We start from the raw sequence: 57,671 nt of genomic DNA, 5'->3' as shown, positions 1-57,671 counted from the left end.
TCCGCCACTTCCCCGATGACGCGCAGATCATACTGCGGAGCGCCGTAACGGTACTCCTGCTCGTAGATTTTGCCGTCGCGTTTAACCTGAACGACAATTTTCTCGGACAGCGCGTTGACGACCGATACGCCGACGCCGTGCAGACCGCCGGATACTTTGTACCCGCCGCCGCCGAATTTGCCGCCCGCGTGCAGGACGGTCATGACGACTTCGAGCGCCGGACGTTTCATTTTCGGGTGCTCGCCGACCGGAATCCCCCGGCCGTTGTCGATTACCGTAACGCTGTTGTTCTCATGCACAATAACCTGGATATGGTCGCAGTGCCCGGCGAGCGCTTCGTCGATGCTGTTGTCCACGACTTCCCAAACAAGATGGTGAAGGCCTCTGGCGCTCGTCGAACCGATGTACATCCCCGGCCGCTTGCGTACCGCTTCCAGTCCCTCGAGGACTTGTATCTGACTGGCATCATACGATTGTTGATCCATTGACATGCTTCGTTCACCCACTCCTGTAGTTTGTGAAAATTTGAGAAAAGAATACGAAACGCCCGCTCCCAAAGCCTGTTACCGAAGGCAGAGGGAAGGGCGGCGTATAAGGAATTCCTAGATAAAACCGATTCAATCCGACATCCGAAACTTTTATTTAGAGGCCTGCGCTAAATGTTTTGGAACGCTTTTTTAGCGTCGCGGAAGAAATAGGCGAATAGTAGACGACGGACTTGGTGACGACGATGGACTTGGCCTCTTCCTCGCCGATCGTTTCGACCTGTTTGCTTTCTTTGGCGGCCGTGGTGAACTGCTTGGAGATACGCGAAGATTTTTCGATCGAAACGTCGAAAATGGCAATCAGTTCCGAAGAACGAATGATTTTTTCACCGCCGATATGGATATACATGAGAACTCGAAGCCTCCTTGAGTCACACCTTTAGAATTCTACATGCCCCTCGCTGACCGAGTAAATATGCGCACCCTGCAGCTTCTCCGCGTGGATCGTCTCGATTCCGGTCGCGGTAATGAACGTCTGCACCCGGCTCTGAAAAGTCTCGATCAGTTGGGTCTGCCGGTAGGGGTCGAGCTCCGACAGCACATCGTCGAGCAGCAGAATCGGGTACTCGCCGATTTCTTCGTGAATGAGTTCGATCTCGGCCAGCTTCAGCGAAAGCGCGGTGGTGCGCTGCTGGCCTTGAGAACCAAAATTGTGTACTTCTTTGTCGTTGATGAAAAAAGTCAGGTCATCCCGATGGGGGCCGGCAAGTGTCGTTCCCCTGCGGATTTCCTGTTCGCGTACTTGTGATAATTTTATCATAAATTGTTCCAATAAAACAGCTTCATCTTCCTCCTCGGCTTCGCCGAACGAAGGTACATAGCGCAGAAGGAGCTGTTCCTTGCCGCCGGTTATCCCCTTGTGGATATCCTGCGCCCATACCTGCAGCTTGCGGATAAACCGCTTGCGCCGGCGTACGATGCTGGCTCCGTGTTGGGCCAACTGTTCGTTCCAGATCTCCAGCATGACCGGATCCGGCGTTTTGCCGTACGACTGCTTGAGCATGTTGTTGCGCTGCAGCAGAACTTTCTGGTACTGCTGCAGATGGAACAGATAGCTCGGCTGGACCTGTCCAATCTCCATATCGAGAAAACGTCTGCGAATGCCGGGGGTCCCTTTGACGATCTCCAGATCTTCCGGCGCGAACATTACCACATTCAGCGTGCCGATAAAATCGCTCAGCTTCCGCTGCTCCAGGCCGTTGATCTTCGCCTTCTTCCCTTTGGGAGACAAAGAAAGCTCCAGGTGGACATTTCCGTATTTCTTTTCCACATGGCAGCCCGCATAAGCCGAGTCCTCGCCGAAAGCGATCAGTTCCCGATCTTTGGCCGTTCGGTGGGATTTGGTCAGTGCCAGCACGAACAGCGATTCCAGCAAATTCGTTTTGCCCTGGGCGTTGCGGCCGATCATCAGGTTCACGCCGCCGAAGTTTTCCAGTTTCATTTCGCCGTAGTTCCGGTAATTTTTGAGTGCGATGTCTCTAACTAGCACGTGATTTCGATGCCTCCTGTGCGCCGCCGCAAAATGAAGACGGGGCCGCATTTGCACGCCGCAAAGCTGCCCCGTCTGCTGTGGATAGTGGATAACCCGCCCAGGGCGGACCTGTTTCGCCGCTTGGGATAAAAGCTGTTCCCGTCAAAAGACCTCAGTCTTCCCGCACGACTTTATACGGGCCTTCTCCGTCTACCTCTACCGTATCTCCCGGATACAATTTGCGGCCCCGGCGCTCTTCGTTTTCTCCGTTTACCTTGATCAGACCTTCGGCGATCAGCATTTTGGCGCTGCCTCCGGTAGAAATGCAGTCGGCCAGCTTCAAAAAGGTGTCGAGCTTGATATATTCCGTACGAATCGATACTTCATTCATCATTTTGCCTTCCTTTCGGGGTTGTGTCAAAAAGAAAAGGCAGTGGAGGCGCCGGAGAAGTTTCGTTTCGGTCGCTGTTTCACCCGGGAAGAGTGATTGGATTCTATGGAATCTTCCCGGGTTCAAAGGCGAACATTACATTCCTCCACTGAAACTTCTCCTCTGCCTCTAGCTTTTCTCTAGAACTGGGTTTCTATATTTTTAAAAATTTAGTTGGTTGTCCGGTAAGGGAGGATGATGTACAGGCTGTTGCTGTCGTCGGTCGGTTCGATAATGATCGGGCTCATGACGCCGGTGAACCGGATCGTCAGCTGCTCGCTTTCGATGACTTTGAGTACATCGAGCATATATTTCGAGTTGAACGACAACCGGAGCTGTTCGCCTTCGAACTCGGCCAATTGAATTTCTTCCTGTACGCGTCCGAGTTCCGTCGAGCTGGACGAAATCTCGATGCCGCCCGCTTCGAGCGTCTGCATCCGGACGATATTCGTCTTTTCTTCGCGGGAGAGCAGATAAGCGCGGTCGATCGACTCGCTCAGGTTTTTGGTGTCGAGCAGCAGACGCGTCTTGTGGCTAGAAGGGATGATCTTCGACGTATCCGGATACAGACCGTCGAGAATCCGCGAATAGAACAGGACGCGGTCGACTTTGAACAGGACCTGATTGTCGGCGACGACGATATCCACAAGCGTATTCTGGTCGGGAATGATTTTGCCCAGTTCGTTCAGCGTTTTGCCGGAAATGACGACGTTGTTGAATTCCAGATCTTCCGTGCCTTCAAGGCGGACCGTCCGGGTGGCCAGGCGGTGGCGGTCGGTAGCGACGAATTTAAGCTGGCCGTCTTTGAGGCTCCACATCACGCCGGTCAAGATCGGAGTCGTCTCCTGGGTCGAAATGGAGAATACCGTTTGACGGATCATATGCCGCAGCAGATCGCCGGGAACGGACAGGACGCGGTTTTCTTCAATGCTCGGCAGCACCGGGAATTCTTCGGGATCCAGACCTACGAGCTGAATGTCCGTTGCGCCTGCGCGGATAAAGGTCTGAAAGCCGCTTCCCACTTCCATTTCGATCTCAGCGGTCGGCAGCTTTTTGATAATTTCCACGAAAAATTTGGCCGGAAGCACAACGCTGCCGACTTTCTCCACGGTGACCACCGATTTGTTGTCTTGTTCCGCCGGAATAAAAGCCTGAATAGAAATATCGGTGTCGCTGGCTGTCAGGGTAACCCCGTGATAGGCCACATCGAATTTGATACCGCCGAGGATCGGAATGGTCGTCCGGCTGGAAATGGCTTTCGATACGTGTTGGATAGCCTCGCTGAGGTGGGATTTGGAAATGCTGATCTTCATCTCGTCACTCCTGTAATAGATAATATATTCTTTAAGATCTTTATAGTAAAAGTAGTAGGGGCACTGAATATGTGGATAACCTGTGAAAGAGCCCGGAAAACATAACAAACGAAGCCTATCCACATGTGTATAAGTTGTGCATAGGCTTTTCGCTTATTCAGGACGGATTTTTGATTTTTTCGGTCAGGCTGTGGACAACTTTCGTCAGCTCCTGATCGATCTTCAACGACTGGGAGATTTTCTCGTGCGCATGGATCACGGTCGTATGGTCGCGTCCGCCGAATGCTTCGCCGATCTTCGGCAGCGAATAATCGGTCAGTTCGCGTGACAGATACATAGCCACCTGACGCGGAAACGCGATCGCTTTGGTCCGTTTTCTCGCTTTGAAATCTTCCATTTTTAAATTGTAGTATTCGCCGACCCGCTGCTGGATATCCTGAATCGTGATGATCCGCGGACGGCTGGACGGGATAATGTCTTTCAGAGCTTCGGCCGCCAGATGCGCGGTTACGTCCTGATTGGTCAGGGAAGAGTAGGCCACGACACGGATCAGGGCGCCTTCGAGCTCCCGGATATTCGTATCGATCTGATTCGCAATGTACATCATCGCTTCATTCGGTACATCCAACTTCTCCGCACGTGCTTTTTTTCGCAAAATCGCAATCCGCGTCTCGAGATCCGGCGGCTGGATGTCGGTGATCAACCCCCACTCGAACCTTGAACGCAGGCGTTCTTCCAGGGTCGGAATCTCTTTCGGAGGCCGGTCACTGGAAATGATGATCTGTTTGCTCTCTTCGTGCAGAGCGTTGAAGGTATGAAAGAACTCCTCCTGCGTCGATTCTTTGCCGGCGATAAATTGAATGTCGTCGATCAGCAGGATATCGATATTCCGGTATTTGTTCCGGAAACTTTCCCCGCGATTGTCGCGAATCGAGTTGATGAACTCGTTCGTAAACTTCTCCGAAGAAATGTACACCACACGGCTGCTGGGATTGTGCTGCAAAATGTAATGGCCGATCGCATGCATCAAGTGCGTTTTTCCAAGCCCGACGCCCCCATAGAGAAAGAGCGGATTATAGGCTTTTGCCGGCGCCTCGGCGACGGCGAGCGATGCGGCATGGGCAAAACGGTTGCCCGAGCCGATGACGAACGTGTCGAATGTGTATTTCGGATTCAACATGTTCGTATTCGCCTCGACGCTGACCTGGACCGGCGTTGGCGGCGGAGTCGATTGCTTCTGCAGAGACTCTTCTTCATGTCCGGGTTCCTCGATCACAAATCTCACCGTGACATTGCGTCCAAGCACATCGAAAGCTACCTGTGCGACAAGTTTGGTATAGCGGCTTTCCAGCCATTCCACAGCGAATGTGGTGGGCGCAGATACGGTCAGCGCGCCCTGGGTGAGCTGAATGACTTCGGTTGCCTTGAACCAGGTGTCGAAGCTCGGTTTGCTCAGCTTGGTTTGGATGATCGATAGAATTTGTTGCCACAATTGAGCGGTATGGCTGTCCACAAACTGTCACTCCTTTGAAATCGTACGATGTGGCTTAAGCCGGAGCATCCGCCGAAAGTAGTCGGAAATAAGGAAAGCCGAGAGAGGTTATCCCCACTGCCAAGAATTATGGGAACAAAAAAAGAAGGATAAATTGACTTGTTCACAACTTTATCCACAGACTGTTGATAATATAGAGGCTAAAACCGGATATTCACACCGAAAAGTAATCTAATCATAGCAAAAGAAGCCGTTCATTTCAACGTTTGGCGTTATATTATCCACAATACCAATACCTTGTGCATAATAGATATCCACACCACAAGATATTGTTCATAACGTGTTCAGAATTCGCCTGTGCATAAATCGGTTGCCCAAAACTATACACAGGCCAAAAGGCAATACGGTGGAAAAGTCGATTACGCAAAAACGTCATTCCGGACAGGAAGCTTGGACAGGAACGGGATGAGCGTCTGTGGATAACTTTGGGGCCGCAAAAAGACCGCGAATAGCCCAAATCATGAAAAAGGAAGCAGGCGACGAAAGAGGGGGAGCGAAAAGAAGGTTCCGAGGAAGGCACGGATCCGGAAGCCAAAGAGGGAGTATGGAGAAGGAGAACGACTCGTCTAGTAAGGCCAGGTAACGAACAATACGCCGAAAAGAGGGAGAAGTGGAGGCAGCAGCTTACGATTTCCAGCCGTTAAAATGAACATAACGCGAAGATTGCTTGCCTGCTTGGAGTGCCGACGAAATTTTCCCTACCTTATATAGAGGTTTTTCGGACCTGTTTTCTTCTAAAAAAAAGAGGAAGGTATCGCAAGAAGATGACTTGACTTTGCTGGAAACGCATGATTAAATGATAAAAGGCATGTTCTGCGAGAAGAAGAACGAATGTGTGAAACTATATTGGTTTAGCGATTTTGCAAAACCTGTACTACCGTAAAAGGAGGTGCTATTGTAATGGGTCCTACTTTCAAACCAAACACCAGAAAGCGCAAAAAGGTGCACGGATTCCGTAAAAGAATGAGCACGAAAAACGGCCGCAAGGTGCTGGCTGCTCGTCGTCTCAAAGGCAGAAAAGTGCTGAGCGCGTAAGTTCAGGCACATGAGCGAAGACCACCTGGAGGTGGTCTTTTTTTTCTTAAAACAAAGGGGACGCGAGGAAAAGTGCAAAAAAAGCTACGATTACGGAACCGGGCCGAGTTTACTCGCGTATACCGTCACGGCAAGTCTTTCGCGAACCGGCAGCTGGTCTTGTACTGGTTCCATAAACGGGACGTCGAGCGTTTTCGCATGGGCGTGTCGGTCAGCAAAAAAGTGGGCAATGCGGTTGTCCGCAACCGGATGCGCCGTTTGATGAAAGAAATTGTCAGGCAGCATGCCGACGAAATCGTCGATCATGTCGATCTTGTGTTTATTATCCGCAAGGGCGCGCTGGATCTGGACTACAAAGAGCTGGAGAAGAGCGTACTGCATGTGCTTCGCAAATCTTCGCTGATCAAGCGCAAAGTCCGTTGAACGACGGTTTGGGGGATACGCAAATGAAGCGCTTTTTTGCGTTTCAAATAGCGTGCTAATTATGGTATGATTTTCACAACTGCCGACAATTTGTCCGATCCGGCAAGAAGCCTCACGGGAGTGCAGGAACATGAAGGTTAAGAGAGGGGTTATCAAGTGTCTCATTTGTTTAAACGCAGAGGCAAATGGCTGTTCGTTATCGCCGCTGTCCTGCTGATTGCCGTTCTTGCGGGCTGTACGCCGACGAATACGGCGCTGCATACGACGGAAGACTTGAGAAACAGCGGAAGCTTCTGGCGCAGCAACGTGGTGTATTGGTTCTCGCTGGCGCTCGACACGTTCGCCAGATGGTTCGGAGGCGAATACGGCCTCGCCGTCCTGCTGCTCGTGTTGATTGTCCGTACGTTGATTCTGCCGCTGACCATTAAGTCGGTCAAGAGTTCCAAAGCGATGCAAAAGATCCAACCGGAAATGCAAAAGCTGAAAGAACAATTCAAAGACGATCCGCAGCGTATGCAGCAGGAGCAGATGCGCCTGTTCCAAGAGAACAAGGTAAATCCGGCTGCCGGCTGTCTGCCTCTGATTATCCAGATGCCGATTTTTATCGCTTTGTATAATGCTATCATCTATAACAGCGATTTGGCACAGCATTCCTTCTTGTGGATGCAGCTGGGTAAACCCGATATTCCGCTCACGCTGTTCGCAGCGGCAACGACATTCCTGCAAACCTGGCTGATGATGCGTCAGAATCCGGCGCAGCAGCAGAGACCGATGCAGTTTATGCTGTTTGTATATCCGATCCTGATCTTCTTTATGGGTTATCAGTTTCCGTCCGCTCTGCCGCTGTACTGGGCAATGAGTAACGTGTACACGATTGTGCAGAACTTCTTCCTGTACCGCAACAACGACCCGAAAGCCGCAGCTGCCGTTATCGCGCAGCAGGGCGGATCGAAACCTTCGGGTGGCGGCGTAAGTCTGTCGAAGGGCGCAGGCCCGGTCTCCAGCCGCAAAAAGAAAAAGAAAAAACGTTGATTTTCAGATAGAAAAACCGTTCTGACTGGCATGTGAAAAGACGAAGCGTGAACACAAGGGGGCGCGGATTCGATGACGAGCAAAGTGACGGCTGTGGGAAAAACGGTAGACGAGGCCATAATACAGGGGCTGGCACAGCTTGGTGTAACGAGAGATCGTGTCGAGGTCAATGTGCTTGAGCACCCTTCCAAAGGTTTCTTGGGCCTGTTCGGCAGCCGCAAGGCAAAAGTCGAACTCACGTTGATCCGATCGAACCGCGTCCTTGAAGATGCAGCCGAACCTTCTCCCCAAACGGAAAAGACGGCTCGACGCGAACGGCCCGGCCATCCGGGGGATGAACAGGTACCGCGTCGGGAGCGTCCGAATCCGGCTGCTCCCGGTCCGGTCCATGCAAACACGCCGGGTCAAGCGGATCCCCATGCGCCTCGGCGTTCCCGTCCGAATCCGGCCGCGCCGGCTCCTATGGGAACGGCAGGCGAAGGAGATTCGGCGAACGGAGTGACCGTTTTGTCCGAGTCGAAACCGGAAGATCGTTACGGAGAAGCCGCCGCGTTTATTCGCGACGTTGCGCAGTCCATGGGGCTTGAAGTCGAAGTCGATATTCGCAAGAACCGCGACGGCGGCCTGCTCGATATTTCCGGCCCCGAGCTGGGGATGCTGATTGGGCGCCGAGGCCAGACGCTCGATGCGCTGCAGCTGCTCGCAAGCGTGGTAGCGAACAAAGATTCGGACCGTTTTGTCCGGCTTACGCTGGATGCGGAAAATTTCCGCCGCCGCCGGGCCAAAACGCTCGAAGAGTTGGCGGACCGTCTGGCTGAGCGCGTCGTTCGTTCGCGCAAGGAAGTCGTGCTGGAACCTATGCCTCCGCAGGAGCGCAAAGTCATTCACGCACGGCTGCAGAACCACCCCGAAGTCGAGACGGGTAGCCGGGGCGAAGAACCAAACCGGCGTGTTGTAATCACGCTTAAATAAGCCGGCAGTTCCCGGCAGAACGGCGCCCTCTTTGCCTTCACGGTGAAGAGGGCCCTCTGCCGTTCGGGAGCCGCTGCATTAAATTTGAATGTGAAAGAAACGGATGCCCAGAACTTCCGGGATGTGTAAGAGCGCGGAGGGGTCCGTTTCTTCTTGTATATAGGGCGTGCGGCAAGGCAGGCCGAGAAAGAGAGGGACAAGCAGATGATTAGCGATACGATTGCAGCGATATCAACAGCCGTCGGCGAAGGCGGGATTGCCGTTATCCGCGTCAGCGGTCCCGAAGCGGTCGGGGAAGTCAGCCGGCTGTTTCGCGGCGCCAAACCACTGACCGAAGCGCCTACGCATACGGTGCATTACGGATTTATGGTCGATCCCGAAACAAAGGAAAAGTTGGAAGAAGTACTGGTGACCTTGATGCTCGCGCCCAAGTCGTTCACGACGGAAGATGTGGTCGAGATCAGCGCGCACGGCGGCGTCGTCTCGGTCCGGCGCATCATGGAACTGCTACTGAAGCAGAAGATCCGACTGGCCGAACCGGGCGAGTTCACGAAGCGCGCTTTCCTGAACGGCCGGATCGATCTGTCTCAGGCGGAAGGGGTCATCGATTTGATTCGTTCCAAATCGGACAAAGCTTTTTCCGTGGCATTCAAGCAGGTGGAGGGCGATCTGTCCCGCCGCATCCAGGAACTGCGGCAGACGCTGATCGAGACGCTGGCGCATATCGAAGTCAATATCGATTATCCGGAGCATGATGTAGAATCCATGACGTCGCTGTTTATCCAGGAAAAATGCGGGGCCGTGCTGGAAGAAGTCGAACGTCTGCTCAAGACGTCGAACCAGGGCAAGATCCTGCGCGAAGGTATCACGACGGCGATTGTCGGACGGCCAAACGTCGGCAAATCTTCGCTGCTCAATGCCCTGTCCGGTCAGAACCGGGCGATCGTGACCGATATCCCGGGCACGACGCGCGACGTCATCGAAGAATTTATTACCATCAACAATATCCCGCTCAAGCTGCTTGATACCGCCGGAATCCGCGAGACGCTGGACGTTGTGGAACGGATCGGGGTCGAACGTTCGCGCACCGCACTGAACGAAGCCGACCTGATTCTGCTCGTACTCAGCCATGGCGACGAACTGGATGACGAAGAAATACGTTTGATGGAACAGATCAGCGGCCGACAGTCGATCGTCATTTTGAACAAAATGGATCTGCCGCAAAAAATCGAGACGGAAAAAGTGCGCGGGTTCTACAAAGAAGAGCTGATTGTGCCGATGACCGTTAAAGACAGCGAAGGGATCGACAGTCTGGAAGAAGCCATTTCTTCCCTGTTCTTCGCCGGCAAACTCGAAAGCGCCGATCTGACTTATGTGTCGAACGTACGCCATATTGCGCTGCTGCACCAGACGAAGCGTTCGCTGCACGATGCGATCGAAGCGGCTCAGATGTTCGTGCCGATCGACATGATCCAGATCGATGTGCGGATGGCCTGGGAACAGCTCGGCGAGATCGTCGGCGATACCGCCCAGGACTCCTTGATCGATCAGATCTTCTCCCAGTTTTGTTTGGGCAAATAAGCCGAAGCCACTTTTTCTTTTACAACTACCGTGAAGCCGGTTTTTAACTTATGCGAGCATGCAGGCGAAGGGGCAACAAGATTCCGGAAAAGCGAAGCGTTCGCCTCTGTCTTCGGGATGCTTCCCTGCCCAATTCAATCAGGCATCCCGAAGGCAGGAAGCGATTGAAGGAACTTTTTGCGCCCGCAGCCTGTTGTGCGAGCACCCCTTAAGGAGGGAAACACCAATGACATACTCAGGCGGAGAATTTGATGTAATCGTCGTAGGGGCCGGACATGCCGGCGTCGAATCGGCGCTTGCCGCAGCCCGGATGGGCTGCAAGACGCTGATGGTCACCATCAACCTTGATATGGTAGCCTTCATGCCCTGCAACCCGTCGATCGGCGGCCCGGCCAAAGGCCATGTCGTGCGCGAAATCGATGCGCTCGGCGGCGAAATGGGACGCAATATCGACAAGACGTTTATCCAGATGCGGATGCTTAATACCGGTAAAGGTCCGGCCGTTCACGCGCTGCGCGCGCAGGCCGATAAATTCGATTACCAGCAGACGATGAAGGAAACGATGGAAAAAGAACGCAATCTCACCATGCGCCAAGGGATGGTCGAAGAACTGATCGTCGAAGACGGCAAGTGCGTGGGCGTCGTAACCAAAACGGGCACGCGGTATACGGCCAAATCGGTCGTGCTGACGACCGGCACGTACCTGCGCGGCAAGATCATCATGGGCGAGCTGATGTACGAGAGCGGCCCGAACAACCAACAGCCGTCCGTGCGTTTGGCCGAGCATCTGCGTGAGCTTGGATTCAATCTGGTTCGCTTCAAGACCGGAACGCCGCCGCGCGTGCACAAGGATACGATCGACTTCTCGAAGACCGAGATTCAGCCGGGCGACGACAAGCCGAAGTTCTTCTCCTACGAAACAAAAGGGTCGACCAATCAGCAGCTGCCGTGCTGGCTGACCTACACGTCGCCGGAAACGCATCAGATCATCAACGACAACCTGTACCGCGCGCCGATGTTCTCGGGTCTGATTGAAGGGACCGGTCCGCGCTACTGTCCGTCCATCGAGGACAAAGTCGTACGCTTCAGCGACAAATCGAAGCATCAGATCTTCTTGGAGCCGGAAGGCAAGAATACGGCCGAGTATTACGTCCAGGGTCTGTCGACCAGCCTGCCGGAAGACGTCCAGCTGAGCATGCTGCGTACGATCGCCGGCATGGAGAAAGTCGAAATCATGCGCAACGGCTACGCGATCGAATACGACGCGATGGTACCGACGCAGCTGTGGCCGACGCTCGAAACGAAGCTGCTGCCGGGTCTGTTTACCGCCGGGCAGCTGAACGGAACGTCGGGATACGAAGAAGCGGCGGGACAAGGGATCATGGCCGGTATCAACGCCGCGCGCAAAGCCCAGGGTCTTGACGCTATCGTGCTCGATCGTTCGCAGGGGTACATCGGCGTTCTGATCGACGACCTCGTTACGAAAGGGACGAACGAACCTTACCGGCTGCTGACTTCGCGCGCCGAATACCGGCTGCTGCTTCGTCACGACAATGCGGATCTTCGTCTGACGCCAATCGGCCGCGAGATCGGCTTGATCGGAGAAGAACGGTACGAAGCGTTCCTTGATAAAAAAGCCAAGGTTGAAGCGGAGATCGAACGTCTGCGCAAAACGAAAGTACATCCGGATCAAGTTAACCCGATGCTGGAACGGATCGGATCGGCCGTAATCAACAATGGCTCCGATCTGCTGACCATCCTGCGCCGTCCGGAAGTGACGTATGCGGAGATCGCGCCGATCGTACCGACCGAAATCGAGCTGGACGAAGAGATGAAAGACCAGGTCGAAGTTCAGGTGAAATATGCCGGCTACATCGAGAAGCAGCTGGCGCACGTGGAACGTTTGAAGAAAATGGAAAAGAAAAAGCTTCCGGAAGACCTCGCCTACGAAGAAGTACGCGGTCTGGCGATGGAAGCGAAGCAGAAGCTGGCCGCGATTCGGCCGCTGTCGATCGGACAGGCTTCGCGTATTTCCGGCGTAACGCCCGCCGATATTTCGATCCTGCTCGTTTACCTGGAACAGGTTAATCGGGTAGCGGCGGCACGGGGGTAAGTATGGACGAGATACAGAAACGGTTTACGGAGCGTTTGAAAGAGCGCGGAATCGACCTGAACGAAACACAGCTGGAACAGTTCGAGACTTATTACAAGCTGCTGGTCGAGTGGAACGAGAAGATGAACCTGACCGGCATTACCGAACGCGAGCAGGTGTATGAGAAGCATTTTTACGATTCGCTGACGCTGGCTTTCTATGTCAATATGAAAAAGGTAACCAGCCTTGCCGATATCGGTTCGGGTGCCGGCTTCCCCGGCGTCCCGCTCAAAATCGCTTTTCCGCATCTGAAATTGTGCATTATCGATTCGCTGAACAAACGGATCACGTTCCTCAAGACGCTGTCGGAAGGACTCGGGCTCACAAATGCCGAGTTCCTGCACGGCCGTGCCGAAGAATGGGGACACAAGCGCGGATATCGCGATTCGTTCGATCTGGTAACGGCCCGCGCGGTTGCTCGCCTGGCTGTACTGAACGAGTTCTGCCTGCCGTTCGTCAAGCCGGAAGGCATCTTCGCGGCGATGAAAGGTACGGATCCGACCGAAGAAATCGCGGATGCCCAGAAGAGTCTGCGCGAGCTGCGGGGCGAGATCTTGGGCGTCGAAGCGTTCCAACTGCCATTTGATGAGTCGGACCGCCATATTATCCGGGTGTCGAAATTCGCGATTACCCCGTACAAGTATCCGCGTACGCCGGGTCTTCCGATGAAAAAGCCTCTGGTTTAAGCCGGCTTGTTTCACGTGGAACACAAAATTTAAAGATTTTGACCCGATGTCCGGGTAACCAAAGCGCTGCCTCCGGGCGGCGCTTTTTTGGCTTGGACTGCCTTTTTCGGGGAGAGTTGAAGGCGGATCGGCGGCGGATTTCAGGATAGGATTCACCGCTAAAAAGTGATAAACTGGAATTGTCTGCCCGCCGAATTTCCGCGGGCTGCCCAGGATTTGCAATTCAGGAAGAACCGGCGGCCCAAGCCGCCGGTTCCGGAAGATACACGCTGCAAAAACGGCAAGAACAGGCTTGGCAGGCGCGGTCACAGGCGGGAAACGCAAGGAAGCCCAGAATGCGGGGGGAACGCATAGGCTTCCGGTCTCCGCCCGGATCCGCGTACGGTCGGGCCGGGAGTTGAAATTTCTTGAGAAGGACGGCTTAAGTTGCCGCTTTCCCGGAACAGGTGGTCATGGTCGGAATGAAAGAGCAATTTTCCAAGTTATTCGGGCTGACGGAACGTGCGGCCGGAGACGAAGTCAAACAGATTCCGGTCGATGAGATTGTGAGCAGCCCTTATCAGCCGCGAACGATCTTCGATGAAGAAAAGATCGAGGAGCTGTGCCAGACGATCCGGACGCATGGCGTTATCCAGCCGATCGTCGTGCGTCTGCGCGGCGGCAAATACGAGATTATTGCCGGCGAGCGGCGCTGGCGCGCCGTCCGGAAGCTCGGCCTCCCGACGGTTCCGGCTATAGTGCGCGAATTCAACGATTCGCAGACGGCCTCGATCGCGCTGATCGAAAATCTGCAGCGCGAAGGATTGACCGCGATCGAAGAAGCGGCCGCTTACGAGAAGCTGATCGAGCTGCATCAGCTGACGCAGGAAAGTCTGGCCCAGCGTCTGGGCAAAAGCCAGTCGACGATCGCCAACAAGCTGCGTCTGCTGCAGCTTCCCGGGCCGGTCAAGCAGGCACTGATGGAACGCAGGATTACCGAACGCCATGCCCGCGCACTTCTGCCGCTCGGAAGCGAGGAACTTCAGCTCAAGCTGCTGAAGGAAATCGTCGCCAAAGAGCTGAACGTCAAGCAGACGGAAGCCCGGGTCGCTTTTTACAAAGAAACCGTTCAGGTCAAGAAATCCAAGCGCGTCTCTTACAGCAAAGACGTCCGGCTGGCTCTGAATACGATCCGTCATTCGATTGACATGGTGTCGGGATCGGGGATGAACATCCGGACCACGGAAGCCGACCAGGGAGATCACTACGAAATCGTGATTCGGATTCCCAAAAAGTCCTGATTGCGGAGCGCGGCTGCGGAATTCATGCCGGTACGGAACAAACCCATCCCAACCGAGGTGAATCCGATTGTCCAAAATCATTGCAATCGCCAATCAGAAAGGCGGAGTCGGCAAAACGACGACATCCGTCAATCTGAGCGCGGGTCTGGCCAAGCTGGGCAAGCGCGTGCTGCTGATCGATATCGACCCGCAGGGCAATTCGACAAGCGGAGTCGGAATCAACAAAGCCGATGTGCAGCACTGCATCTATGACATCTTGATCAACGAAGTTCATCCGAAAGAAGTCGTCGTCTCTACGCATATCGAAGGTCTCGACGTCATTCCCGCCACGATTCAGCTGGCCGGCGCGGAGATCGAGCTGGTTCCTGTCATGTCGCGGGAACTTCGGCTGAAGAAGAGTATCCATCTGATCAAAAAAGATTACGATTATATTCTGATCGATTGCCCGCCGTCTCTGGGGATTCTGACGATCAATTCGCTGACGGCCGCCGATTCGGTCATTATTCCGATCCAATGCGAGTATTATGCGCTTGAAGGACTCAGCCAGCTGCTCAACACGGTGCGTCTGGTCCAGAAACAGCTCAATACCGAACTGCAGATCGAAGGCGTGCTGCTGACCATGCTCGATGCGCGGACCAATCTGGGTATCCAGGTGATCGAAGAAGTGAAAAAGTATTTTCAGGACAAAGTTTACGAGACGATCATCCCCCGCAATGTGCGTTTAAGCGAAGCCCCTTCGCACGGTCAGACGATTATGACATACGATCCCCGTTCCAAGGGAGCCGAATACTATATGGAGCTGGCAAGGGAAGTGATGACGTATGAATAAAAGATTGGGCAAAGGGCTTGGAAAAGGACTGGATGCGCTTATTCCGTCCCTCTCCGTAGGGGAAAACGATCAGGTGGTCGAGATTCCGCTCAACCAGCTTCGCGCCAATCCGTACCAGCCCCGGCATTTTTTTGACGAAGAAGGACTGCGCGAACTGGCGGAATCGATCCGTCAGCATGGCGTGATCCAGCCGATCATCGTTCGCAGCGTGCTCAAAGGGTACGAGATCATCGCCGGCGAACGCCGGACACGTGCCTCGGTACTGGCGGGCAAAAGCCGTATTCCGGCTGTGGTGCGCGAGTTTACCGATCAGCAGGTGATGGAAATCGCTTTGATCGAAAATGTGCAGCGGGAAAATCTGAACGCCATGGAGATCGCCGTCGCTTACCAATCGCTGATGGACGAGTTCAAAATGACCCAGGAAGAATTGTCCGCGAAAGTAGGCAAGTCCCGTTCGCATATCGCCAACTTCCTGCGGCTGCTGTCGCTTCCAGAGCAAGTAAAAGAGCATGTTTCACGTGGAACGCTCTCGATGGGGCACGCCAAAGCCATCGTCGGATTGAAAAATCCGGCCGTTCAAATCGAGCTTGCGGAAAAAGCGATCCGTGAAGGCTGGAGTGTACGGGAGCTGGAAGAATCCGTTCAGGAAGCGGTAGCCCAATCCGGCGTCAAACCCAAAAACAAAACCAAGAAACGCGATCCGTATATCGCCGACGTCGAAGACTCGCTGCGGGAGCATTTCAAAACGACGGTCAAGATCAAGCCGGGCAGCAAGGAAAAAGGCAAGATCGAGCTGAGCTATTATGATCAGCAGGATCTGCAGCGTCTGCTTGATCTGCTGCAGTAATCCGGCTTGTTCAAAAAGTTTCTTCATTAATTAAATAGCGGAAGGAGGAGCTGCGGTTGAGACAGACGGAAAAACCGGTGATCTATCTGGATCACGCGGCGACGTCCTGGCCCAAACCCGATACGGTGCTTGCGGCCATGCAGCATTCGCTGCAGGAAGAAGCGGCCAACCCGGGCAGGGGCGGCCATCGTATGGCCATCTCGGCCGGAAGGGTCTTGGTGCGCACCCGCATCCTGCTCGGCCGGTTGTTTGGAGCGGCCAATCCGAACGATATCGCTTTTATGCCCAATACGACAGCGGCTTTGAACCAGGCGATCAAAGGACTGCTTCGGCCCGGGGACCATGTGATTGCGACGATGACCGAGCATAATTCCGTTCGGCGTCCTCTGGAATATATGCGGAGAGAGCACGGCATTCAACTCGATTATGTGCCGGTCGACGTATTGGGGAAGATGGATCTGAACGAGCTTTCTTCGCTCTGCAGACCGGCAACCCGGCTGATCGTCTGCAATCACAGTTCGAATCTGCTCGGAAGTATTCTTCCTATCGCGGACATTGCGGATATCGCGCGAAGCTGCGGAGCGCTGCTGCTGGTCGATGCCGCCCAAAGCGCCGGGGTGATGGAGATCGACGTAGGGAAAATGGGGATCGATATGCTGGCTTTTCCCGGACACAAAGGACTGCTGGGACCCCAGGGAACCGGCGGACTGTATGTGGATCCTTCGATCGACCTCGTACCGCTGATTCATGGAGGAACGGGCAGCCAATCGGAAGAAGCCGATCAGCCTTCCGTACGTCCCGACCGCTATGAAGCGGGAACACCGAATACGGTAGGAATTGCCGGTCTCGGTGCGGGAGTGCGCCGGGTGCTGGAGGAAGGTCCGTCGGCAATCGGTCAGAGGGAATGGGAATTGACCCAGCAGCTTATGGGACAACTGTCCTCCGTGCGAGGACTGAATATGCTGGGACCCAAACTTGGCGAACCGAGAACGGGCATTGTGTCCTTTACCGTGGACGGGATCGATTCTGCGGACATGGCGTTTCGCTTGGACCGGGACTACGGGATCGCGGTACGGGCCGGCTACCACTGCACGCCTCTGGCCCATCGGTCCGCGAATACGATCGGCAGCGGAGCGGTCCGAAGCAGTGTCGGTTTCACGACCACCGAGGCGGACACGCAGGCCCTGGCGGAAGCCGTACGGGAAATTGTGCGATCCGTTTTCTGATGAACCATCGGGGGATTTTGTAAAAGACGGCTCTTGAGGCAGAAGCTTTTCTTTTTGCCGAGCGGCTTTTCCTTTTGCGGGGAGTGCGTGTGGGAACAGGAAAAACCGGGTAAATACCGGAGATGCACCCGACTGAAGCCAAAAAGCGCCGATTTTACAAACTCCACTAGACAAGCGACAGAAGGGAAAGAGTCGAAGCATGGCAGAATTGAATGAGTTGATTTCCGAGTATTTGTTCGTGGTGGTTGCCGTACTGGCTTTATTGGTCCTTTTGTTTCTGATTATCGTGGTGGTGCAGTCCGTCAAACTGGGCCGGCTGCGCAAACGGTACGAACGCATGATGTCGGGTGCGGGCGTCGAAGACCTGGAGTCGCTGCTGCTGAACCTCAAAATGCAGACCGATTCGGTGGAAGACGAGCAGGAGAAGCAGCGCCGGGCGATGACGCTGATCGAACAGCGCCAGCGGATGGCGAAGACGAAGCTCGGCATGAAGCGCTATAACGCTTTTTCCGATCAGGGAAGCGCCCTCAGCTTTTCTTTTGCGCTGATGGACGATCTGGATAACGGGATTATCGTCAGCGGCCTGCACAACCGGGACAGTTCCTATGTGTATGCCAAGCCGCTCGAGCAGGGCAGTTCGAAATATGCGCTGTCTCCGGAAGAAAAAGAAGCGGTCGAATTGGCGCGCCGGGAGGGATCGGCTTGAGCGAACGCGAATGGGTGCTGGCTTTCGATTCGTCCCAGCAGGCGCTGCGTGCCGAAATGCTGATGGACGAAAATCAGGTTGAATTCGATCTGATTCCCACGCCGGGCGCCATTACGGCGGGCTGCGCGATCAGCCTGGCTTTTGATACGGAGGCTCTGGATCGCGTGCGGCATGTGGTGGCAGCGGAGAAGATCGAGATCCGGGGGATTTTTCGTTCAAACGGTACCAATTACGAACAGCTGGTCTGAATCAACTCGAATAAAATGCCCGCGCCCGGAAGACATCCCTGGATCGTAAAGGGCTTGTTTTCCGGGCGCGGTGCCAGAAAGGAGAGCTGGAATGATCTATGGATTTTTGAATGCGATAACGGCGGCGACGGGAGACAAAGCGGAAGACGGGTCGCCAGGCACATCGCCCGAAGTACCGAACACGCCGAGCGAAACGGTGGACAAGGCCGTATCGTTTACGCAAGGACTGTGGAACAAGCTGACGGACGCCGCAACCTGGGTCGGCTTGGCGGATACGGCCCTGCGCATCGTGCTGATTATTCTGCTGGCGCAGATCGCGATCCGGGTCACGTACAAGATCATCGACCGGGCGCTGCTGCGGCAAAAAGAAGACACCGGGGACAGCAGGTTCCGCGTGAAGCCGAGACGTTTCGTGACGATCGGCAAGCTGCTGAAAAATATGGTGGTCATCGTGCTCAACTTCATGATGATGCTGCTCATTATTTCGGAACTCGGTTACAATCTCGCTCCGCTGATCGCCGGTGCCGGCGTCATCGGCCTCGCGATCGGTTTCGGGGCGCAAAGTCTGGTCAAAGACGTCATTACCGGATTCTTCATCGTGTTCGAAGATCAGTTTGCGGTCGGGGATGTCGTCCAGATCACCACGTTCAAAGGCACGGTCGAAGTGATTGGCCTGCGGACGACGCGGCTGCGCAACTGGAACGGGGAAGTGTACGTCATCCCGAACGGCATCATTACGAACGTGACGAACTTCTCGCTCGCCGATGCCAAAGCGGTCATCGATATTCCGATGAGTGCGGAGCGCCCGCTTGACGAAGCGACCCACCTGGTAGCCCGTTCTTTGGAAAAAGTACACGACAAAAACGCCAAAGTCTTGGCTCCGCCGAATATCCTCGGGGTGCAGGCGATGACGACGGGCGAGTACACGCTGCGCATCTCGGTCAGCTGTTCGCCGAACGCCCAGGCCGAAGTCGAGAGCATGATCCGCGGAGAGATCAAGCGGGCCATGGAACGCGACGATGCGCTTAAGCAGGCGCTGGCCGAAGAATCCGAGCGCAATGCGCAGACGGAAGACGAAGCAAAGGCCAAGCCGGAGGAAGCGGCAAAAGCGGACACGGCTCCGGTTCCGCAGAAGCCGGAAGGACGGGGCAAACCGGAGTCCGAGAAGACGGATGCGGAGAAAACGCCGAACACGGAAGACAAGCCGCATTCGGCGCAGTAAGGAAAGGGGGTGGTCTGGTTGGAACGTAAAGTATTCGCTCTGGGGGACATCGTACAGATGAAAAAGCCGCATCCGTGCGGCAGCAACGAAATGGAGATCATTCGTATGGGCATGGACATCCGGATCAAATGCACCGGATGCCAGCACAGCGTACTTATTCCGCGCGCGAAGTTCGAGAAGAACATGAAGAAAGTGCTCAAAGCCGCCGCGGCGGAAGAACAGCCCGAATAATTCGCCTCTGGGCGATAACGGGAAAAGAGTCCGGAGCTTCGTCAAACTTCTGCCCGGGCAGAAGGGGCAGGCTGTACCGGGCTCTTCTTTTTATCATCAAAAAAACGGGAAATTTCGCTAAAGCGCTTGATTTCGTCCGAAGCCTGCTATATAATAAATCTTGTTGTGAAACTTGCTTCGTGGAGAGGTACCCAAGAGGCCCAAGGGGGCTGACTCGAAATCAGTTAGGCGTGTCAAAGCGTGCGTGGGTTCGAATCCCACCCTCTCCGCCATATTGTTACTCAGACTAACGACCATGGGTCGTTTTTTTGTTTTTACGGACTGGAAATTTTTATTGCTTGCGATAAAGAAGTCTGGTATAATAATACGGTCCGGGCTTATCGCCCGTTCCTTGCTCCCAACCCGATTGGGGGCCTTAGACCAAAAGGAGGTGAAACATATGCGTAACTATGAAGTGATGTACATCATTCGTCCAGACGTTGAACAAGAAGCGGTAGACGCTGCTATCAATAAATTCTCTGGCGTTATCACTGACGGTAACGGCGAAATTACCAAGCACGATGCTATGGGTAAACGTCGCCTCGCGTATGAGATCAAGAAATTCCGTGACGGATTCTACGTTCTGACTAACTTTACGGCAGCGCCGGAAGTTATCGTTGAACTTGAACGCGTTATGAAAATTTCCGATGATGTCATCCGCTATCTGATTACCGCAGTACCAACGAAGTAATCGTCGAACTTAGAGCCTGATTTCATACCGAAGCCATCCGCTTGTATGAAAACGCAGGCTCTACCGGCAAAGGAGGGGACCGAGATGTTGAACCGAGTCATTCTGATCGGCCGGCTGACACGTGACCCTGAGCTGCGGTACACGCCTGCGGGCGTAGCCGTAACCCAGTTTACGATTGCAGTCGACCGTCCGTTTACGAGCCAGGGTGGAGAACGCGAAGCGGACTTCATTCCGGTAGTCACCTGGCGCCAATTGGCGGAAACCTGTGCAAACTACTTGCGCAAGGGACGCCTGACGGCGGTGGAAGGCCGTATTCAAGTACGGAATTACGAGAATAACGAAGGCAAACGTGTATACGTAACCGAAGTTATTGCCGATAACGTCCGTTTCCTGGAATCGCCGAACCGCGAAGGCGGCGGCGGATCGGGCCGCGAAGAGTCGTCTTCCAACGGAGGCGGCAACAGTGGTGGCAGCAGCAACGGAGGAAATCGTCCCGAACCATCTTACGGTGGTGGCGGAGGCGGCGGAAATCGCGGCGGTGGCAGCCAAGCTCCTCGTGGAGGCGGCAGCAGCAATAATCAGGATCCTTTTTCCGATGACGGAAGACCGATCGATATTTCGGATGACGACCTGCCATTCTAACAACAGAAAGGACTGAATCGAATGGGATTTAAACAACGTGATACCGGTGACGGCGAAAGACGTCCAAGCGGCGGCCGTCGTGGTCGCAACAAGCGTCGTAAAGTGTGTTACTTCACAGTAAACAAGATCACTTTCATCGATTATAAAGATACGGACCTGCTCCGTAAATTTATCAGCGAGCGCGGTAAAATTCTGCCTCGTCGTGTAACAGGCACAAGCGCGAAATATCAGCGCATGCTGACTGTTGCTATCAAACGTTCGCGTCAGGTAGCTCTGCTGCCTTACACAACGGAATAGTACGAATTCCCAAGAGACGATCGGCATCTGCCGGTTGTCTCTTTTTTTGTGCAGAAAGAGGATCGTTCACCGGGACAAAAAAAGCTGTACAAATACGAAAACGTTCTTATAATAGAAGGAAGCTAAAAAACCCGGTGACAAAAAAGACTATCCTTTTTCGGACAGTGTGCTAAAATGAAAAAACTCCCTGTTTTAAAGACATCTTCCTCAAACCTTTTCCTTTCATCGCATATTCTTGTCATGTTACCTGACGTAAAAAGAATTTGATTTGCATGATTGACGTTAAAAGGTTTCTTTTGTGTAGGAAACATAGTGTTTTTATGCACAAAAGAGATAAAATATACATATTGATTATAGAAACACAGTATAAAAAGGTGTTTTTTCTCAAAAAAAGTGTTGACGTGAGTATATTTTACACGTAGTATTTACATTAAATTTACCGTTGGCTCATTAAGCCGACGCACTAAAGTAAGCAGTGGTGCGGTTTTAAATCGACCAAAGGTTAAATGTAAAGGTCTGAAAATGCTTTATACATTTATGCTAAGCCGGATTAGCAGGTTGTGAACAGTCTGCCGGCAAGCATTCCCGCCGATCGGGAAAGGTTTTCGTTTCCTGTCGTTGGGATTAGAGAGAAGCGTTTCTAGTCCGCTTGTTGCCCGTCGTCAAAGGTTTGGCTAAAATAATCAGGATGCTTGATGATTTCCGATTATTTTTATAGCTTTTGCAGCTTTTAAACTTCGATTAGGGGGATCTACATGAAAAAGAGATTATCTTTGATGCTTGTGACGATTATGGCCTTTGGTTCGATTTTGGCCGCTTGCGGTGGTGGAGAAGAAGCAGCACCGGCAGAGACGACGCCTACGGAAACGACAGACACGACGACACCTGCCGAAACGGGTACGGAAGAAGCGGAACCGGCAGAAGGTGCGGAAAGCGCGATCGGCTTGACAGAAGCGGAAGACATCAGTTTGAATCCGGCTCCTGCCGTAGCACGTACGGACTCCGCCATTCTGGGTACGGTAGCGCCGCAGGGCGTATTCAACCCGCTGTTCCACCAGACTGCTTACGACGTTGCCATCGATGATACAATCTTCTCTTCCCTGATCAAAATCAAGGGCGACGGCACGTACGAGAACGATCTGGCCGACAATATCGAAATTTCCGAAGACAACAAAACGTATACGTTCCACATCAAAGATAACGCCAAGTACAGCGACGGTACTCCGGTAACGGCAAAGGATTACCTGTTCACGATGAAACTGTACATGGATTCGAGCTATGACGGACAATCCGATCCGCTCAGCTGGAATGTAGTAGGTGCCAAAGAATATAACGCCGGTACGGCCAAAGACATTTCCGGTGTCAAAGTCATCGACGACAAAACGGTATCCGTGACGGTTAGCGATTACGATGCCATGACTCAGGTTAACCTGGGCGCCGTGACTCCTCTGTCGGAAGCTTATTACGGCAAAGGCTACAAACAGGGCGATCTGACCAGCGTCAAACAGCTCAATAACAAACCGATGGGACCTGGTCCTTACAAACTGACCAAGTATACGGCAGGCCAGGAAGTCGATCTGCAGGCTAACGAGAACTACCACGGCGGAGCGGCCAAGATTCCGAACCTGATCTATAAAGTGACGACCGATACAACGAACATGGCGATGCTGCAGTCCGGCGAGACCGACCTCGATAACGTAACGGTTAACGAAGACAACGTTGAAGAACTGAAAAGCTTTGGCTTCCTGGACGTTAACGTTCTGAAAAACAACGGTTATGGCTATGTAGCCATGAACAATAAAAAACCGCTGTTCGCCGACAAAAAAGTTCGTCAGGCTCTGACTTTCGGTCTGAACCGTGCGGAAGTGGTCGAAGCGGCTTACGGTCCTTATGCCGAAGTCATCAATATCCCGCAGTCCGACGTATCGTGGGCTTACACGGATAAAGATATCGAAGCGTACGACTACGATCTGGAAAAAGCAAAATCGATGCTCGACGAAGCCGGCTGGAAAGAAGGCGCCGACGGCATCCGCGAAAAAGACGGCAAGAAATTCGAAATCAACTTCTCCGCTACCGCGGATAACCCGGTTGTCGATGCACTGATCCCGATCATGACAGAAAACTATCAAGAACTGGGCATCAAGCTCGTTACCGAAACCCTCGACTTCAATGCCATCATGGAGAAAAAGGATAAAGGCGATTACGATATGTTCTTCGCCGCATGGGGCCTGACTCCGGATCCGGACACGACCGTGTACATCACGGACGGTGCCCAGAACAACTCCGGTTACTCGAATCCTAAAGTCGACGAACTGTATGCCAAAGGCAAAAAAGAGCTGGATCTCGAAAAACGCAAAGAAATCTATGCTGAGGCTTACCAAATGATCAACGAAGACGCTCCTGAAATCCTGATGTACCAAAGAACGAACATGCTGGCGATCAACGGCAGACTTGACGGTTGGGACATTACTCCTTACAAGGAATACCAACACAGCTTGAACCAAGTCGAAATTGCTCAATAATAGCCGCACAGGCCGATATTTGGACATCCGATATGCTCAGCTCGAGAGAGCTGGGCATATCGATTTATATGCCAGGAGGAGACGAGTCAATGAGTCAGTATATCATCCGGCGGCTGCTGCAGATGATCCCGACTTTGATCGGTATATCGATCATTGTTTTTGCTATTTCACAGATGGTTCCGGGAGACTATATCACCGCATCGCAGAATCCGAACATGACCGCCGAGCGGGCAGAACAACTGCGGGCTATTTACGGGTTGGATAAACCTGCTGTCCAGCAGTATTTTATTTGGGCCAAAAATATGTTAACCGGTAACCTGGGAGATTCCTTCCAGCACAAGATGCCGGTTACCCAAGTCATCAATACTTATGTATGGAACTCGTTCATTATCGCTTTCGTTACGATGATTCTGAGTTGGGTAATCGCCGCATTTGTCGGTGTTTTTTCTGCGCAGTTTCAATACTCTTTCTTCGACAAAGTCGTGACGCTGCTTGTGTTCCTCCTGATGTCGCTGCCTTCGTTCTTTATCGGGCTGCTCGCCATCAAATATTTTGCTCTCGATTTGAAATTATTTCCGACCGGTGGGATGACCACGGCCGGATTGAATGCCAGCGGCTGGGCTTATATCAAAGACGTCGCTGGCCATATGATACTGCCGGTGACCGTAATGACTACGCTCAGCGTCGGCAGTTTGACCCGTTACTTCCGTACGGGCATGCTGGAAGTGATCCGTCAGGATTACATCCGTACGGCACGCGCCAAAGGACTTAACGAGCGAACCGTTATTTTCAAACACGCATTCCGCAACGCCCTGCTTCCGGCTATTACGCTGCTCGGGTTCGAGCTGCCTGCTTTGTTCGGCGGCGCCATGATCCTCGAACGCGTCTTCACCTGGCCGGGTATCGGCCAGATTTATCTGGCTTCGATCAATATGCGGGACTATCCGCTGATGCTTGGATTCACGATGTTCCTGGCGGTATTGACGCTTCTCGGGAACCTGATTTCCGATATTCTGTACGGGGTTGCAGACCCGAGAATTCGTCTAAAGTAGGAGGAGATTGAAAGTGGAACAGCCGCAAAATCGTATGGAGCAGCTTCAGGAGCAGCTCAAAATCGTCAAACCCGAATCTCCGTGGAAAATTGCGGCCCGGCGATTTGCCAAAAACAAACTGGCTCTGGTCGGACTGATTATTCTCGTACTCATGTCTTTGATCTGTGTTATCGGACCTTTCCTATCGCCTTATGAATTGAACCAGACCGATGTCAAGAACAAGAACCTGGCACCAAGTGCCGAATACTGGCTGGGTACGGACAAGCTGGGGCGCGATATTCTGCTGCGCGTCATGCTGGCCGGACGAATCTCGTTGACCGTAGGTCTGGTCGCAACGGCGATTTCCGTCGCGATTGGAGCGACGCTCGGGGCTGTTGCGGGCTTCTATAGAAGATATGCTGATACGATCATCATGCGGATCGCGGATGTTTTCCTGGCTCTGCCGACGCTGCCGATTCTGATTACTCTTGGCGCTATTTTGTCCGACCTTAAGGTTGCGCCGGATCAACGGATTTACTTCCTGATGCTGATTATTGGCCTCTTGGGCTGGGTCGGTCTGGCCCGCCTTGTGCGAAGCCAGATTCTGACCCTGCGCGAGCAGGAATTCATGCAGGCCACCGAAGCGCTTGGTCTGCGCGACAGCCGCAAAATTTTCCTTCATCTCATGCCAAACACCGTTCCGATCATTATCGTATCCGCGACGCTCGGCGTTGCCGGAGCCATTTTGACCGAATCCGTATTGAGCTTCCTCGGCCTGGGTGTCGTACCGCCTACTCCATCATGGGGCAACATGATCACCGCAGCCAACAGTTTGATCGAGTTCCGCAAAAGACCCTGGACCTGGATTCCTCCCGGTCTCTGTATCCTGATTACCGTTACGGCAATTAACCTGATCGGCGACGGTCTGCGAGACGCGCTCGATCCGAAGATGAAGAATAGATAAAGCAGTCCATACTGAAGAAGTAGGAGAGACGAAATGGCAAAAGAATTAGTCGAATTCCGAAACCTCGAGACCCATTTTAAAACGTCCGCAGGCACTGTCAAAGCGGTTAACGATGTCAGCTTTTCCATTCGTGAAGGCGAAACGCTCTGCGTCGTAGGCGAATCCGGCTGCGGCAAAAGCGTGACGGCGATGTCTCTGATGCAGCTGATCGAATCGCCTCCGGGCAAAATCGTCGGCGGCGAGATTATGTTCGAAGGCAAAGATCTGCTCAAGCTCAGCAAGAAAGACATGAGCCGGCTGCGCGGCAACGATATTGCAATGATTTTCCAGGAACCGATGTCTTCCCTGAACCCGGTCTTCACGATCGGCAAGCAGATTGCCGAACCGCTGCTGCACCATCTGGGCATGACCCACAAAGAAGCCAAGGCGCGCGTGATCGAACTGATTACGATGGTTGGCATCCCCCGTCCGGAAAAAATCTACGATTCGTATCCGCATGAACTCAGCGGCGGGATGCGTCAGCGGATCATGATTGCGATCGCACTGAGCTGCAACCCGAAACTGCTGATTGCCGATGAGCCGACAACGGCGCTCGATGTGACGATTCAAGCCCAGATCCTGGATCTGATGCGCGATATCAAGAGCAAGCTGAACACTTCGATCATGATGATTACGCACGATCTGGGCGTTGTAGCCGAGATGGCCGACTTCGTCGTGGTCATGTACGCCGGCAAAGTCATCGAAGAAGCGCCCGTACTGGAACTGTTCAAGAATCCTCAGCACCCTTACACCCAAGGACTGCTCAAAGCCAAGCCGATCATCAACCAGCGGAAGGAACGGCTATATTCGATCCCGGGGCAGGTTCCGAACCCTGTCAATCTGGGAGACAGCTGTCACTTCCACGATCGCTGCGAATTCTGCATGGAAATCTGTAAAGTGAAAACTCCGCCTCTGCGCGCGCATGCGGACGGACACAAGACAGCCTGCTGGCTGTACGAAGAGGAGGGAAAGAGCAATGAGCGAAACGTCGGTTCAGTCGGAACAACAGCGGAATAGCGGAAGCGGCTCACTCCAACCCCTCGTTCAGGTCGAAAACCTGAAAAAGTATTTCCCGATCATGGGCGGCGTATTCCAGCGCAAGGTGGGAGACGTCAAAGCCGTTGACGGCGTATCTTTTACGATCAATAAAGGCGAGTCGTTCGGTCTGGTCGGCGAGTCGGGCTGCGGCAAAAGCACGATCGGCCGTACTCTGCTCCGTTTGAACGACAAGACGGAAGGCAGCGTACATTTCGAAGGCAAAGATCTGCATGCCCTGTCCAAGTCCGAACTGCGCCACATGCGCACCAAGATGCAGATCGTGTTCCAGGATCCGTTCAGCTCGCTGAATCCGCGGATCAAGGTCGGAGAAGCTATTGGCGAGGCGCTGCTCGATCACGGTCTTGTCAGCCGCAAAGACTTGAAGGATCGGGTCATCGAAACGATGAAAATCTGCGGACTGGCCGATTATCATTACGACCGCTTCCCGCACGAATTCTCGGGCGGCCAACGTCAGCGGATCGGGATTGCCCGCGCGCTGATCATGGATCCGGAATTTATCGTAGCCGACGAACCGGTTTCGGCGCTCGATGTGTCGATCCAGGCGCAGATCATCAACTTGATGAGCGATTTGCAGCGCGAAAAGCAGCTGACTTATCTGTTCATCTCCCACGATCTCAGCGTAGTCGAGCATTTGTGCAACCGCGTAGGCGTGATGTATCTCGGTACGATGATGGAGATGGCACCGACGGATGAGCTGTTCAGCAATCCGCTGCATCCGTATACGAAAGCCCTGATGTCGGCTATTCCGGTACCGGACCCGACCTTGAAACGCGAGCGCATCGTACTTCAGGGGGATATTCCGAGTCCGGCCAATCCGCCATCCGGCTGCAAGTTCCATACCCGCTGTCCGATGGCTTCGGATATCTGCAAAGAACAGGTACCGGAGTATCGCAATATGGGCAACGAACATTTCGTCGCTTGTCACTTCGCTTAGAACTTTCCGCGTGAGGACCTGTCGCGGTCATTCAAGCCGAACTTCGAACGTTTCATTCGAAGTTCGGCTTTTTTGCGTGCTTCTGCAGCCCTTTTCCGCCTTTAAGTGCGTCCGGCGTCCAACTCGGTTACCGATTTTGAAGAAATTCATCCGAAAAAGTTTCTTTTTGCGAAAAAAAACGAAAAAATTTTGGTTTTTGCAGACTAAAACTGAATTTCGTACGTCTAATAAGCATAAGGAAGGGGGCGGATTGGGTGATGAGCGGTGGCATACATAAAAAAGCGATATTGATTGTGCTGGCTGTGGCCCTGCTGCTGATCCCCCAGCAGCTGCTGGCGGGTCGTCCCAAAGTGGATGCGGCGGCCGCCGTTCTCATCGATGCGCAGACGGGCAAAGTGCTGTGGCAGGTGCAGGGAGACCGGGTGCTTCCGGCCGCGGGGATGACGCAGCTGATGACCGAATGGCTGGTGCTCGATGCCGTTCGCAGCGGACGGATCGGTTGGGAAGATCCGGTCCGTGTCGGCGGTAAAGCGGAAGCGGTAAAGGTCTCGAAACCCCATGCCGGCCCGCCAAATAATCGAATTCCGCTGCGGGCCGACGACCAAATCCCGCTGAACGAGCTGTTTATGGGAGTCGCGGTATCTTCTTCGCCAGAAGCGGAGCAGGCCCTGGCCCGGTACGCTGCCGGATCGGAAGCTTCTTTTGCCTGGATGATGAACGAAAAAGCCCGGCGGATCGGCATGTCGGGTTCGACGCTGTTCAAGCCGGGACCCGGTAAAGAAGAAGCGGCCTTTTCTTCCGACGGACAGCCTGCGGGCAGCCGGACGACGGCTGCAGATGCCGCCAAGCTGTGCCGCGAATTGATCGGAGACCACCCGGAAGTGCTGCGCATGTCTTCGGTGACGCAGACGGAGATCCGTTCGCGCGGGATCTATCTGACCAACAGCAACGCCATGCTGCCCGATTTTGCGGGGCCGCACGCTTACCGGGGAATGGACGGGCTCAAAGCTTACGGTTCGGAACAATCGGGCTACTCGCTTGCCGGAACCGCCCAGCGGGACGGACAGCGCTTGATCGTCGTCATTATGGGGGCCGAGAGCCGGGAGAAAAGTTTCCAGGCGGCCAGCCGGCTGCTCGATTACGGCTATGCGCGTTCCGCTTCGTTCGCCGACCGTGCGGCGTCCTGGCTGAAACTCGTTTGAGCGGATATTTTCCGGCCGCCGAGCCGGAGTTTCACACAGCAAAAAGGAACATTTGGGAATCAGCGGCCGTTTCGACGGCCGCTGATTTTTACTTTCCGCACCCACTTTACGCTATAATAGAAAGGCGGACCGACAAACCGGAAGCGCGGCCAGATTAAGACCGGTATTTTCGGGGTGATGAACAGAAGAATCGTCAACCGCCAACCGTTTAACACCAGTACGTTGTCTCAACGTGATCTGTTGTTCGTTTTGCGTGATTCCTTTATTTGAAAGGCAAGGACTTGGGCAGCGACAAGGGAATATCGGGCGGAGACAACAGAATAGAGAAGGAGAAATCCGCTATGAATATTGCTTTTTTCCTGCTGCCGAAGCACGAAGTTGCCTTTGTTACACTCGATGCCACACTTCGCCAGGTCATCGAACGCATGGAACACCATCGATACACCGCTATTCCGATCATCGACAAAGAAGGCGAGTACGCGGGTACCGTGACCGAAGGAGACATTCTTTGGCACATGAAGCATTCCGAAGGACGGATCACTTTTGAGAACGCTTCACGCTTTACCTTAAAAGAAGTCCCGCTGCGCATGAACAACAAGCCCGTATCGATCGAATCGGATATGGCCGACCTGATTACCTTGTCCAAAACGCAAAACTTCGTACCGGTCGTCGACGACCGCGGCCGATTCATCGGGATCGTTCGCCGCAGCCAGATTATCGAATACTGTGCAAGTTTCGTCGCCAAGCAGAACGGCGCTCCCCAAAGCAGGTAACGTTCCGGGGGCTCGGTATCGGCGCCCGCCGCGAATATGCTATAATGATTGTCAAAACTTTAGATCCCAAGGAATCTCGCATGCCGCACGTTCGGTAAGCGGTATTCGTATCCGCACAAGAGGTGAATCGATTTGAAATTGCGTTTATCTTCAGCGATGTGGGCGATCCTGTATCTGCTGGTCCTGCTCTCGCTGTTAACGCCGCTGTCCGCGATCACTCTTTTGGTGATGGTCGTTCCGGCAGCCGTGCTTTACGCCTCTTTGCGCGTAAACGTTTTTTGGCTGCATGTTTTACCCGTTTTGGCGATTTTGGCCGTCTTTTCCGGTACGCTGGCTCCCTATACGCTTATTCTGGCCGTCTATTTCCTCGTGCCCGGTATCGTGATGGGCCATCTGTACAAGAAACGCGCTCCGGCGCTGCAGACCATCGTCTATGGAACGGGAACGCTGCTCGGTATGCTGTTGGTGCTGCTGGCCGGCGCCAAACTGATACTGGGCTTCAATCTGTCCGATTATGTGAGCGACTTCGTGCATCAGACGTTCGATCCGCTGTTGGCCGTAGCGGAGATGAATCCGGTGCTGAGCGGGCAGTGGAGTCCGGACTTTATCTTTGCGCTGGCCAACCAGACCGTCATGATGATTCCGCTCGGGATGACCGTCAGTTCGTTCATTCTGGCCGTCGTCACGCACGCGATCGTGCGGCCGCTGCTGGCTTCCATGGGCGTCGCTTCGCCGAAGCTTCGTCCCGCGCATGAATGGAAACTTCCGCGCGCGCTGATTTTTTATTATTTCATCGTTCTGATCGTGGATATGGTGACTTACAATCAGGCGGATGGATTCTGGAAAGCGGCGGCCGTCAATCTGCTTCCGCTGCTGCAGTTCTGTTTTATCATACAGGCTATCGGTTTCTGGTTCTTCTTGGGGCACGTCAAAAAATGGCATCGGGTGATTTCTATTCTGCTGGCGATTGTCACGGTTATTTTCCCGCCGATGCGAATCATAGGGATTATCGATCTGGCTTTCCCGCTGCGCGAGTACATTACGAGACCTAGACGATAGGGTGAGGAAACCATGCCAAACTTTTTGCTGAAACGCTGGTACGGATATCGGACGGTCTGGGCGTTTCTTCTGCTGCTGACGCTGACGGTTTTCGTGTCGATCTATAACTGGCTGCTCGGCCTGGTGTCCTTATGTCTGGTCTTTGCCGTCGTCTTCGTCATGCTGCGGGCCGAGCTTAAATTCAGGCAGGGGCTTGCCGAATATACGTCTACCCTCTCCTACCGCGTGCACAGTATCGAAAGCGAAATCGCAAGCCGGCTGCCGTTCGGGCTGCTGCTCTACGACGCCGAACGGACGGTCGAATGGCATAACCGCCAGGTCGCCCAGCTGTTCGAAGTCGAAACGGCCGTAGGCCTTCCGCTCGCGGAACTGCTGCCGGGTCTTCCTCCGCTGAGCCGGGACCGCAAAGACGGTTCGAAAGAGCCGCTCAATCTGGTTCGGGCAGAGATCGAAGTGGGCAAGCAGACATACGATGTCCACGTCTACCCGGAAGAACGACTGATCTATCTGCAAAAAATGACGGAAATGGCCGAACTGCGGGAGCGCTACGAGAAAGAAAGTCTGGCTCTGGGCATCCTGCTGTTCGACAATCTCGACGAAGCATTCCAGGGAATGGACGACCAGCAGCGCACGCTGACGATTGCCAGAGCAACGACGCTTATCAACGGCTGGGCCCGTCAGTACGACGTTTATCTGCGGAGGCTGTCCAGCGAGCGGTATATGATGCTGCTCAATCAGGCTTCGCTCGACAAGCTGGAGCACAGCCGTTTCGTTATTCTTGACGAAGTACGCGAATCGACAAGCGATCTGAAAGTTCCGATGACCCTCAGTATCGGTCTGGCCTGCGGCAGCGAGAAGATCAGCGAGTTGGGCGCGCTGGCGCAGTCGAGTCTCGATATGGCACTCGGCCGCGGCGGGGATCAGGCTGCCGTCAAAGTAGGGCAGCGGCTGTCTTTTTACGGAGGGCGTTCCAACGCCGTCGAGAAGCGGACCCGCGTTCGCGCCCGCGTGATCGCTCACGCGCTGCGGGATCTGATGAAGCGCAGCGACCGGGTGCTGATTATGGGACACAAGAATCCCGATATGGACGTGATCGGTGCAGCGATCGGCATGCTCAAAGCCGCCGATCAGCTGGAAGTCGAAGCGAGCATCGTGCTTGACGGCGATAATCCGTCCATCACCAAGATGATGGAGCGTATTCGTACCGACGCCACGCTTGCGGACCGGTTCACTTCGCCGGAGGAGTCGCTTGCGCTGATGACCGAGCGAACGCTGCTGGTCGTGGTCGACACGCACAAGCAGTCGCTGACGATCGAACCCAAGCTGGTTCAGCGGGCGAAGCAGGTGGTCGTTATCGACCATCACCGCCGCAGCGAAGAATTTATCAACGAAGCCGTTATCGTCTATCTGGAACCGTACGCTTCATCGGCCAGTGAACTGGTGACGGAACTGCTGCAGTATATTCACGACAATATGACATTGACGCCGCTCGAAGCGACCACGCTGCTGGCCGGCATTACGATGGACACCAAGCATTTCACGCTGCATACCGGCTCGCGCACCTTCGAGGCTGCCGGGTTCCTGCGCCGGAGCGGAGCGGATACCATTCTGGTACAGCGTATCCTCAAAGAGGATTTGGGCGAGTATATCTCGAAAGCAGAAATTATCAAGAATGCACGCATCATCATGGGCGGTGTGGCGATCGCGGTAACCGACGAAGGCCGGCAGTTTCCGCAGCTGCTGATCGCCCAGGCGGCCGACACGCTGCTTAACATGACCGATGTGAACGCATCGTTTGTGATCGGCAGCCGCCCGGACGGGCTGACGGCAATCAGCGCCCGTTCATTCGGGAAGATCAACGTTCAGGTCGTCATGGAACGACTGGGCGGCGGCGGACATTTGACCAATGCGGCGGTACAGCTCGATATTTCCCCGCAGGAAGCGGAGAAGAAGCTGATCGCCGTGCTTGAAGATATCGAAAAGGAAGAGGGGCTATTCGAATGAAGGTTATTTTTCTGAAAGACGTAAAAGGACAAGGCAAAAAAGGTGAAGTGAAAGAAGTATCGGAAGGTTACGCACAGAACTTCCTGTTCAAAAACGGCGTCGCCAAACCGGCTACCCAAGGCAACGTGAAAACGCTGGAAAACCAGCATGCCGCCGAAGAAAAACGCAAAGAAGAAGAAAAACAGGAAGCCGTGGAGCTTGGCAAAAAGCTGGAAGAAGCCACAATCCAGATCAAAGCCAAATCCGGCGAAGGCGGCCGTCTGTTCGGAGCCATCACAAGCAAACAAATCGGCGAAGCGCTATCCAAGCAGGGCTTCAAAGTCGACAAGCGCAAAATCGAGCTGGATGAGCCGATCCGTACGCTGGGCGTCACTCAGATCTTGATTAAACTCCACAAGGACGTCAAAGCTACGCTCAAGGTTCAGGTTTCGGAGGAATAAGATGGGCGAGGATCTCTTTTTCGACCGGGTTCCGCCGCAAAATCTGGAAGCGGAGCAGGCCGTGCTGGGTGCGGTACTGCTTCAGGCCGAGTCACTTATTACAGTCATGGAGAAAATTACGGCCGACGATTTCTACGACAAGTCGCACCAGATGATATTCGAGGCTATGGTCCAGCTCGGGGAAGAGAGTCAGCCGATCGACCTCGTGACGCTGACCTCGCTGCTCAAAGACAGGGGTCAGCTGGAAGATCTCGGCGGGGTCAGCTATTTGGCCAAACTGGCAAATGCCGTTCCGACGGCCGCCAACGTCGAATATTATGCGCAGATGATCGAAGAAAAAGCGATGCTGCGCCGGCTGATCCGCACCGCGACACAAATCGTCAGCGAAGGCTACACCGGCGGCGAAGACGTTGGGCTGATGCTGAGCGATGCGGAGCGCAAAATTCTCGAGATTTCCAACCGCCGCTCCAGCGGCGGTTTTGTCGCGATTCGCGATGTGCTGATGGAAGTGTTCGACCGCGTCGAAATGCTGAATCAGAATAGCGGCAATTCGACCGGCATTCCGTCCGGCTTTGTCGATCTGGATCGGATGACAGCCGGGTTCCAGCGCAACGATCTCATCATCTTGGCGGCGCGTCCTTCGGTCGGCAAGACGGCCTTTGCTCTGAACGTTGCGCAGAACGTATCGGTACGGGCGGGAGAGACGGTAGCCATTTTCAGTCTGGAAATGTCGGCGGCACAGCTCGTTCAGCGGATGATTTGCGCCGAAGCCAACCTCGATGCGAGCGTGATGCGTACGGGCGAATTCAAGGACGAGGACTGGACCAAACTCACGATGGGAATTGCGTCGCTGTCCGAAGCCGAAATCTATATCGACGATACGCCGGGGATTACGGTAGCCGATATTCGTTCCAAATGCCGCCGGCTCAAAAAAGAGCGGGGACTCGGCATGATCGTGATCGACTATCTCCAGCTGATCCAGGGCCGCGGCAAATCGGGCGAGAACCGTCAGCAGGAAGTTTCCGATATTTCGCGGACGCTCAAACAGATTGCGCGGGAACTGGAACTGCCGGTTATCGCGCTGTCGCAGCTCAGCCGGGGCGTCGAGCAGCGTCAGGATAAGCGTCCGATGATGTCCGACCTTCGGGAATCCGGCTCGATCGAGCAGGATGCCGATATCGTCGCTTTCTTGTACCGGGACGATTACTACAATGCCGATACGGAAAAAAAGAATATCATCGAGATCATTATCGCCAAGCAGCGGAACGGGCCGGTCGGGACCGTCGAGCTCGTGTTTCTCAAGAACTTCAACAAATTCGTCAATTACGAGCGGGCCCATTCGGATTCGTTTGCCGGATAGAAAAGAGCCGCCGGAGAAATCCGGCGGCTCAGGTTGTCGAGAAAGTCCTATTCGTAGGAGAAACTTGTCGGCTGCGGGAGAAATTCGTTCCGGTCGCGTGTTGAAATCGAGAAAAAGATTAAATTCCAGCGGAATTTTCTCGATTTCAAAGGCGAACACTATCGTTCCTTCACTGAATTTCTCCCTCCGCCTCCTCGCTTCACTCGGAAGCAGACCTTTCTCGACACGTTGAGCCGCCGGAGAAATCCGGCGGCTCTTTTTTTGGAGATAAGGGTGAGAGATTATAAATTCGGAAATCAGCAGAGTTTGCTTAACGCTGCGCACGGAAACGGGCATGTCCGGCGTTGTCTTTGCGTCCGGGAATTCCGTTTTGCAGCAGCCAGATATGGAAGAAGAACTCGAAGATACCGACGACAAAGGCAATGACGAACATGTCGAAGTAAGAAAGGTTCCAGTCCAACAGGGACGAAGCGGCCCAGAGTACGACATACGTCAGAGCGCCATCGGCCAGGGTTGCGGCTGTATTGCCGGCAGCGGGCAGAATAAACATATCGCCGATTACGTAGGCAAGAGCCCCCAGAATGACGGTTACGATTAACGCGCTCACAAAATCGGCTTCTCCGAACCACATCGTCAATCCGATCACGACAATGGCGTTGACCAGCATTTTAACAGCAATCTTAGTCATCTCTTCACCTTCTCTTCGTTGTCTTTTCCTGCTGATGTAAAGGTTTGGATCAAATAAGTAACAGCGCTGTTTTTGTTATTTTTATTTTAAACCGATCACGCGGATTGAAACCCTTTTATGGAAATGAAAAGAAGAAATGAATGAAAAGAAAAAATTGCGCAAACAATAATGCGAATTTCAATTAACAGTGTTATACTTAAGTTTAGTTCTTACAACAAATCAAGCCAGGCGGTTCTTTGCAGCGACCCGGTCGCGGGGAAAGACGCCGCTGTGTTTGCACGGCAGCAGTATCAATGCTACCGCTTTTCGGGGGCGATCCGGACTTCGAGCGTCGAAGGTTCCGGTACCCGAAGAGCGGCCGGCCCTCTGATAAATACATGCTTTTTTCCTTCGTGGGGAGGGAACGACGGCGCTTGGGCCTGCAAAGGCCTAAGCGACGGTATGAAGCAGACTGCAAAAAGCGGAAGAGACTGTCTCTTCCGCTTTTTTGCGTTTTCTTGGCGTAAGCTTTGCTTGCTCCCTCCTCATTTCCGAACATTAAATTCCTTCTGCTTCTTATTCGTTCGTTATTTATTTGACTTTGAAAAAACGGGCTGGTACACTGTAATTGCTGCGTTAAAGCAGCGCAAGGAGCGCTTTTCCGTGTTTTTCGTCCTTTTTTTCGGGCAAAAATACGTACAAAAGCCGTCTCCGCTCGTCCGTTAGCACGCTTCTCCGCCGGTATTTTCCACTGACGAAATTCCTGCCGGGATAGAGGACGGACGACCAATACAAAGGTGCAAAGGCACCCACGGAGGAATGTAAAATGTCAACGGTAGTCGTAGTGGGAACGCAGTGGGGAGACGAAGGAAAAGGCAAGATTACGGACTATTTGGCGGAAAGCGCCGACGTGGTCGCCCGTTATCAAGGCGGCAACAACGCGGGCCATACCATCTTGATCGAAAACAAAAAATACAAATTGACGATGATTCCATCGGGCATTTTCTATACGGACAAAGCCTGCGTAATCGGCAACGGGATGGTCATCAACCCGAAAGCGCTGATCGAGGAAATCAACTATATTCACGATAACGACTTCACGACGAAGAACCTGTCCATCAGCGATCGCGCGCATATCATCCTGCCGTATCATATGGTGCTGGACGCGCTCGAAGAAGAACGCAAAGGCCCGAACAAGATCGGAACGACCGGCAAAGGCATCGGCCCATGCTACATGGACAAAGCGGCCCGCATCGGTATCCGCATGGCGGACCTGATGGATGCCGAAGAGTTCGAGCTTAAGCTGCGCCATCTGGTGAAAGAAAAGAACCATATCATCGAACAGGTCTACGGCGGCGGAACGGTCAATGTGGAAGAAATCCTCAAAGACTATCTGGAGTATGCCGAAATTCTGCGTCCTTACGTCTGCGATACGTCGGTTGTGCTGAATGAGTACATCGATCAGGACAAAAAAGTGCTGTTCGAAGGCGCGCAGGGCGTTATGCTCGATATCGACCAAGGCACATATCCGTTCGTAACTTCGTCCAACCCGTCCGCGGGCGGCGTCTGCATCGGTTCGGGCGTCGGCCCGGCACGCATCAACCAGGTTATCGGCGTAGCCAAAGCCTACACGACGCGCGTCGGCGACGGTCCTTTCCCGACCGAGCTGCATAACGAAATCGGCGACACGATCCGCGAGACGGGCCACGAGTACGGCACCGTAACGGGACGTCCGCGCCGCGTAGGCTGGTTCGATACCGTCGTCGTTCGCCACGCCAGACGCGTCAGCGGCATCACGGGCTTGTCCCTGAACTCGCTGGACGTGCTGACCGGTCTCGACACCGTCAAGATCTGCACCGGCTACAAGTTCCGCGGCGAGATCATCTCGCACTATCCGGCAAGCCTCAAGCAGCTGGCCGAATGCGAAGCGGTCTACGAAGAAATGCCGGGCTGGAGCGAAGATATCACCGGTGCCAAGACGCTCGAAGACCTTCCGGAGTCGACCCGCAATTACGTGAACCGCGTCAGCGAATTGACCGGTATTCCGATTGCGATCTTCTCGGTCGGCCGCAATCGCGAGCAGACTAATCCGGTCCTGCCGATCTACGTTTAACCAACGCGGCGTTCCCGCAGTGCCGCGCTTTGTGCGCAAATCAAGCTGCTCAAAACGTCCAAACCCGCGCCCGGCGCGGGTTTTTTGCTTTGCTGCAAAGTTGAATTACCGACCGAAGCTGTGTTAAAGTAGACGAAGGTTTTTAAAAGGTTAAAATTTTGACACTATTTCGTCGGTAAGCTGCTGGGCAAAGGAGAAGATCGAAGAACATGAAGAGCTTGAACAACAACAGTCAGGGCGAGGCCGTATCCTCCGGGCAGTCGGAGATGCAGCAGGGGAGCAAGGTCGTCTTGGCAGGGGGAAAGCCGAGAAAGATTCGCCGCTGGGCGGCAGGAATCGCGAGCGGTGTCGTGCTGGCGGGCGGGCTGACTTTCGGCGGATTCAAATATGTAGAAGCCCATACGTTCACTTACTATACGGTGTATGCCGGAGATGCGGAGATCGGAACGATCGCCGACAAGAAACAACTCGACGAGCTGATCGCTAAAAAACGGCAGGAGTTCGAAGCCAAATATCCGAACGCCGACATGAAGCTGTTTACGGCGAACATTCGCGCGGAAAAAACCGAAGGCTACAAAGTCGTACCGGACACCGCCGCGACGCTGGGTAAGCTGGAAGGCACAATCAAAGCCTACGCCACCGGCGTCGAGCTGGTCGTGGACGGCAAAGTCATCGGAATCGTCAAAGACGAACAGACGGCGAAGAAGCTGGTAGCCAAAGCGGAAAAGTCGTACATCGAAAAAGGAACCCAAACCGCCGGAACCGCGGCGAAAAAGCTGGCTTCCACAGGCAGCTCTTCCGCGGCGGATTCTTCGTCGTCCAAGCTGAACTCGATCCGGATCAACGAGAAGATCGATTACAGTGAAACGGAGACTTCGCCGACACGGATTCTGACCGAGGAAGAAGCCTACAAGCTGCTGACGGTCGGTCCAAAAGATCCAGTGACCTACACCGTCGCCGAAGGCGATACGGTGAGCTCTATCGCGGCCAAATTCGGGATTACGCAGGACGACATTTACGCCAACAATACGGATATCAAGGAATTCACGCTGCAGATCGGCGAAGAACTGCGAATCACCCTGCCCGACCCGCTCATTACCGTTACTACGGTCGAATCGGTATCGGAAGTGATTCCGACCGCACCGGAGCTGGTCATTCGCCGGAATTCCGATCTGGCCGAGGGCAAGCGGATCGTCGCTTCCCCCGGCAAAAGCGGAGCAAAACGCGTCGATTACCGCCTGACCAAAGAAAACGGCGAGATTGTGCGCGAAGAATGGGTTGGACAGGAAGTGGTGCGCCGCTCCGCTCCGATCGTTATTGTAAAAGGGACCAAAGTGATCGTGGAAGAAAAGCCGGTGGTGGAAGAAGCCGAGGAAACAAACGAGCCGACCGTGGAAGAACCCGCTGCCGAACGTTCTTCGTCGGAATCCGAGGCATCGGAAAAGGAAGCCGCGGCCGAATCTTCTTCGGACAGCGACAACCAGGAAGAAGTGACTTCCGGCGGCAGCGGCTTCAGCTGGCCGGTCAGCGGCGCTTCGATCTCCAGCACCTACGGCACCCGCTGGGGCAAGCTGCATGCCGGAGTCGATCTGACAGGCCCGTCCACTATTATGGCGTCCGCACCCGGTACCGTCACGTATGCCGGCGAGATGAACGGCTACGGCAGTATCGTGATCATCAGCCACGGCGACGGATTCGAGACCCGCTACGGCCACCTGAGCCGTATCAACGTCAGCTCGGGCCAATCCGTATCCCGCGGCCAGTCGATCGGCGTGATGGGCAATACCGGCCGTTCCACCGGCACTCATCTGCATTTTGAGGTCCGTAAAAACGGCTCGCCGGAAAATCCTTTGTCTTATCTGCCTTAAGACTGTTAAGTCTGTCTAGAGTGATTTTCGCTTTAATATTTGAGTGTTTTGTGTCTTGATGTTCTTGAAGTCTTTGCATCTGATGCAGGCAGGCCGAGGCTTTTTCCCGCGCCAAGGCCAAGCCTTTTGCTCTTAAAAAAAGCCGCCGCCGGTATTTTCCGGCGGCGCTTTTCATGTCTGGAAGGTTTTGTGCTGCGAAAGGCTTGGGCGGAAGGGGAGTTCGTGTAGGAATGGTAATGTCCGCCTTTGAAATCGGGAAGCCTCCACTTGAGTCCAATCCAGCTTCCCGATTTCAACACGCGGCCGAAACGAATTCCCCTGGAGCTCTCCCACGCCTCCCGCCCACAACGAAACTTTCACGACATTCCGCGTCCCGGACCTTTCCCGGCGGCGCTTTTTCCCGTCTCCTATGGTAAAATAACGAAGATATCCCCGGTAAAGATCCCAAGAAGAACGGGGAGTCGAGCAAGGGGGCCAAACGAAATGCAGGGCAAAATCCTGGTTGTGGACGACGAACAGCCGATTGCGGATATTTTAAAATTCAATCTTGAAAAAGAAGGCTACGAGGTCATCTGCGCGTTTGACGGGATTCGGGCGGTCGAGCTTGCGCTCAGCGAGCGTCCGGACCTGATTCTGCTGGATCTGATGCTGCCGGGCAAAGACGGCATGGACGTCTGCCGCGAAGTGCGGACGCATCTGTCGGTGCCGATCATCATGCTGACCGCCAAAGACGGCGAGATCGACAAGGTGCTGGGTCTGGAGCTGGGCGCGGACGACTACGTCACCAAGCCGTTCAGCACCCGTGAACTGCTGGCCCGGGTCAAAGCGCAGATGCGCCGGCATCAACCGGGCGCTGCGCTGCATCCGGGCACGGGAGCCCAGCCGCAGCAGCGTCAGGGACTGACCGTAGATGCTCTTTTTATCGATACGGATATGTATATGGTGTACAAGAACGGCGAGCCGCTCGATCTGACGCACCGCGAATACGAACTGGTGTATTATATGGGCAAAAACGCCGGCAAGGTCATGACCCGCGAGCATCTGCTCCAGGCAGTATGGGGTTTTGAATACTTCGGCGACGTACGCACGGTAGATGTGACGATCCGGCGCCTGCGCGAGAAGATCGAAGACGACCCGAGCAAGCCGGAATACATTTTGACGCGCCGGGGTCTGGGCTACATGATGCGTTCGAACAAGCCCGGAGGGTTTTAGGCCATGTTTCGCGGAGCTTCCTTTTTTCGTTCCGTGCAGGCCAAGCTGATTATCGTCTACATGCTGCTGATCCTGATTGCGATGCAGCTGATCGGCGTTTACTTCGTCAGCGCGATGAAGACGTCGCTGACGAACAACTTTACCAACGATCTCAAAGAGCAGGCCGAACTCCTGTCCGTACTGGCCGGGCAGAACTGGTCGGGCAGCGGGGAAGCGGCCGAAGACAAAGCGGCAAGTCTGCGCACGCTGGTCGACAACTTCTCCAGCATGAGCAGCGGCGAGATCCAGGTGCTCGACGTCAGCGGCCGCGTGCTGATCACGTCGCTGTCCACGCATGCGGATCTGGTGAACAGCAAGAACACCCAGACCGTGGTCAGCCGGGCGCTGCAGGGCATCGACGATAACGAGGAATACATCATCGACGAAGACAATCTGCGCAAGAAGGTCGTCGCCAAGCCGGTGGTCAGCAGCGGCAAGATCGTCGGGGCGATCTATATCGTCGCTTCGATGCAGAGCCTCTACGATACGATGCAGCGGATCAACGGGATCTTTATCTCCGGGGTACTGATCGCGCTTGGGCTGACCGCCGTGCTCGGCGTTATTCTGGCGCATACCGTCACGCAGCCGATCAAGGAGATGACCAAGCGGGCAACCGCCGTCGCCGAAGGAAAGTTCCATGTCCGGATGCCGGTATTCGGCAGCGACGAGATCGGCCAGCTCGGCGAAGCGTTCAACCATATGACGAACCGCCTGCAGGGCGTGCTGTCGTTGAACGAAGAAGAAAAAGAAAAATTGGCTTCGATTCTGACCAATATGAGCGACGGCGTAATCGCCGCCGACGAATCGGGCTCGGTCATTCTCGTGAACCGGGTGGCCAGCGCGATGCTCGGAATGCGCGAAGTCGAGATGATCGGCCGGAGCATCTCGGAGCTGCTCGATCTGCCGGAAGAAGACGAAGAACTGCCGTCCGCCGGACTGCGCAGCCTGATTCTAGGCGGCAGCGGCGGTACGCCGGATTCGCCCGGCGGCCCGTCCGGCCTCGGCGACCTGACGATCAAAGCGACGCTGAGCCCGATCCATCGGCGCGAGAGCGGAACGGAGATCGGCGTCAGCGGTACGATCGCGGTGCTGCAGGATATTACCGAGCAGGAGCGTCTCGACACGCTGCGGCGGGAATTCGTCGCCAACGTGTCGCATGAGCTGCGGACCCCGCTGACCACGATCAAGAGTTACACCGAAGCGCTGGAAGACGGAGCGTTGGACGACCGGGCGGTGGCCGGACGTTTCGTCGGGGTTATCCAGAACGAGACGGAGCGCATGATCCGGTTGGTTACGGATCTGCTGCAGCTGTCGCGAATGGATTCCAAGGAAACGTCGCTGCGCCGCAAGAAGACCGATTTGTTCGAACTGGTCGAAGAAGTGACGGAACGCTTTACGTTTCCGCTTATGGACAAAGGCATCGGGATCCGGTTCAAAGCTTCGCCGGAACTCGGCATGGTCGACGTGGACCGCGACCAGATCGATCAGGTGCTGGACAATGTCGTCTCCAACGCCATGAAATACACGACCGAAGGCGGAGAAGTGACTCTGGAGGCGTACCGGCTTGAAGAAGGGCTGCGGTATGCGGTCGTCGTATCGGATACCGGGATCGGGATACCCAAAGAAGAGCTGGGGCGGATCTTCGAGCGGTTCTACCGGGTCGAAAAAGCGCGTTCGCGTGGAATGGGAGGCACCGGGCTCGGGCTTGCCATCGCGCGCGAAATCATCGAGGCGCACGGCGGAGAAATTGCGATCGAATCGGAACTCGGGCAGGGTACGCGCGTGACCTTTACGCTGCCCGCCTATACGGAAGGAGGCGGCGACAAGTGAAAGAGCGGCTCAAAACGGCGATGCTCACGCTGCTCGTCGCCGTCAGCCTGGTACAGAGCTATCTGCTGATCTACCGGCTGCCGGGTACGGGGTCGGCTGCCGTCTCGTCGGCCGGCTATGTGCGTACCGACGAGATGGGCGAGCAGCAGGGAGTCGAAGATACCCTGTATCCCGACCGGATGCTGATCCATATGGGCAAAGACCGGCATACGATTTTTTATCCCGATTCGGCGTTCTACAAGCTGATCTACGCACGGATTCAGGCGCGCGACTTCGCCGCTTTTCAGGTGCAGCGTATCTCGGATGCGAACTGGGAAAAGATCGCAGCCGACAATCCCGGTATCGAGCTGTCGTTCGGTACCGGACTGCCCGTGCCGCTGCTGCAAAAAACGATGCGCATCGCCGCGGATCCCGCGTTCGAAACGGCTCTGATCGATCGGATCTGGATCTACACGGGAAGCGGGGAAGAGAAGCCGCGGGCGTTCTTCTTCAGCGCCAAAGGCAGCGAAGTATATGAAGCGAAGCAGCTGGATCTGACGGTGCAGGACGTGCTTCAGCATGTGGCATTCGGCGAAGAATGGATGCCGTACACCCCGTTGAAAAAACATACGCTGTACGTGCCGTCCAAACCGGTCGTTTTGGCCGAAGCGGTGCTTGCGACCGATTCGTTCACCAGCGACCAGATGCAGCGCAATCTGTTCGCCGATCCGGCCGTGACGCGCAATATCCACGAGCAGGACGGTTCGGAGATTTATACCGACAGCAAGCGCAGCCTCCAGATCGAAGACAAAGCCCGCTGGATGACCTATACCGACCCGGCCGCCGCGCCGGCCATGCGTGCCGATGCGACCGAAAGCATGCTGTCGGCCGTCGACTTTATCAATCAGCACGGCGGATGGAACGGCCGCTACCGGGCGGAAATGGCCCAGATGGTCGATGAGTCGAATCTCGGCGTACGCTTCCAGCAGTATTACGGTTCGCTGCCGATCCTCGGCAGCGGTACCGTGCGCTACGGCTATATGAATCTGATTCTGCAGCAGGGAACCGTCTCGTTCTATGAACGGTCGCTGCTGGAGACGCCGGAAGCCGGCAAACAGGGTCCGCAGTATACCCTGCCCGGCGGTCAGGAACTGATCAACCGGATTACCAATATCGAAAAGGTACACGGCCAGCAGGTGGTGGACCTCTACCCGGCGTATACGCCGCGTATGAACGGCGACACGCTTCGGCTTGTCCCCGGTTGGGTCGTCGCCTTGGAAGACGGCTCGATCGCGACATTCAGCTGAGCGTGAACGAACCGGCAGGCAGTTCCGGCCGGCGAGAGGAGGAAGCGGACCTTGGATTGGGGAAGGGCGAAAAACGTATTGATCTATGCGTTTCTGCTGCTGAATTTGGTGCTGGGCTACCAGCTCTGGAGCGATGTGCGGGAGCAGCGCGGAGTCAGCCTCGGTTTCGACTCGCTGAGCGAGAGCACCCAGCGCGCGATGGAAGAGAAGAATATCCAGGTGCTGACGTCCGTTCCGGCCGACACGCCGGCACTGCCTAAGATTTCGTACCGATATACCCGACAGGCAAGCAGCAAGCCGATACAGTTGGACGTTCCGGCGGACAGCAAACTGATCTTCGCTCCCGGCGATCTGGCCGCGGCGCTGAAAAGCGAGATCCCGGAGATCGGCCAATACAGCTACGATGCGTTTGCCGCAGGCGGCAGCGGGGACGGTTCGTTCACGCTGCACCCGCTGTTCGGCAGCCAGTGGCCGCTGTTTAACGCGAACCTGGAACTTTTTTATACGGATCAGAAGATTACCGCTTACCGCGGCGCTCCGGTGGAGATTCAGGATGCGGGCGGTGAGGCGGAAGTGCTTCCGGCGCAGAAAGCGCTGGGCACCCTGATCGAGAATTATCTGCCCGAAGGGGCGGTCGTGAAAGAGATCGTGCTGGGCTTCTACGGCCAGACGTTCGACTCCGAGACACAGGTGGCGGCCCCGGTCTGGCGGTTCACAATCGAAAACAGCGCTTCGCCGACGTACAGCGTGTATTATGTACAAGGGGCAAGCGGAGACGTTATCAGTCCTTGAGCAGCAGAGAGAAGGAGATTATCAATGAGTATGGGAATGCGTTTTACCGTCTTGTCCAGCGGATCGACGGGCAATGCCACGGTGATCGAACTGGGCGGCACGTCGATTCTGGTCGATGCGGGCCTCAGTGCCAGAAGACTGGAAGAGCTGTTTCGCGAGCGCGGCGTGTCGCCGGATCAGCTCAGCGGCATTCTGGTTACGCATGAGCACTCGGATCACGTCAAAGGCCTGGGTGCGCTTGCGCGCAAATACAAACTGCCGATTTATGCGAACGAGAAGACGTGGGAAGGCATGAAGAAATTCGTCGGCCAGATCGAACCGAACCAGCGCAAGATTCTGGAGACCGGCACGGCTGTTGATTTCGGTTCGCTGCGCGCCGCTTCGTTCGGCATCTCGCACGATGCGGCGGAGCCGGTCGGCTATACGTTCGACGACGGGATCAACAAGCTGAGCCTGGCGACCGATCTCGGATATATGAGCGACCGGGTCAAGGAAGCGATCTACGATTCGGATGTGCTGGTACTGGAATCGAACCACGATATCGAGATGCTGCGCATGGGCCGGTATCCGTGGAATATCAAACGGCGGATTCTCAGCGATATCGGCCATTTATCCAACAATGCGGCCGGAGAAGCACTCGGGGAGCTGCTGAACGGACGCTTGAAGCGGACTTATCTGGCCCATCTCAGCCGCGACCACAATATGCTGGATATCGCAAGAATGACGGTTCGCTGCTCGATGGAAGACAGCGGCGTCTTTTTTAAGGACAGCGAATTCGAACTGCGCGATACGTACTGGAACATGCCGACGCCGTGGGACGAAGTCGGCAGCAAAAGCGGCGAATAAACGCAGCGTCGGCGGACAAGCAATCGGTTTAATGGATAGGGGACTATCGGCATCAGAACAAACGTCCGAAGCTGCCGCTTCGTCCATCCGGCTTGGCCGGAACCGGGCTTGCGGCAGACGGTTGGCATAGATGGAAGGAAGGGTGACCATGAGCCTGTTTGACGACGAGTATTACCGCGGCAGCGGCAGCCGCAAAGGCTTCAGCGAACAAAACCCGCGCCGCCGGGGACGTTCCGGCGGAAACGGCTACGGACGCGGAACGCGCGGCGCCGCTCCGGCTTTCTTGGGAGCGGTGATCGGTTCGCTGCTGACCGTACTGCTGCTGGGCGGAATCTTTGCGGCGTTCGTGCTGCCCCGCATAGGCGGAACCTCGCTCGCGTCGGCTTCCGCTTCGCCGGATCCCTATGATCGCATTGTGCAGGCCGCGGCTTCGGCCCGCCCTGCGGTGGTCAGTATCGTCAACCACCGAACCGCCGGAGAACTGACCCTGGAGAGCGCCGCTCTCGGTTCGGGGGTCGTTTTTGAGAAGCAGGGGAGCAAAGCCTACATTATTACCAATCATCATGTCGTCGCCGACGCCGAGGAGCTGGAAGCGGTGCTGATCGATGGGACCCGCCTCAAAGCGAAAGTGATCGGTTCGGATATGATCACCGATGTGGCCGTGCTGGAAGTCGACGCCAAAAAAGTTCGGAGCGTCGCGGAGATCGGCAATTCGGATCGGCTGGATCTCGGCGAGACGGTGATCGCGCTTGGCAATCCGCTGGGTCTCGGCGATACGCTGACCTCGGGCATCGTCAGCTATCCCAAGCGGATTATGCCGGTCTCGCTCAATGAAGACGGCGTCTACGATTGGGAACAGCAGGTCATTCAGACGGATGCCGCGATCAACGAAGGCAACAGCGGCGGCGCGCTGGTCGATCTCGACGGCCGGCTGATCGGCATCAACACGATGAAGATCGCAAGCACCGGCGTCGAAGGCATCGGTTTTGCTATTCCGATCAATCAGGTCATGACAACGGTCGACGAGCTGCAGAAGAGCGGACGGATCAGCCGGCCTTATCTGGGGGTCTACTCACTGGATCTGAGCAATCCGTACTCGCCGATGGCCGAAGACCAGGTCGATAAGCTGAAGCTGCCGAGCAGCGTGGAGAAAGGCGTTGTCGTGCTGGAATCGCTCGGACCCGCCAAAGAAGCGGGGATCAAGCTGAACGATGTTATCGTCGGCTTCGACAACCAGTCGATCGATTCCACGCTGATGCTGCGCAAGTATCTGTACGGCTACAAGAAGATCGGCGAGAAAATGACCATCAGCTATTACCGCGACGGCAAAAAGCAGAAAGCGACCGTGACGCTTGGGGAGCGTCCGGACGCCGGCAAGTAGACCGCTTTTTGCAGCGCCTGCCTTGTGTATTCAAATCCAATAATCGGGAGTGTCCTTTATGTACTGTGTATGCAAACAACATATCGAAAATGCGCTTGAACAATTTCTGGACGAATACGAAGAAGCACCGGACCTTGTGAATCTGCAGGAGACCGAATTCTCCGATTGGGACCCGCCGCTCAAATGCGCGCACTGCGAGGAACCGGCTATCGTGCTGGTGGTCTAGTACCCTTTCAACTCTTAATCCGAGGTTTACGTTTTCCTGAACTAACAATTCCGTCGGAGACTTCGTACACGCTTCAAGTACGAAATCTCAGGGGAGCGTAACCTTACCTTTAGTGTTGACAAGGTACTAGCCGGCGTTTGTCCGGAGATTGGCTCGAAATCTCATACCATACGACCGACCGACAGGCCGTCCGCATCAATCCGGCATCGCCGGATCCGTGGACGGCTATTCGGCCTTCGGAACGAAAGGGAGCTTTGACAACCGATGATCTTCCTTTTTAGTTACGGACTGACCGCGCTGATCCTGCTGGCGTTTGTGGTCAGCTACATACGCGACAAACGCCGGATTCGCGTAGGCATGCTGCTGACTTCGGGTCTGCTGCTGTTGGCTTTCTCGCTGATGATCAGCCTCCTGCAGGCGGCCAGCGACAGCGACGCCGTCATGTACGCCGCCGCTTTTGGCGGGCTGGCTTTCGTGGTTCTGCTGCCGCTGCTGGTGATCGGAACAGGGGCGGGCTTGATCTACAACGCGCGTATTTTATGGAGAAAAGAAGGCTTAAAGCCCAAAAATCTGCTGACGCTGGGTCTCGGCCTGCTGATCTTTGTATTCCTGGGCGTGCTGATCTCGTCTCCGCTGTGGTCGCCCCATGAAGAGCTGGCGCTCCCGATCGCACTGGCTACGACGATTGTCGGCTACCTGGGCTTCGTGTTTCTGTGTTATCTGGTCTCCTGCGTCCTGTATAACCTGGTGCGTCCGCGCGTGCCGCGCGATTATATCGTCGTGCTTGGCGCCGGACTCAAAGGCGACCAAGTCACGCCGCTGCTCGCCGGACGGCTGAAGCGGGGGATCGCTTTTTACCGGAAGCAGGAAGACCTGCTGTATGTGCCGCCCGTATTCGTCGTCTCCGGCGGCAAAGGTTCGGACGAGATGATCTCCGAAGCCGCCGCCATGCGCAATTATCTGCTGGAGCAGAACATTCCCGATTCGCAGATCCGCATGGAAGACCAATCGGTGAATACGCTGGAGAATATGGCTTTTTCCAAACGGATCATGGACGCGGAGAGCGGGGAAGGAAAGTATACGTGCGTGTTCGCGACCAACAACTTCCACCTGTTCCGGGCCGGCGTCTATGCGCGCAAAGCGGGACTCAAAGCCGACGGAATCGGAGCGAAAACGGCTTTCTATTATCTGCCGAACGCGTTTATCCGCGAGTACGTCGCGATCTTGTCCATGTACCGCAAATGGCATGCTATTCTGCTCGGTACCGTGGTCGTTCTGTTCGGCCTGATGGCCCTCGCTCTCTGGTGGTCAAATCGCTCGCTTGTCGTCTAATTTTCGAATAAGTCGATTGTTGGCGCGAAAAAGAGTACACTAGAGAGAGAAGAAATTCGAGTGGGGTGAGCAAAAGCATGGCAGACGAAGAAGTAGTAGTACTGACTCAAGAAGGATTCGACAAGCTCCAGGCGGAGCTCGACGACCTCAAATACGTGAAACGCAAAGAATTGGCCGCGCGCATCAAGCTTGCGATCAGCTACGGCGACCTGAAGGAAAACAGCGAGTACCATTCGGCCAAGGACGACCAGGCTTTCATGGAGACGCGCATTATCATTCTGGAGAAAATGCTGATCAAAGCACGGATCGCGGAAGCAAGCAGCGGCAGTTCCGGCATTATCGGCGTAGGTTCGAACGTCGTCCTCAAAGACATCGAGTTCGGCGACACGCTGGAATACCAGGTGGTCGGACCGGCCGAAGCGGACGTTGTAGACGGCAAGATCTCGTACGAAAGCCCGCTTGGCAAAGCGCTGATGGGCAAAAAAGTCGGCGAGAAGATCAACGTCGACGCGCCGATGGGCACGATTCATTATGAGCTGCTGGAAGTCAAAGGCTCGTAGGGAACTGCGCTTGGGCAGGATGGGCGTTCAAAGCTGAACAGATCGGAAAAGAAAAGACGGCTGACCGGCGGATACGCGGGGCGGACGTCTTTTTGCTGTGCGGAGGGAAAGGGAGATAGGCGGCGGAAGATTGCTTATTTTCCTTCGTTCGCGTCGTCCGGGCTGTCGTATAATAGAGGCAGACGCATATTACGAACGGACAACGGGAGGACTTATGTTTATTCAAATCATCGGAGTCGGCAAGTTGAAGGAAAAATACCTGGTGCAGGGCATCGCGGAATACAGCAAACGGCTGACGCCTTATTTGAAATTGCAGATCGTCGAAGTGCCCGACGAGAAAGCACCGGACTCCTTAAGCGACGCGGAAGTGAAGATCGTGAAAGACAAAGAAGGCGAGCGGATCTTGAGCCATATCAAGCCCGACGCCCACGTGATCGCGCTGGCGCTGGACGGGAAGATGTGGAGCTCCGAAGACCTGGCCTCCGAGCTGGACCGGCTGGGAACCTACGGCAGCAGCCACGTCGTCTTCGTGATCGGCGGCAGCCACGGGATCAGCGACGATGTCCTGAAGCGCGCCCAGCAGAAGCTGTGCTTCGGGCGCATGACGCTGCCGCACCAGCTGATGCGGTTGGTGCTGCTGGAGCAGGTGTATCGGGCGGTGAAGATTAACAGGAATGAACCGTATCATAAGTAGGGCGGAACTTTTACTTCTATTTTTCGTGGACTAGCTCTAAACTGTTTGTCATAATAAAGTGGGAGGTGTGGCGTAATGCAAAAAATAGCAGAACCGAACGATAATTTATTGCCGGATGTCATAGAAGACGACCTCTATATACAGATGCCGCATATTTTCGAAATCCTGTTGCTTGACAGGACAACCTCCTCTACCAAACGCGCAAAGAATATCATCTGGGCAAATGACAACTATAATGAATACGGCTCGGAATCATATGCGGCTACAGCTCAGATACGTCAGGAACTTATCACAGGCAAGCGTGGCAAACTGATCATGCCTCGAGCCCTGAAGACAGCCGAACTACAAAAGAAACGCACAAAAACAAAAGCAGAAGTATTCACTCCGACATGGATCGTAAAATTGCAAAATGATGCGATTGACGCCGACTACAAAGCCGACGATTTGGAAACGTATACCCGTCGCAAATGGCTTGAGATAGCCTGCGGAGAAGCGCCATACATGGCGACACGCTATGATATGGAAATCGGTGAAGTAATACCACTTATGGGGCGGCAAGGCTTTTTGGACCGCAAACTCGCACGAATCAACACTGAGGTGGTCGACAAAGCGGAGTGGCAGCGATTAGTCGAATTGGCGTACAAGTCAAGCTATGGATTCGAGTGGAACGGAGATTCACTTTTACTAGCACGTGAGAATTTGCTATACACATACCGCGACTATTATATGGATAAGTGGAGAGAACCTCCTACTTACGGGCTGTTTAAGGCTATCGCCGTAATCATCAGCTATAACGTCTTCCAGATGGACGGGCTTACTTACACCATTCCACTGTCTGGAACAAAAGAACAGGTTCAGGAATATCAGTTATCGCTGTTTGATCTGGATGAACCCGAGAAAGAGGAGTGGATAATCGTTCCGGGCAAGCGCGTCAGAATTATGAATTGGGATACCAATAAAATGGAGTTCTTTGATAAGGGGGTAAAAAAGGATGAGCGAAAACACAATCATTAAAACAACAAAAACAGTTTATCCTCAGATTTATGCTTATGTTCTCCCCGAATATAAGCCGAACGAGGGTTGGATTAAAATTGGATATACCGAACGTCGAAATGTTGATGAGCGTATTCGTCAGCAGACGCAAACGGCAGGTATTTCCTATTCAAAATTATGGTCTGAACCGGCAAAGTTTCATGACTCTGACGAGTGGTTCTTCGATAAGCAACTCCACGATTATCTGCGTAGGTTCAAGCAAATCAAACAACGGCCCAATACAGAATGGTTCTATTACAACGGAACTCCCGAACAGGCTCACTCCGACTTCGATGAGTTTCGGTACAAGAAACACAGTCAAGTTCGTAAGGGACTCGAATATCAACTTCGTACCGAGCAAGAAGCGGCTGTTCAGACGACGCTTGATTACGTCGAGACGCATAAGGGCGGCGAGTTCCTATGGAATGCAAAGCCGCGCTTTGGAAAGACGCTCACGACTTATGACCTTGCCCGCCGTATGAGAGCGCAAAAGGTATTGATTGTCACGAACCGTCCGGCAATCGCCAACTCGTGGTTTGACGACTTTCAGACCTTTATCGCATGGCAGACAAATTATCGCTTTGTCTCAACTGCCGATACGCTGAAAGAACGCCCTGTGCTAACTCGTGAACAATTCTTCACCGAAAACTTCGGAAAGCCTGAAGGGGATCATACCGGCTGTGTCGCCTTCATTTCACTGCAAGATTTGAAAGGTGCAATCAGCTTCGGCGGCTACCACGACAAATTGAAATGGGTCAAGGAGCTGGTGTGGGATTTGCTCGTCATAGACGAAGCGCACGAAGGTGTCGATACCTTTAAGACGGATGTCGCCTTTAACAATATCGCGCGCCATTTCACTCTGCACCTGTCTGGTACTCCATTCAAAGCGGTTGCAAGTGGCAAGTTCTCCAAGGAGCAAATTTATAACTGGACATATGCCGATGAACAGGAAGCGAAAGAATCGTGGCCGGAGAGTAGTGAGGAGAACAATGTCTACGAGGGATTGCCGCGGCTGAATCTCTTTTCCTACCAAATGAGTCAAATGATAACCGATGAGGTGAACAGGGGCGCGAAGATTGAAGGCAAAGACATCCACTTTGCTTTTGATTTAAATGAGTTTTTTGTCACAGGAGAAGGCGGCAAGTTCGTACACGAAGCCGAGGTTCGGAAGTGGCTTGACACCTTAACGCGTAACGAGAAGTACCCGTTCTCAACATCCGAACTGAGAGCGGAATTGAAACATACCTTCTGGCTGATGAACCGTGTGGCGAGCGCAAAGGCTATGGAGAAACTTCTCCGCGAACACCCTGTGTTTGAGCGTTACGAGGTTATTTTAGCCGCCGGGGACGGCAGAACCGACGAGGATGATCCTGCCGCAACGCAGAAGTCGCTTGACCGGGTTCGAAAGGCCATCAAAGCCCACGATAGGACGATCACGCTTTCGGTCGGGCAGTTGACAACGGGCGTGACCGTTCCCGAATGGACTGCCGTGTTGATGCTCTCCAATCTCAAATCCCCAGGCCTCTATATGCAAGCGGCTTTTCGCGCTCAAAATTCGTGGAGCTATGATGTTGAAGGCGAGAAGCGCCGCAAACAGAACGCCTACGTCTTTGACTTTGCGCCTGAGCGGACGCTCATCATCTACGACGAGTTTGCCAACAACCTGAACGGCGAGACGGCTGGCGGAAGTGGCCCTACATCCTGCCGCGAGGCAAATATCCGCAAGCTACTCAACTTCTTCCCTGTAATCGCTGAAGACGATGAGGGCAAGATGATTGAACTGGACGTCAGACAAGTTCTGACGATTCCAAAGACAATCAAAGCCCAGGAAGTCGTCAAGCGTGGCTTTATGTCTAATCTACTATTCCAGAACATCTCGGGTATCTTCGCCTCCAGCGAGGCGCGTGAGATTCTGGAACAGCTTAACCCTGTTGCACCAGGTAAGGTTATACCCAGTCAAACAAGCAGCACGATTGACACGAAAGACGTGGAAGTGGATGGCGATGGGAATGTAGTTGTTGACCCAACTGTTGTCGTTGCGTTGACGGATGCACGGTTCGGGGCAAAGATCTATGCTGATGTTACTGAGATCGCCGGGCAAGCCGCAGAACAGCCGTCATCATCGCTGACAAGTAACATAACGAACGCCTTTACCCATGGCATACTGAATACGGTGAAGGAAATCGCAAAAGAGAATTCCGTAACCGCGACCCAAGCTGAGCAGATCGTGAAGCATAACGCCAATGTCCTCGCCCGCGAAGTGGAAATGGTCAAGAAGCAGGCTAAAATTCGAGAAACCGAGGCGGCAACCACATACGATAAGGAGAAAGCGGCGGCAACCGCCTCAAATGATAGTCATGCTATAGCTGAAGCCAAGGCACAGTATGAAGCGGCGCAACGGGCAATCGCCGAAAACCTGCAACAAGACCTCGTCAGTAAGGTTGCGGAGAAGACAAAGGAACTAACGCAGAAATCTACCGAGGAGATCCTTCAAAAAGCCCAGGAGAAAAAGAAAATCACTGTTGAAGACGACATTCGCGCTCGTTTACGCGGGTTCGCCCGCACAATTCCGTCGTTCCTGATGGCATACGGCAAATCGTCCACGACGCTTACAAACTTCGACGTGAATATCAAAGACTCAGTCTTCAAGGAAGTCACGGGCATTACCCTTGACCAGTTCAGGGCGTTGCGTGATAAATACAATTTCTTTGACCCGGTCGTCTTTGATGAGTCTGTTCAGGAGTTTCTACACAAAAAAGAGGAACTGGCGAATTACTTTGACGACAGCCAGACCGAGGATATCTTCGATTATATTCCGCCGCAACACACTAACCAGATTTACACGCCAAAAAAGGTTGTACAGCTGATGCTTGATAAGTTGGAAGAAGAAGACCCCAACTTATTCACCGACAAGGATATAACCTTTGCCGATTTGTATGTCAAGTCCGGTTTATACCTGACCGAAATCGTAAAACGCCTATATGTCGGGCTTGAGGACATTATCCCTGACAAGGACGATCGGTTGAAACACATCCTTGAGCATCAAGTCTACGGCTTTGCACCGAGCGAGATAATCTATAATATAGCTAGAAACTTTGTGTTTGGTAACTTTGCCAATATCAACGATTCGCATTTAGAATACCGCGATTTGACTGAAGCGGCGAAGAACGGGGGAAACTCAGAAATGAAATTTGATGTCGTAGTCGGTAACCCGCCGTATCAGGTAAGTGGAGAAGCAAGAGATGAGCCAATTTATCACTACTTTTATGACCTTGCAGAACAGACTTCACAAAGATACTGCTTAATCTCGCCTGCTCGCTTTCTGTTTAATGCTGGCCAAACCCCTAAGACATGGAATGCAAAGATGCTCGACGACAAACACTTAAAAGTCAAATTTTACGAGCAAAACAGCGCAAGTGTATTTGCTAATACGGATATAAAAGGTGGCATAGCAATCGTTTATCGTAATAGTCAACAAGTTTATGGGGGTATTGGTGTTTTCACTCATTATGAAGAGTTGAATTCTATCGTGAGTAAAACCGCAAAACTTAGTGAAGTGAATTTTTCTACTATTGTTCAACCGCAAGGAATATATCGTTTTTCTGAATTGTTTTTCACTAAGTACCCACAAGCAGAAGACATGCAAGGGAAAGGAACTAAGAATAAAATAGTTTCCAAGTCGTTCTCTCAGATGGACTTTGCTTTTCATAACGAAAAAACAGCTTCTGATGAGGTAAGTATGTTGGGCTTGGTCAGCGGCAAGCGAGAGTACAAATGGATTTCGTCGAAGTATCTTGTTCTTCCCAAGTCTTTTGAAAAGTTCCGTGTGATTATTGCAGAAACCAATAATACTGGTGTCCTCGGTGAAACTTTAAGTAGCCCGCTCATAGGCCTTCCATTAGTCGCGCATACTGATACATTTTTAACTGTAGGAGCCTTTGATACTGAGGCTGAAGCAAACGCCGTTCTGAAATATATTAAAACAAAATTTACGCGTGTGTTGTTAGGAGTATTGAAAATAACACAACACAATTCTCGCGCTACATGGGCGAAAGTCCCCTTACAAGACTTTACGCCGCAAAGCGACATCGACTGGACGAAATCTATTCCGGACATCGACCGTCAGTTATACGCTAAATACGGGCTTGATGAAAAGGAAATTACGTTCATCGAAACAAAGGTTAAAGCGATGGAGTGAGGCACCGCAAAACTCCGAAGTAGAGGGTAAGCCCAATTAAAAGGTTACAATTACATGTAAAGAAAGAATATATTGCTGATTCAATCATTTTCCTGGGTTTAATAGGGCAAGGGCAATTTCCCGGAAACCCCGAGCGCAACGCAGACTGCTTTCATTGTCGCACATAAGAAAGAGGCAGCCCCTCAGTCATTACTATGACTTTTGAGGCAGCCTCTTTTTTCGCATTTAGAGTGATACAGTGAACCGTACCACAAGTAAATGAGGTTTTTTAAGGTCATTAAAATTATTATTGTATCAGGTATGCAGTGAATTTAAATTAGATGGGGATAGAAATATAGTTAATACTGAGTGAACATGGTGCATAGGAACTAGCATGCCATCGTATAATTTAACAGAACAATTCTAGAAAGAGCCTAAATCTTAATCAAAATGGGTTAGGCTCTTCATTTACGAATCAGCACTACTTAGAAAGTATTACCAATATTTAAATTCCATTAAAGAATCTTAAAGTGAGTTTATGTGTACATGCTATTGTAAGTGAAATAGAAATAATCAAATATAATGATAGTGAACAATACATGCTAGAAATGGTTACCGATAATAATCATGAAATGTAAATGAATATGTCAGTACATTACATCTTAAAAAGAGAACAGGGATATATTTTTGAATTCCAATATAATTTAGTCTGTTATGTTAGATTTTCTCCACAATATCGAGATGCTTACAGATGTTTAATTTCATTCTGATAAAACAATGATATGGAATCTCTGCCAATTTGTTTTGAACGATAAAGAGCTTCGTCAGCCTTACTAATTAGTTGATCTTTTTCTACTAGATTTGCAGAAGTAGAATGGGCAATTCCGATACTAATTGTTACTGTATCTGTAACCGTTGAAGTTTTATGTTGGATTTTTAATTTATGAATGACATCATTCATATCTTTAGCTATATCAACGGCTTCTTCAACGGATTTCCCATCTAATAAAGCAAAGAATTCTTCTCCGCCATACCTTGCAAAGAACCCTCCAACCATATCCAATCTATTTTTCAATGATTGAGCAACTAATTTTAGCACCTCATCCCCTTTTTGATGACCATACGTATCATTAAAAAGCTTAAAACAATCTATATCGATCATAAATACCGTAATTGGTTTCAATAAATCCTTGTTCATCTCCCAAACCTCTTCATAATTTTGGTTGAGTGACCGTCTATTCGGAACATTTGTTAGAGTATCAATGTTTGAAAGAATTTCGAGCTTCTGATTCAGTTGTTTTAGTTCATTTTGGGATCGCTCCAGTTCAGAAGTTCTTATTTGCACTTTTTCCTCAAGGGTGTTATTTAGTTCTCCTAAACGAGTAGACAGGGTTTCAACTTTTTGAAAGGTAGATGCATATTTAATAGCAAGAACGATGGACTGAGCAAAGATAAAGATATATAATCCAACACTTGTAAAATCACCTGTATGAATCCATTCATTGTAATAAAGGACATCATTTAAGGCTGTACAAGTAAAAATGACGGTTGAGATTAATAAAACCTTTACACCTGGAACATTTCGCTTCCACGCTTTGGTCAATTCAAAAAGTACATACAACATCATCGCTGTCATAATCAGTTGATAAAAGTTAATCGTATACGAAAAAACTTTAGCAGGTGTAAACAAGGCAAATAAAGAATAAAGTAAACTTATAAAAAAGGATATTTGTAAAACGGATTTTTTAATATAGTTAAGAAACATTGCATTAAGAAACAATAAAAATACTGGAAACGCGATTGAAATCGTCCAATATTCGATTTTTCTGTGCCATTCCCAAGAGAAATTAGGGAGTAGATCGGTTAAAACTACCTCGCCAACTACCAGCGAGCGAAGAGCAATTAGTAAACAAAGAATCCCAAAATAGAGAGCAGCTCGATCTGTTCTACGTAGAATATAAATAACAAAATGGTAAAATCCGAAAATAGTTAAACCACCAATAATAAACATTTCTTTAAGCATTCGTTTCTCAGCCATACTTATTAATTCTTCTGCATTTCCGAACAAAAACTCTCCCCAAATTCCACCGTTTCGTTCAGAGTAATTAGAAACCTGTAAAACTAGATCAAATTCTGGCTTATCTAAATCAAGAGTGATGACTTGTGGATTATAGGTTGGACGTTCATCTTTTGAACTCATACCAATTTCACCAATTTGACTCACTAATTTCCCATTGATCCATAGTTTCGATGCATTCGAAATAAGCGGTATATAAAGGCCCTTAGGAGTTGATAAGCTCTCCTCATTTACTTTTATTTTAAGTGTATATGTGGCATGTCCCTCACCTGGTAATGTCTCATTGTTTATTTCAGAACCCATCCACATATGAGGAAATGAAACAAAAGTTGAAGGATTATCCGGTACTTTTTCTGGTTTGAGGAATTTATGCCAATATAAACCCCACTCCCCACTCATCTCTACATAATTGTGTTCTTCAAAATTTATATCACGTAAATCAAGTACCCCATTTTTTGCTGTTATCTCATTACCATGAACTGCAAAATTAACAGTTGGAGCAACTGTCAAACAAGTAAACACCATCAGAAACAATAATAAAAGGAATTTTTTACTTCTTTCCATACTTATCTCTCCACTCGTCTTTTGGTGCGATTATTCTTTAGATGTCAAAAACAAAGTATAAGACGGATTGTAAAATGAAGTGCAACACCTCGAACTGAATACAAAAAGGGCTCATGGCCGGATTCGTGTAGAATAAAG

51 protein-coding genes and 1 tRNA gene (1 of these 52 running past the window's edge) are annotated in these 57,671 nt (G+C 53.0%); 44 read left to right on the top strand and 8 right to left on the bottom strand.

From position 1 onward, the window contains the following. The 6 genes from gyrB to dnaA form a co-directional block, all read right to left on the bottom strand. On the bottom strand, nucleotides 1-491 hold the 5' end (the start) of the coding sequence (gene gyrB / locus HRQ60_RS19385; protein WP_172199036.1) for a DNA topoisomerase (ATP-hydrolyzing) subunit B. Its footprint begins 1,426 nt before the window's first position; only the first 491 of its 1,917 coding nucleotides appear in the window; it begins with the start codon at nucleotides 489-491; the stop codon falls past the left edge of the window. Between the two features lie 151 nt (nucleotides 492-642). Then, complete coding sequence (remB, locus tag HRQ60_RS19380) at nucleotides 643-894, bottom strand: extracellular matrix regulator RemB (RefSeq protein WP_172199033.1); 252 nt, start codon at nucleotides 892-894, stop codon at nucleotides 643-645. Between the two features lie 30 nt (nucleotides 895-924). Then, on the bottom strand, nucleotides 925-2,034 hold the full coding sequence (gene recF / locus HRQ60_RS19375) for a DNA replication/repair protein RecF (RefSeq protein ID WP_172199030.1): 1,110 nt from the start codon (nucleotides 2,032-2,034) through the stop codon (nucleotides 925-927). Nucleotides 2,035-2,188: 154 nt separating this feature from the next. Next, complete coding sequence (gene yaaA, locus HRQ60_RS19370) at nucleotides 2,189-2,407, bottom strand: S4 domain-containing protein YaaA (RefSeq protein WP_281358144.1); 219 nt, start codon at nucleotides 2,405-2,407, stop codon at nucleotides 2,189-2,191. A 209-nt stretch (nucleotides 2,408-2,616) separates the two neighbouring features. Continuing rightward, a complete protein-coding gene (dnaN, locus tag HRQ60_RS19365; RefSeq protein ID WP_172199024.1) occupies nucleotides 2,617-3,759 on the bottom strand; it encodes a DNA polymerase III subunit beta in 1,143 nt (380 codons plus the stop codon). Nucleotides 3,760-3,916: 157 nt separating this feature from the next. Next, nucleotides 3,917-5,272, bottom strand: coding sequence for a chromosomal replication initiator protein DnaA (gene dnaA / locus HRQ60_RS19360; RefSeq protein ID WP_172199021.1), 1,356 nt, complete (start codon nucleotides 5,270-5,272; stop codon nucleotides 3,917-3,919). A gap of 939 nt (nucleotides 5,273-6,211) precedes the next feature. Between dnaA and rpmH the strand changes: the two genes are divergently transcribed. The 30 genes from rpmH (at nucleotide 6,212) to dnaB (ending at nucleotide 34,837) form a co-directional block, all read left to right on the top strand. Next, complete coding sequence (rpmH, locus tag HRQ60_RS19355; protein WP_018976936.1) at nucleotides 6,212-6,346, top strand: 50S ribosomal protein L34; 135 nt, start codon at nucleotides 6,212-6,214, stop codon at nucleotides 6,344-6,346. Nucleotides 6,347-6,418: 72 nt separating this feature from the next. Beyond that, entirely contained in the window at nucleotides 6,419-6,769 is a 351-nt protein-coding gene (rnpA, locus tag HRQ60_RS19350; RefSeq protein ID WP_172199019.1) for a ribonuclease P protein component, read from the top strand. Between the two features lie 156 nt (nucleotides 6,770-6,925). Continuing rightward, nucleotides 6,926-7,801 carry a YidC/Oxa1 family membrane protein insertase gene (locus tag HRQ60_RS19345; protein WP_343044751.1) on the top strand — a complete coding sequence of 292 codons (876 nt, stop codon included), beginning with the start codon at nucleotides 6,926-6,928 and terminating at the stop codon, nucleotides 7,799-7,801. A gap of 72 nt (nucleotides 7,802-7,873) precedes the next feature. Continuing rightward, nucleotides 7,874-8,773, top strand: coding sequence for an RNA-binding cell elongation regulator Jag/EloR (gene jag, locus HRQ60_RS19340; protein ID WP_172199016.1), 900 nt, complete (start codon nucleotides 7,874-7,876; stop codon nucleotides 8,771-8,773). A 204-nt stretch (nucleotides 8,774-8,977) separates the two neighbouring features. Further along, nucleotides 8,978-10,354 (top strand): tRNA uridine-5-carboxymethylaminomethyl(34) synthesis GTPase MnmE, encoded by a 1,377-nt coding sequence (gene mnmE, locus HRQ60_RS19335; RefSeq protein ID WP_172199014.1) that lies wholly within the window; start codon nucleotides 8,978-8,980, stop codon nucleotides 10,352-10,354. 226 nt (nucleotides 10,355-10,580) lie between these two features. After that, entirely contained in the window at nucleotides 10,581-12,467 is a 1,887-nt protein-coding gene (gene mnmG / locus HRQ60_RS19330) for a tRNA uridine-5-carboxymethylaminomethyl(34) synthesis enzyme MnmG (protein WP_172199011.1), read from the top strand. Nucleotides 12,468-12,469: 2 nt separating this feature from the next. Continuing rightward, on the top strand, nucleotides 12,470-13,192 hold the full coding sequence (gene rsmG, locus HRQ60_RS19325) for a 16S rRNA (guanine(527)-N(7))-methyltransferase RsmG (protein ID WP_172199008.1): 723 nt from the start codon (nucleotides 12,470-12,472) through the stop codon (nucleotides 13,190-13,192). A 461-nt stretch (nucleotides 13,193-13,653) separates the two neighbouring features. After that, nucleotides 13,654-14,472 carry a nucleoid occlusion protein gene (noc, locus tag HRQ60_RS19320; protein WP_172199005.1) on the top strand — a complete coding sequence of 273 codons (819 nt, stop codon included), beginning with the start codon at nucleotides 13,654-13,656 and terminating at the stop codon, nucleotides 14,470-14,472. Nucleotides 14,473-14,539: 67 nt separating this feature from the next. Further along, nucleotides 14,540-15,301, top strand: coding sequence for a ParA family protein (locus tag HRQ60_RS19315; protein WP_172199002.1), 762 nt, complete (start codon nucleotides 14,540-14,542; stop codon nucleotides 15,299-15,301). Nucleotides 15,302-15,305: 4 nt separating this feature from the next. Continuing rightward, on the top strand, nucleotides 15,306-16,148 hold the full coding sequence (locus HRQ60_RS19310) for a ParB/RepB/Spo0J family partition protein (RefSeq protein ID WP_172199051.1): 843 nt from the start codon (nucleotides 15,306-15,308) through the stop codon (nucleotides 16,146-16,148). Nucleotides 16,149-16,204: 56 nt separating this feature from the next. Beyond that, nucleotides 16,205-17,374 (top strand): aminotransferase class V-fold PLP-dependent enzyme, encoded by a 1,170-nt coding sequence (locus HRQ60_RS19305; protein ID WP_172198999.1) that lies wholly within the window; start codon nucleotides 16,205-16,207, stop codon nucleotides 17,372-17,374. 199 nt (nucleotides 17,375-17,573) lie between these two features. After that, nucleotides 17,574-18,080 carry a DUF4446 family protein gene (locus tag HRQ60_RS19300; RefSeq protein WP_172198996.1) on the top strand — a complete coding sequence of 169 codons (507 nt, stop codon included), beginning with the start codon at nucleotides 17,574-17,576 and terminating at the stop codon, nucleotides 18,078-18,080. Beyond that, nucleotides 18,077-18,328, top strand: a complete 252-nt coding sequence (locus tag HRQ60_RS19295; protein WP_172198993.1) for a putative Se/S carrier protein — start codon at nucleotides 18,077-18,079, stop codon at nucleotides 18,326-18,328. The genes HRQ60_RS19300 and HRQ60_RS19295 overlap by 4 nt, the downstream gene beginning before the upstream one ends. Before the next feature lie 91 nt (nucleotides 18,329-18,419). Continuing rightward, a complete protein-coding gene (locus HRQ60_RS19290) occupies nucleotides 18,420-19,550 on the top strand; it encodes a mechanosensitive ion channel family protein (RefSeq protein WP_172198990.1) in 1,131 nt (376 codons plus the stop codon). Between the two features lie 18 nt (nucleotides 19,551-19,568). Beyond that, nucleotides 19,569-19,781 carry a DUF951 domain-containing protein gene (locus HRQ60_RS19285; RefSeq protein ID WP_172198987.1) on the top strand — a complete coding sequence of 71 codons (213 nt, stop codon included), beginning with the start codon at nucleotides 19,569-19,571 and terminating at the stop codon, nucleotides 19,779-19,781. A 181-nt stretch (nucleotides 19,782-19,962) separates the two neighbouring features. Then, nucleotides 19,963-20,053: transfer RNA gene (locus HRQ60_RS19280), tRNA-Ser, on the top strand. A gap of 167 nt (nucleotides 20,054-20,220) precedes the next feature. Further along, nucleotides 20,221-20,511: a 30S ribosomal protein S6 gene (gene rpsF, locus HRQ60_RS19275; protein WP_172198984.1), complete on the top strand. Its 291-nt coding sequence runs from the start codon at nucleotides 20,221-20,223 to the stop codon at nucleotides 20,509-20,511. 84 nt (nucleotides 20,512-20,595) lie between these two features. Continuing rightward, a complete protein-coding gene (gene ssb / locus HRQ60_RS19270; protein ID WP_172198981.1) occupies nucleotides 20,596-21,153 on the top strand; it encodes a single-stranded DNA-binding protein in 558 nt (185 codons plus the stop codon). Nucleotides 21,154-21,174: 21 nt separating this feature from the next. Next, a complete protein-coding gene (gene rpsR / locus HRQ60_RS19265; RefSeq protein WP_172198978.1) occupies nucleotides 21,175-21,450 on the top strand; it encodes a 30S ribosomal protein S18 in 276 nt (91 codons plus the stop codon). Between the two features lie 755 nt (nucleotides 21,451-22,205). After that, a complete protein-coding gene (locus tag HRQ60_RS19260; RefSeq protein WP_172198975.1) occupies nucleotides 22,206-23,972 on the top strand; it encodes an ABC transporter substrate-binding protein in 1,767 nt (588 codons plus the stop codon). An 89-nt stretch (nucleotides 23,973-24,061) separates the two neighbouring features. Next, a complete protein-coding gene (locus tag HRQ60_RS19255) occupies nucleotides 24,062-25,024 on the top strand; it encodes an ABC transporter permease (protein ID WP_172198973.1) in 963 nt (320 codons plus the stop codon). A gap of 34 nt (nucleotides 25,025-25,058) precedes the next feature. Continuing rightward, nucleotides 25,059-25,967: an oligopeptide ABC transporter permease gene (gene opp4C / locus HRQ60_RS19250; RefSeq protein ID WP_172199048.1), complete on the top strand. Its 909-nt coding sequence runs from the start codon at nucleotides 25,059-25,061 to the stop codon at nucleotides 25,965-25,967. A 33-nt stretch (nucleotides 25,968-26,000) separates the two neighbouring features. Continuing rightward, a complete protein-coding gene (locus tag HRQ60_RS19245) occupies nucleotides 26,001-27,023 on the top strand; it encodes an ABC transporter ATP-binding protein (protein WP_172198971.1) in 1,023 nt (340 codons plus the stop codon). Continuing rightward, nucleotides 26,983-27,999, top strand: coding sequence for an ABC transporter ATP-binding protein (locus HRQ60_RS19240; protein WP_172198969.1), 1,017 nt, complete (start codon nucleotides 26,983-26,985; stop codon nucleotides 27,997-27,999). Before HRQ60_RS19245 ends, HRQ60_RS19240 begins: the two co-directional genes overlap by 41 nt. 257 nt (nucleotides 28,000-28,256) lie before the next feature. Continuing rightward, a complete protein-coding gene (locus HRQ60_RS19235) occupies nucleotides 28,257-29,201 on the top strand; it encodes a D-alanyl-D-alanine carboxypeptidase family protein (protein WP_172198967.1) in 945 nt (314 codons plus the stop codon). A 341-nt stretch (nucleotides 29,202-29,542) separates the two neighbouring features. After that, nucleotides 29,543-29,974 carry a CBS domain-containing protein gene (locus HRQ60_RS19230; RefSeq protein ID WP_172198965.1) on the top strand — a complete coding sequence of 144 codons (432 nt, stop codon included), beginning with the start codon at nucleotides 29,543-29,545 and terminating at the stop codon, nucleotides 29,972-29,974. 132 nt (nucleotides 29,975-30,106) lie between these two features. Continuing rightward, complete coding sequence (locus tag HRQ60_RS19225) at nucleotides 30,107-31,033, top strand: DUF2232 domain-containing protein (protein WP_172198963.1); 927 nt, start codon at nucleotides 30,107-30,109, stop codon at nucleotides 31,031-31,033. 12 nt (nucleotides 31,034-31,045) lie between these two features. Further along, nucleotides 31,046-33,037: a DHH family phosphoesterase gene (locus tag HRQ60_RS19220; RefSeq protein ID WP_172198961.1), complete on the top strand. Its 1,992-nt coding sequence runs from the start codon at nucleotides 31,046-31,048 to the stop codon at nucleotides 33,035-33,037. After that, a complete protein-coding gene (rplI, locus tag HRQ60_RS19215; protein WP_172198959.1) occupies nucleotides 33,034-33,477 on the top strand; it encodes a 50S ribosomal protein L9 in 444 nt (147 codons plus the stop codon). The genes HRQ60_RS19220 and rplI overlap by 4 nt, the downstream gene beginning before the upstream one ends. Nucleotide 33,478: 1 nt before the next feature. Then, nucleotides 33,479-34,837 (top strand): replicative DNA helicase, encoded by a 1,359-nt coding sequence (gene dnaB, locus HRQ60_RS19210; RefSeq protein WP_172198957.1) that lies wholly within the window; start codon nucleotides 33,479-33,481, stop codon nucleotides 34,835-34,837. A gap of 310 nt (nucleotides 34,838-35,147) precedes the next feature. Here the strand turns inward: dnaB and HRQ60_RS19205 are convergent, their stop codons facing one another. Beyond that, nucleotides 35,148-35,525 (bottom strand): DUF2512 family protein, encoded by a 378-nt coding sequence (locus HRQ60_RS19205; RefSeq protein ID WP_172198955.1) that lies wholly within the window; start codon nucleotides 35,523-35,525, stop codon nucleotides 35,148-35,150. Between the two features lie 805 nt (nucleotides 35,526-36,330). Here HRQ60_RS19205 and HRQ60_RS19200 point away from each other — a divergent pair. The 14 genes from HRQ60_RS19200 to HRQ60_RS19135 all read left to right on the top strand — a co-directional run bounded on the left by HRQ60_RS19200 (nucleotide 36,331) and on the right by HRQ60_RS19135 (nucleotide 54,913). After that, nucleotides 36,331-37,617, top strand: a complete 1,287-nt coding sequence (locus tag HRQ60_RS19200; RefSeq protein WP_172198953.1) for an adenylosuccinate synthase — start codon at nucleotides 36,331-36,333, stop codon at nucleotides 37,615-37,617. 209 nt (nucleotides 37,618-37,826) lie between these two features. Further along, on the top strand, nucleotides 37,827-39,485 hold the full coding sequence (locus HRQ60_RS23930; protein ID WP_172198951.1) for a peptidoglycan DD-metalloendopeptidase family protein: 1,659 nt from the start codon (nucleotides 37,827-37,829) through the stop codon (nucleotides 39,483-39,485). Nucleotides 39,486-39,968: 483 nt separating this feature from the next. After that, on the top strand, nucleotides 39,969-40,697 hold the full coding sequence (gene yycF / locus HRQ60_RS19190) for a response regulator YycF (RefSeq protein ID WP_172198949.1): 729 nt from the start codon (nucleotides 39,969-39,971) through the stop codon (nucleotides 40,695-40,697). 3 nt (nucleotides 40,698-40,700) lie between these two features. Beyond that, nucleotides 40,701-42,566 carry a cell wall metabolism sensor histidine kinase WalK gene (gene walK / locus HRQ60_RS19185; protein ID WP_172198947.1) on the top strand — a complete coding sequence of 622 codons (1,866 nt, stop codon included), beginning with the start codon at nucleotides 40,701-40,703 and terminating at the stop codon, nucleotides 42,564-42,566. Next, nucleotides 42,563-43,852 (top strand): two-component system activity regulator YycH, encoded by a 1,290-nt coding sequence (locus tag HRQ60_RS19180; protein WP_172198945.1) that lies wholly within the window; start codon nucleotides 42,563-42,565, stop codon nucleotides 43,850-43,852. The genes walK and HRQ60_RS19180 overlap by 4 nt, the downstream gene beginning before the upstream one ends. Nucleotides 43,853-43,903: 51 nt before the next feature. Beyond that, nucleotides 43,904-44,644 carry a two-component system regulatory protein YycI gene (gene yycI / locus HRQ60_RS19175; protein WP_172198943.1) on the top strand — a complete coding sequence of 247 codons (741 nt, stop codon included), beginning with the start codon at nucleotides 43,904-43,906 and terminating at the stop codon, nucleotides 44,642-44,644. A gap of 30 nt (nucleotides 44,645-44,674) precedes the next feature. Continuing rightward, a complete protein-coding gene (locus tag HRQ60_RS19170) occupies nucleotides 44,675-45,490 on the top strand; it encodes an MBL fold metallo-hydrolase (protein WP_172199045.1) in 816 nt (271 codons plus the stop codon). 148 nt (nucleotides 45,491-45,638) lie between these two features. Further along, complete coding sequence (locus tag HRQ60_RS19165; RefSeq protein WP_172198941.1) at nucleotides 45,639-46,871, top strand: S1C family serine protease; 1,233 nt, start codon at nucleotides 45,639-45,641, stop codon at nucleotides 46,869-46,871. A gap of 58 nt (nucleotides 46,872-46,929) precedes the next feature. Then, a complete protein-coding gene (locus HRQ60_RS19160) occupies nucleotides 46,930-47,097 on the top strand; it encodes a CxxH/CxxC protein (RefSeq protein ID WP_172198939.1) in 168 nt (55 codons plus the stop codon). Nucleotides 47,098-47,361: 264 nt separating this feature from the next. Continuing rightward, a complete protein-coding gene (locus HRQ60_RS19155; protein WP_172198937.1) occupies nucleotides 47,362-48,429 on the top strand; it encodes a YdcF family protein in 1,068 nt (355 codons plus the stop codon). Between the two features lie 77 nt (nucleotides 48,430-48,506). Next, nucleotides 48,507-48,989: a transcription elongation factor GreA gene (gene greA / locus HRQ60_RS19150; RefSeq protein ID WP_172198935.1), complete on the top strand. Its 483-nt coding sequence runs from the start codon at nucleotides 48,507-48,509 to the stop codon at nucleotides 48,987-48,989. Between the two features lie 214 nt (nucleotides 48,990-49,203). Next, nucleotides 49,204-49,683 (top strand): 23S rRNA (pseudouridine(1915)-N(3))-methyltransferase RlmH, encoded by a 480-nt coding sequence (gene rlmH, locus HRQ60_RS19145; protein WP_172198933.1) that lies wholly within the window; start codon nucleotides 49,204-49,206, stop codon nucleotides 49,681-49,683. Between the two features lie 75 nt (nucleotides 49,684-49,758). After that, nucleotides 49,759-50,697: a restriction endonuclease gene (locus tag HRQ60_RS19140; protein WP_172198931.1), complete on the top strand. Its 939-nt coding sequence runs from the start codon at nucleotides 49,759-49,761 to the stop codon at nucleotides 50,695-50,697. Beyond that, nucleotides 50,675-54,913 (top strand): Eco57I restriction-modification methylase domain-containing protein, encoded by a 4,239-nt coding sequence (locus HRQ60_RS19135; protein ID WP_172198929.1) that lies wholly within the window; start codon nucleotides 50,675-50,677, stop codon nucleotides 54,911-54,913. The genes HRQ60_RS19140 and HRQ60_RS19135 overlap by 23 nt, the downstream gene beginning before the upstream one ends. Before the next feature lie 724 nt (nucleotides 54,914-55,637). Here the strand turns inward: HRQ60_RS19135 and HRQ60_RS19130 are convergent. Continuing rightward, nucleotides 55,638-57,533 carry a sensor domain-containing diguanylate cyclase gene (locus tag HRQ60_RS19130; protein ID WP_172198927.1) on the bottom strand — a complete coding sequence of 632 codons (1,896 nt, stop codon included), beginning with the start codon at nucleotides 57,531-57,533 and terminating at the stop codon, nucleotides 55,638-55,640. Between the last annotated feature and the right edge of the window lie 138 nt (nucleotides 57,534-57,671).

The organism is Saccharibacillus qingshengii (genome assembly GCF_013185195.1).
Taxonomy (GTDB): domain Bacteria; phylum Bacillota; class Bacilli; order Paenibacillales; family Paenibacillaceae; genus Saccharibacillus; species Saccharibacillus qingshengii.
This window is presented reverse-complemented; position numbering and strand designations above follow the sequence as displayed.

Excerpts from the sequence above, each read along its gene's own strand:
- mnmE (WP_172199014.1), top strand. The coding sequence starts at position 8,978 with ATGATTAGCGATACGATTGCAGCGATATCAACAGCCGTCGGCGAAGGC.
- jag (WP_172199016.1), top strand. The coding sequence starts at position 7,874 with ATGACGAGCAAAGTGACGGCTGTGGGAAAAACGGTAGACGAGGCCATA.
- rplI (WP_172198959.1), top strand. The coding sequence starts at position 33,034 with ATGAAGGTTATTTTTCTGAAAGACGTAAAAGGACAAGGCAAAAAAGGT.
- HRQ60_RS19200 (WP_172198953.1), top strand. The coding sequence starts at position 36,331 with ATGTCAACGGTAGTCGTAGTGGGAACGCAGTGGGGAGACGAAGGAAAA.
- HRQ60_RS19260 (WP_172198975.1), top strand. The coding sequence starts at position 22,206 with ATGAAAAAGAGATTATCTTTGATGCTTGTGACGATTATGGCCTTTGGT.
- HRQ60_RS19255 (WP_172198973.1), top strand. The coding sequence starts at position 24,062 with ATGAGTCAGTATATCATCCGGCGGCTGCTGCAGATGATCCCGACTTTG.
- greA (WP_172198935.1), top strand. The coding sequence starts at position 48,507 with ATGGCAGACGAAGAAGTAGTAGTACTGACTCAAGAAGGATTCGACAAG.
- walK (WP_172198947.1), top strand. The coding sequence starts at position 40,701 with ATGTTTCGCGGAGCTTCCTTTTTTCGTTCCGTGCAGGCCAAGCTGATT.
- mnmG (WP_172199011.1), top strand. The coding sequence starts at position 10,581 with ATGACATACTCAGGCGGAGAATTTGATGTAATCGTCGTAGGGGCCGGA.
- HRQ60_RS19300 (WP_172198996.1), top strand. The coding sequence starts at position 17,574 with ATGGCAGAATTGAATGAGTTGATTTCCGAGTATTTGTTCGTGGTGGTT.
- noc (WP_172199005.1), top strand. The coding sequence starts at position 13,654 with ATGAAAGAGCAATTTTCCAAGTTATTCGGGCTGACGGAACGTGCGGCC.
- opp4C (WP_172199048.1), top strand. The coding sequence starts at position 25,059 with ATGGAGCAGCTTCAGGAGCAGCTCAAAATCGTCAAACCCGAATCTCCG.
- HRQ60_RS19135 (WP_172198929.1), top strand. The coding sequence starts at position 50,675 with ATGAGCGAAAACACAATCATTAAAACAACAAAAACAGTTTATCCTCAG.
- HRQ60_RS19230 (WP_172198965.1), top strand. The coding sequence starts at position 29,543 with ATGAATATTGCTTTTTTCCTGCTGCCGAAGCACGAAGTTGCCTTTGTT.
- HRQ60_RS19235 (WP_172198967.1), top strand. The coding sequence starts at position 28,257 with ATGAGCGGTGGCATACATAAAAAAGCGATATTGATTGTGCTGGCTGTG.
- HRQ60_RS19160 (WP_172198939.1), top strand. The coding sequence starts at position 46,930 with ATGTACTGTGTATGCAAACAACATATCGAAAATGCGCTTGAACAATTT.
- rpmH (WP_018976936.1), top strand. The coding sequence starts at position 6,212 with ATGGGTCCTACTTTCAAACCAAACACCAGAAAGCGCAAAAAGGTGCAC.
- remB (WP_172199033.1), bottom strand. The coding sequence starts at position 894 with ATGTATATCCATATCGGCGGTGAAAAAATCATTCGTTCTTCGGAACTG.
- dnaN (WP_172199024.1), bottom strand. The coding sequence starts at position 3,759 with ATGAAGATCAGCATTTCCAAATCCCACCTCAGCGAGGCTATCCAACAC.
- HRQ60_RS19245 (WP_172198971.1), top strand. The coding sequence starts at position 26,001 with ATGGCAAAAGAATTAGTCGAATTCCGAAACCTCGAGACCCATTTTAAA.
- yycF (WP_172198949.1), top strand. The coding sequence starts at position 39,969 with ATGCAGGGCAAAATCCTGGTTGTGGACGACGAACAGCCGATTGCGGAT.
- HRQ60_RS19205 (WP_172198955.1), bottom strand. The coding sequence starts at position 35,525 with ATGACTAAGATTGCTGTTAAAATGCTGGTCAACGCCATTGTCGTGATC.
- HRQ60_RS19220 (WP_172198961.1), top strand. The coding sequence starts at position 31,046 with ATGCCAAACTTTTTGCTGAAACGCTGGTACGGATATCGGACGGTCTGG.
- dnaB (WP_172198957.1), top strand. The coding sequence starts at position 33,479 with ATGGGCGAGGATCTCTTTTTCGACCGGGTTCCGCCGCAAAATCTGGAA.
- rpsF (WP_172198984.1), top strand. The coding sequence starts at position 20,221 with ATGCGTAACTATGAAGTGATGTACATCATTCGTCCAGACGTTGAACAA.
- yaaA (WP_281358144.1), bottom strand. The coding sequence starts at position 2,407 with ATGAATGAAGTATCGATTCGTACGGAATATATCAAGCTCGACACCTTT.
- HRQ60_RS19170 (WP_172199045.1), top strand. The coding sequence starts at position 44,675 with ATGGGAATGCGTTTTACCGTCTTGTCCAGCGGATCGACGGGCAATGCC.
- HRQ60_RS19240 (WP_172198969.1), top strand. The coding sequence starts at position 26,983 with ATGAGCGAAACGTCGGTTCAGTCGGAACAACAGCGGAATAGCGGAAGC.
- HRQ60_RS23930 (WP_172198951.1), top strand. The coding sequence starts at position 37,827 with ATGAAGAGCTTGAACAACAACAGTCAGGGCGAGGCCGTATCCTCCGGG.
- ssb (WP_172198981.1), top strand. The coding sequence starts at position 20,596 with ATGTTGAACCGAGTCATTCTGATCGGCCGGCTGACACGTGACCCTGAG.
- rsmG (WP_172199008.1), top strand. The coding sequence starts at position 12,470 with ATGGACGAGATACAGAAACGGTTTACGGAGCGTTTGAAAGAGCGCGGA.
- rpsR (WP_172198978.1), top strand. The coding sequence starts at position 21,175 with ATGGGATTTAAACAACGTGATACCGGTGACGGCGAAAGACGTCCAAGC.
- rlmH (WP_172198933.1), top strand. The coding sequence starts at position 49,204 with ATGTTTATTCAAATCATCGGAGTCGGCAAGTTGAAGGAAAAATACCTG.
- HRQ60_RS19290 (WP_172198990.1), top strand. The coding sequence starts at position 18,420 with ATGATCTATGGATTTTTGAATGCGATAACGGCGGCGACGGGAGACAAA.
- HRQ60_RS19155 (WP_172198937.1), top strand. The coding sequence starts at position 47,362 with ATGATCTTCCTTTTTAGTTACGGACTGACCGCGCTGATCCTGCTGGCG.
- HRQ60_RS19165 (WP_172198941.1), top strand. The coding sequence starts at position 45,639 with ATGAGCCTGTTTGACGACGAGTATTACCGCGGCAGCGGCAGCCGCAAA.
- HRQ60_RS19130 (WP_172198927.1), bottom strand. The coding sequence starts at position 57,533 with ATGGAAAGAAGTAAAAAATTCCTTTTATTATTGTTTCTGATGGTGTTT.
- HRQ60_RS19140 (WP_172198931.1), top strand. The coding sequence starts at position 49,759 with ATGCAAAAAATAGCAGAACCGAACGATAATTTATTGCCGGATGTCATA.